Source organism: Janthinobacterium rivuli, from assembly GCF_009208735.1.
GTDB lineage: Bacteria > Pseudomonadota > Gammaproteobacteria > Burkholderiales > Burkholderiaceae_D > Janthinobacterium.
The window spans coordinates 115,344-173,014 of record NZ_WFLJ01000012.1 but is presented as its reverse complement, the minus strand read 5'-3'; the positions used below and the strand labels follow the sequence as shown (position 1 = coordinate 173,014).

At 61.7% G+C, this 57,671-nt stretch carries 48 protein-coding genes and 4 tRNA genes (2 of these 52 cut by a window edge); 26 read left to right on the top strand and 26 right to left on the bottom strand.

Annotated features, from left to right (window positions below; all coding sequences use genetic code 11):
• Window positions 1–2, top strand: a 2-nt sliver of a protein-coding gene (gene uraH, locus GCN78_RS17765) for a hydroxyisourate hydrolase (RefSeq protein ID WP_152252855.1). The gene continues 409 nt to the left of window position 1, outside the view; only 2 of the gene's 411 nt are visible here; its start codon lies off the left edge, out of view; only part of the stop codon is in view: it crosses the left edge, with 2 bases visible at window positions 1–2.
• 7 nt (window positions 3–9) lie between these two features.
• Here the strand turns inward: uraH and GCN78_RS17760 are convergent, their stop codons facing one another.
• Window positions 10–708: a glutathione binding-like protein gene (locus tag GCN78_RS17760; RefSeq protein WP_152252854.1), complete on the bottom strand. Its 699-nt coding sequence runs from the start codon at window positions 706–708 to the stop codon at window positions 10–12.
• 200 nt (window positions 709–908) lie between these two features.
• Here GCN78_RS17760 and GCN78_RS17755 point away from each other — a divergent pair, with 200 nt between their 5' ends.
• Window positions 909–1,334, top strand: coding sequence for a hypothetical protein (locus tag GCN78_RS17755; RefSeq protein WP_034781263.1), 426 nt, complete (start codon window positions 909–911; stop codon window positions 1,332–1,334).
• Window positions 1,335–1,350: 16 nt separating this feature from the next.
• Here GCN78_RS17755 and GCN78_RS17750 read toward each other — a convergent pair whose 3' ends face one another.
• Window positions 1,351–2,994, bottom strand: coding sequence for a methyl-accepting chemotaxis protein (locus GCN78_RS17750; RefSeq protein ID WP_152252853.1), 1,644 nt, complete (start codon window positions 2,992–2,994; stop codon window positions 1,351–1,353).
• A 283-nt stretch (window positions 2,995–3,277) separates the two neighbouring features.
• Here GCN78_RS17750 and GCN78_RS17745 point away from each other — a divergent pair, with 283 nt between their 5' ends.
• Window positions 3,278–3,706 carry an EamA family transporter gene (locus tag GCN78_RS17745; protein ID WP_152252852.1) on the top strand — a complete coding sequence of 143 codons (429 nt, stop codon included), beginning with the start codon at window positions 3,278–3,280 and terminating at the stop codon, window positions 3,704–3,706.
• 73 nt (window positions 3,707–3,779) lie between these two features.
• Window positions 3,780–4,145 carry a hypothetical protein gene (locus GCN78_RS17740; RefSeq protein ID WP_034781254.1) on the top strand — a complete coding sequence of 122 codons (366 nt, stop codon included), beginning with the start codon at window positions 3,780–3,782 and terminating at the stop codon, window positions 4,143–4,145.
• A gap of 101 nt (window positions 4,146–4,246) precedes the next feature.
• Here GCN78_RS17740 and GCN78_RS17735 read toward each other — a convergent pair whose 3' ends face one another.
• Entirely contained in the window at window positions 4,247–4,684 is a 438-nt protein-coding gene (locus GCN78_RS17735; protein WP_152252851.1) for a hypothetical protein, read from the bottom strand.
• A gap of 167 nt (window positions 4,685–4,851) precedes the next feature.
• On the opposite strand from GCN78_RS17735, the gene GCN78_RS17730 reads away from it, so the two are divergent.
• Window positions 4,852–5,694, top strand: a complete 843-nt coding sequence (locus tag GCN78_RS17730) for an AraC family transcriptional regulator (RefSeq protein ID WP_226939691.1) — start codon at window positions 4,852–4,854, stop codon at window positions 5,692–5,694.
• A gap of 56 nt (window positions 5,695–5,750) precedes the next feature.
• On the opposite strand, the gene folE is transcribed toward GCN78_RS17730, so the two are convergent.
• Together folE and nudC are read right to left on the bottom strand one after the other, a co-directional pair.
• Window positions 5,751–6,317 (bottom strand): GTP cyclohydrolase I FolE, encoded by a 567-nt coding sequence (gene folE, locus GCN78_RS17725; protein WP_034754386.1) that lies wholly within the window; start codon window positions 6,315–6,317, stop codon window positions 5,751–5,753.
• Window positions 6,318–6,394: 77 nt separating this feature from the next.
• Window positions 6,395–7,231, bottom strand: coding sequence for an NAD(+) diphosphatase (gene nudC / locus GCN78_RS17720; protein WP_152252909.1), 837 nt, complete (start codon window positions 7,229–7,231; stop codon window positions 6,395–6,397).
• Between the two features lie 295 nt (window positions 7,232–7,526).
• On the opposite strand from nudC, the gene GCN78_RS17715 reads away from it, so the two are divergent.
• From GCN78_RS17715 to GCN78_RS17695, 5 genes are all read left to right on the top strand, one after another.
• Complete coding sequence (locus GCN78_RS17715) at window positions 7,527–9,857, top strand: catecholate siderophore receptor Fiu (RefSeq protein ID WP_152252850.1); 2,331 nt, start codon at window positions 7,527–7,529, stop codon at window positions 9,855–9,857.
• Between the two features lie 385 nt (window positions 9,858–10,242).
• A complete protein-coding gene (locus tag GCN78_RS17710) occupies window positions 10,243–11,556 on the top strand; it encodes a dicarboxylate/amino acid:cation symporter (protein ID WP_152252849.1) in 1,314 nt (437 codons plus the stop codon).
• Between the two features lie 108 nt (window positions 11,557–11,664).
• Window positions 11,665–12,654: a porin gene (locus tag GCN78_RS17705; protein WP_152252848.1), complete on the top strand. Its 990-nt coding sequence runs from the start codon at window positions 11,665–11,667 to the stop codon at window positions 12,652–12,654.
• A 235-nt stretch (window positions 12,655–12,889) separates the two neighbouring features.
• Complete coding sequence (locus GCN78_RS17700; RefSeq protein WP_152252847.1) at window positions 12,890–14,800, top strand: sensor histidine kinase; 1,911 nt, start codon at window positions 12,890–12,892, stop codon at window positions 14,798–14,800.
• The gene (locus tag GCN78_RS17695) at window positions 14,793–16,136 is read left to right on the top strand and encodes a sigma-54-dependent transcriptional regulator (RefSeq protein ID WP_152252846.1); all 1,344 of its coding nucleotides are present in this window, start codon (window positions 14,793–14,795) and stop codon (window positions 16,134–16,136) included. The genes GCN78_RS17700 and GCN78_RS17695 overlap by 8 nt, the downstream gene beginning before the upstream one ends.
• On the opposite strand, the gene GCN78_RS17690 is transcribed toward GCN78_RS17695, so the two are convergent.
• Both GCN78_RS17690 and GCN78_RS17685 read right to left on the bottom strand, forming a co-directional pair.
• Window positions 16,129–16,875: a metallophosphoesterase family protein gene (locus tag GCN78_RS17690; RefSeq protein ID WP_152252845.1), complete on the bottom strand. Its 747-nt coding sequence runs from the start codon at window positions 16,873–16,875 to the stop codon at window positions 16,129–16,131. The two genes, GCN78_RS17695 and GCN78_RS17690, sit on opposite strands and share 8 nt — an antisense overlap.
• Window positions 16,872–17,444, bottom strand: a complete 573-nt coding sequence (locus GCN78_RS17685; protein ID WP_152252844.1) for a GNAT family N-acetyltransferase — start codon at window positions 17,442–17,444, stop codon at window positions 16,872–16,874. Before GCN78_RS17685 ends, GCN78_RS17690 begins: the two co-directional genes overlap by 4 nt.
• A 189-nt stretch (window positions 17,445–17,633) precedes the next feature.
• Here GCN78_RS17685 and GCN78_RS17680 point away from each other — a divergent pair, with 189 nt between their 5' ends.
• The gene (locus GCN78_RS17680) at window positions 17,634–18,482 is read left to right on the top strand and encodes a porin family protein (protein WP_152252843.1); all 849 of its coding nucleotides are present in this window, start codon (window positions 17,634–17,636) and stop codon (window positions 18,480–18,482) included.
• A 4-nt stretch (window positions 18,483–18,486) separates the two neighbouring features.
• Here GCN78_RS17680 and GCN78_RS17675 read toward each other — a convergent pair whose 3' ends face one another.
• On the bottom strand, window positions 18,487–18,996 hold the full coding sequence (locus tag GCN78_RS17675; protein ID WP_152252842.1) for a GNAT family N-acetyltransferase: 510 nt from the start codon (window positions 18,994–18,996) through the stop codon (window positions 18,487–18,489).
• A 259-nt stretch (window positions 18,997–19,255) separates the two neighbouring features.
• On the opposite strand from GCN78_RS17675, the gene GCN78_RS17670 reads away from it, so the two are divergent.
• Window positions 19,256–20,170, top strand: a complete 915-nt coding sequence (locus tag GCN78_RS17670) for an ABC transporter ATP-binding protein (protein ID WP_152252841.1) — start codon at window positions 19,256–19,258, stop codon at window positions 20,168–20,170.
• A gap of 9 nt (window positions 20,171–20,179) precedes the next feature.
• On the top strand, window positions 20,180–23,761 hold the full coding sequence (locus tag GCN78_RS17665) for an ABC transporter permease/M1 family aminopeptidase (protein ID WP_152252840.1): 3,582 nt from the start codon (window positions 20,180–20,182) through the stop codon (window positions 23,759–23,761).
• An 83-nt stretch (window positions 23,762–23,844) separates the two neighbouring features.
• Here GCN78_RS17665 and GCN78_RS17660 read toward each other — a convergent pair whose 3' ends face one another.
• Window positions 23,845–24,624, bottom strand: a complete 780-nt coding sequence (locus GCN78_RS17660; RefSeq protein WP_152252839.1) for an acetoin reductase — start codon at window positions 24,622–24,624, stop codon at window positions 23,845–23,847.
• Between the two features lie 272 nt (window positions 24,625–24,896).
• Between GCN78_RS17660 and GCN78_RS17655 the strand changes: the two genes are divergently transcribed.
• Window positions 24,897–25,313, top strand: a complete 417-nt coding sequence (locus GCN78_RS17655) for a DNA breaking-rejoining protein (protein ID WP_152252838.1) — start codon at window positions 24,897–24,899, stop codon at window positions 25,311–25,313.
• 56 nt (window positions 25,314–25,369) lie between these two features.
• On the opposite strand, the gene GCN78_RS17650 is transcribed toward GCN78_RS17655, so the two are convergent.
• The 4 genes from GCN78_RS17650 to ssb all read right to left on the bottom strand — a co-directional run bounded on the left by GCN78_RS17650 (window position 25,370) and on the right by ssb (window position 29,157).
• Window positions 25,370–26,605, bottom strand: a complete 1,236-nt coding sequence (locus GCN78_RS17650) for a glycosyltransferase family 39 protein (RefSeq protein ID WP_152252837.1) — start codon at window positions 26,603–26,605, stop codon at window positions 25,370–25,372.
• A complete protein-coding gene (locus GCN78_RS17645; RefSeq protein ID WP_152252836.1) occupies window positions 26,605–26,970 on the bottom strand; it encodes a hypothetical protein in 366 nt (121 codons plus the stop codon). Before GCN78_RS17645 ends, GCN78_RS17650 begins: the two co-directional genes overlap by 1 nt.
• Complete coding sequence (locus GCN78_RS17640; protein ID WP_152252835.1) at window positions 26,967–28,418, bottom strand: UbiA family prenyltransferase; 1,452 nt, start codon at window positions 28,416–28,418, stop codon at window positions 26,967–26,969. Before GCN78_RS17640 ends, GCN78_RS17645 begins: the two co-directional genes overlap by 4 nt.
• Window positions 28,419–28,647: 229 nt before the next feature.
• Window positions 28,648–29,157 (bottom strand): single-stranded DNA-binding protein, encoded by a 510-nt coding sequence (gene ssb / locus GCN78_RS17635; RefSeq protein WP_034781209.1) that lies wholly within the window; start codon window positions 29,155–29,157, stop codon window positions 28,648–28,650.
• 381 nt (window positions 29,158–29,538) lie between these two features.
• Between ssb and uvrA the strand changes: the two genes are divergently transcribed.
• Window positions 29,539–32,388 carry an excinuclease ABC subunit UvrA gene (gene uvrA / locus GCN78_RS17630; RefSeq protein ID WP_152252834.1) on the top strand — a complete coding sequence of 950 codons (2,850 nt, stop codon included), beginning with the start codon at window positions 29,539–29,541 and terminating at the stop codon, window positions 32,386–32,388.
• 69 nt (window positions 32,389–32,457) lie between these two features.
• Here the strand turns inward: uvrA and GCN78_RS17625 are convergent, their stop codons facing one another.
• Both GCN78_RS17625 and GCN78_RS17620 read right to left on the bottom strand, forming a co-directional pair.
• Entirely contained in the window at window positions 32,458–32,979 is a 522-nt protein-coding gene (locus GCN78_RS17625; protein ID WP_152252833.1) for a hypothetical protein, read from the bottom strand.
• Between the two features lie 185 nt (window positions 32,980–33,164).
• Complete coding sequence (locus GCN78_RS17620) at window positions 33,165–35,036, bottom strand: phosphoenolpyruvate carboxykinase (GTP) (protein WP_152252832.1); 1,872 nt, start codon at window positions 35,034–35,036, stop codon at window positions 33,165–33,167.
• A 328-nt stretch (window positions 35,037–35,364) separates the two neighbouring features.
• Between GCN78_RS17620 and GCN78_RS17615 the strand changes: the two genes are divergently transcribed.
• Window positions 35,365–36,378 carry a D-2-hydroxyacid dehydrogenase family protein gene (locus tag GCN78_RS17615; RefSeq protein WP_152252831.1) on the top strand — a complete coding sequence of 338 codons (1,014 nt, stop codon included), beginning with the start codon at window positions 35,365–35,367 and terminating at the stop codon, window positions 36,376–36,378.
• On the opposite strand, the gene GCN78_RS17610 is transcribed toward GCN78_RS17615, so the two are convergent.
• Window positions 36,366–37,139 (bottom strand): L-asparaginase, encoded by a 774-nt coding sequence (locus tag GCN78_RS17610; RefSeq protein ID WP_152252830.1) that lies wholly within the window; start codon window positions 37,137–37,139, stop codon window positions 36,366–36,368. The genes GCN78_RS17615 and GCN78_RS17610 overlap by 13 nt on opposite strands.
• Before the next feature lie 178 nt (window positions 37,140–37,317).
• On the opposite strand from GCN78_RS17610, the gene GCN78_RS17605 reads away from it, so the two are divergent.
• Both GCN78_RS17605 and GCN78_RS17600 read left to right on the top strand, forming a co-directional pair.
• Complete coding sequence (locus GCN78_RS17605; RefSeq protein ID WP_034781194.1) at window positions 37,318–37,803, top strand: asparaginase domain-containing protein; 486 nt, start codon at window positions 37,318–37,320, stop codon at window positions 37,801–37,803.
• 609 nt (window positions 37,804–38,412) lie between these two features.
• Entirely contained in the window at window positions 38,413–41,058 is a 2,646-nt protein-coding gene (locus tag GCN78_RS17600; protein ID WP_226939690.1) for a TonB-dependent receptor, read from the top strand.
• Between the two features lie 140 nt (window positions 41,059–41,198).
• Here the strand turns inward: GCN78_RS17600 and GCN78_RS17595 are convergent, their stop codons facing one another.
• Both GCN78_RS17595 and dinB read right to left on the bottom strand, forming a co-directional pair.
• Window positions 41,199–42,095: a recombination-associated protein RdgC gene (locus tag GCN78_RS17595; protein ID WP_034754435.1), complete on the bottom strand. Its 897-nt coding sequence runs from the start codon at window positions 42,093–42,095 to the stop codon at window positions 41,199–41,201.
• 118 nt (window positions 42,096–42,213) lie between these two features.
• Complete coding sequence (gene dinB, locus GCN78_RS17590) at window positions 42,214–43,398, bottom strand: DNA polymerase IV (protein ID WP_226939689.1); 1,185 nt, start codon at window positions 43,396–43,398, stop codon at window positions 42,214–42,216.
• A gap of 141 nt (window positions 43,399–43,539) precedes the next feature.
• Here dinB and GCN78_RS17585 point away from each other — a divergent pair, with 141 nt between their 5' ends.
• From GCN78_RS17585 to GCN78_RS17550, 8 genes are all read left to right on the top strand, one after another.
• The gene (locus GCN78_RS17585; protein WP_152252828.1) at window positions 43,540–45,711 is read left to right on the top strand and encodes a S9 family peptidase; all 2,172 of its coding nucleotides are present in this window, start codon (window positions 43,540–43,542) and stop codon (window positions 45,709–45,711) included.
• A 99-nt stretch (window positions 45,712–45,810) separates the two neighbouring features.
• Window positions 45,811–45,886, top strand: a tRNA-Val gene (locus GCN78_RS17580).
• 54 nt (window positions 45,887–45,940) lie between these two features.
• A tRNA-Asp gene (locus GCN78_RS17575) sits at window positions 45,941–46,017 on the top strand.
• A gap of 216 nt (window positions 46,018–46,233) precedes the next feature.
• Window positions 46,234–46,309 (top strand) — tRNA-Val (locus GCN78_RS17570).
• Between the two features lie 57 nt (window positions 46,310–46,366).
• Window positions 46,367–46,443 (top strand) — tRNA-Asp (locus GCN78_RS17565).
• A gap of 155 nt (window positions 46,444–46,598) precedes the next feature.
• A complete protein-coding gene (locus GCN78_RS17560) occupies window positions 46,599–47,702 on the top strand; it encodes a hypothetical protein (RefSeq protein WP_226939688.1) in 1,104 nt (367 codons plus the stop codon).
• Window positions 47,693–48,319: an ABC transporter ATP-binding protein gene (locus tag GCN78_RS17555; protein ID WP_152252827.1), complete on the top strand. Its 627-nt coding sequence runs from the start codon at window positions 47,693–47,695 to the stop codon at window positions 48,317–48,319. The genes GCN78_RS17560 and GCN78_RS17555 overlap by 10 nt, the downstream gene beginning before the upstream one ends.
• Before the next feature lie 135 nt (window positions 48,320–48,454).
• A complete protein-coding gene (locus tag GCN78_RS17550) occupies window positions 48,455–48,793 on the top strand; it encodes a CzcE family metal-binding protein (protein WP_152252826.1) in 339 nt (112 codons plus the stop codon).
• A 66-nt stretch (window positions 48,794–48,859) separates the two neighbouring features.
• Here GCN78_RS17550 and ahpF read toward each other — a convergent pair whose 3' ends face one another.
• The 8 genes from ahpF to GCN78_RS17510 form a co-directional block, all read right to left on the bottom strand.
• Complete coding sequence (ahpF, locus tag GCN78_RS17545; RefSeq protein ID WP_152252825.1) at window positions 48,860–50,455, bottom strand: alkyl hydroperoxide reductase subunit F; 1,596 nt, start codon at window positions 50,453–50,455, stop codon at window positions 48,860–48,862.
• A 106-nt stretch (window positions 50,456–50,561) separates the two neighbouring features.
• Window positions 50,562–51,125: an alkyl hydroperoxide reductase subunit C gene (ahpC, locus tag GCN78_RS17540; protein ID WP_077398190.1), complete on the bottom strand. Its 564-nt coding sequence runs from the start codon at window positions 51,123–51,125 to the stop codon at window positions 50,562–50,564.
• Window positions 51,126–51,320: 195 nt separating this feature from the next.
• Window positions 51,321–51,713, bottom strand: coding sequence for a DUF3597 domain-containing protein (locus GCN78_RS17535; protein ID WP_099666109.1), 393 nt, complete (start codon window positions 51,711–51,713; stop codon window positions 51,321–51,323).
• A gap of 169 nt (window positions 51,714–51,882) precedes the next feature.
• Window positions 51,883–54,726 carry an EAL domain-containing protein gene (locus GCN78_RS17530; RefSeq protein ID WP_226939687.1) on the bottom strand — a complete coding sequence of 948 codons (2,844 nt, stop codon included), beginning with the start codon at window positions 54,724–54,726 and terminating at the stop codon, window positions 51,883–51,885.
• Between the two features lie 134 nt (window positions 54,727–54,860).
• On the bottom strand, window positions 54,861–55,253 hold the full coding sequence (gene rbsD / locus GCN78_RS17525; protein ID WP_152252824.1) for a D-ribose pyranase: 393 nt from the start codon (window positions 55,251–55,253) through the stop codon (window positions 54,861–54,863).
• Between the two features lie 4 nt (window positions 55,254–55,257).
• Window positions 55,258–56,166, bottom strand: a complete 909-nt coding sequence (gene rbsK, locus GCN78_RS17520; protein ID WP_152252823.1) for a ribokinase — start codon at window positions 56,164–56,166, stop codon at window positions 55,258–55,260.
• A complete protein-coding gene (locus GCN78_RS17515) occupies window positions 56,163–57,221 on the bottom strand; it encodes a LacI family DNA-binding transcriptional regulator (RefSeq protein ID WP_152252822.1) in 1,059 nt (352 codons plus the stop codon). Before GCN78_RS17515 ends, rbsK begins: the two co-directional genes overlap by 4 nt.
• Before the next feature lie 14 nt (window positions 57,222–57,235).
• A protein-coding gene (locus GCN78_RS17510; RefSeq protein ID WP_152252821.1) for an ABC transporter permease crosses the window boundary here: on the bottom strand, window positions 57,236–57,671 show its final stretch. The gene runs 536 nt beyond the window's last position; 436 of the gene's 972 nt are visible here — the last part of the coding sequence; its start codon lies off the right edge, out of view — the gene reads right to left on this strand; the stop codon is at window positions 57,236–57,238.

Here is a 57,671-nt window from a genome sequence, read left to right as displayed (position 1 = left end):
GACCGCCGATCAGCCCAGCGTCTTCGCCGTCTGGCCGAACAGCACGCTTTTCGCGTCCTCGCTGACGGTGGGCTGCACGTTGATTTCGGCGGCGCGGGCATACGCGCGCACGGTGGCGGGACGGGCGGCGATGGCCGCGAACCAGCGCGCCAGGTGCGGGAAATCTTCCAGCTTCTGGCGCTGGCGCGCATGCGGCACGATCCACGGGTAGATGGCCATGTCGGCGATGGAATAGCTGTCGCCGGCAACAAACTCGCGGTCGGCCAGGCGCTTGTTCAGCACGCCGTATAGCCGATTCGTTTCATTGACGTAGCGCGTGATGGCGTACTCGATGGGTTCGGGCGCGTATTGCACGAAATGGTGGTTTTGCCCTGCCATGGGGCCCAGGCCGCCCATTTGCCAGAACAGCCATTGCATGACTTCGGCGCGTCCGCGCACATCCATCGGCAGGAATTGCCCGCTTTTCTCGGCCAGATATTGCAGAATCGCCCCCGACTCGAACAGGGACAGCGGTGCACCGCCATCGGCCGGCGCCTGGTCGACGATGGCGGGAATGCGATTGTTCGGCGCGATGGCGAGAAACTCGGGCTTGAACTGTTCCCCCTTGCCGATATGCACGGGAATGATGTTGTAGGGGATGCCCGCTTCTTCCAGGAACATCGTCACTTTGTGCCCGTTGGGCGTGGTCCAGTAATACAGGTCGATCATCGTGGTCTTTCCAGGTAGATAGGTGGGGCAAGCGGTGGGGCAAGCGGACTTGGCATCACTATTGTCGCGCCGCAACTGATATGCATGGATATAATGCCACGTAAGCGAAAAACAAGACGGCGCCCAGTCAGGGCAAGTGCCCACTAGCACCGTCAAGCAGGCATCCCGACATTCCCGAGCACAAACCAAGAAAGCCGACCATGCGCAAACTCCTGATCGTCACGCTGTCCGTCCTGCTGTCAGGCTGTGTCCAGGACTTCGCCATCTACATGTTCGATGGGCAAGACCATTCCCTGACCGTGCGCCGCCAGCAACGTTATTTTTGGCAAGATACCGTGGAAGTGCAGCTGATGGCGACCAATCTGCCGCAATGCCAGCGCCTGCATACCCTGTCGACGGATGCGCCGGCCGACATCACCGTCGAGCTGTTCGCGGCCGGCGATGGCATATGGAATATCCGCATGGGCAAGCAGCTGTGGCAGGCGGAAACGAATACCTGCAATGCGCTGACGGAAATGGAAAACGACCCGAAAGCCGACCTGGGCCAGCCGGTCGGGCAATTCGTGGTCGTCGATGACAAGCTGGAATTCGAACCGGCGCCGCAAGCGGCGGCGCCCGCCCAGTAAGTCCTTAACGAAACCCCTAGCGCGCCGCCAGGCTGCGCAGCGGTTTTTTCGCCACGGCGCGTGGCGCGCCAGCGGCCGCCAGGCGCGGCGCCGCCGCACCACCCTCATGCGCCGACAGTTTGAAGCGCGCCACCAGTTGCGCCAGCACGGCCGCCTGGTCCTGCATGCTCGACGCCGCCGCCGCCGCCTCTTCCACCAGCGCCGCATTTTGCTGCGTCACGCTATCCATCTCCGTGATCGCCTGGTTGACGTGGCCGATGCCCGTGCTTTGCTCGTGCGAAGCGGCCGTGATGTCGGCCATGATGTCGGTCACGCGCGAGACGGAAGCGACCACCTGATCCATGGTCGTGCCCGCCTGTGCGACGAGCGTGCTGCCGGCCGCGATGCTGTCGACGGAAGCGCCGATGAGTTCCTTGATTTCCTTCGCCGCGCCCGCCGAGCGCTGCGCCAGATTGCGCACTTCCGACGCCACCACGGCAAAGCCGCGTCCCTGCTCACCGGCACGCGCCGCCTCGACGGCCGCATTCAAGGCCAGGATATTCGTCTGGAAGGCGATGCCGTCGATGACGCCGATGATGTCGACGATCTTGCGCGACGAGGCGTTGATGGTGTCCATGGTGCCGATCACTTGCGCCACCACGGCGCCACCCTGGCGGGCCACGGCGGAAGCGGACTGCGCCAGTTCATTCGCCTGCACGGCATTGCCCGCGTTTTGTGTCACGGTCGAAGTCAATTCCTCCATCGACGCCGCCGTTTCTTCCAGCGAACTGGCTTGCATTTCCGTGCGCGCCGACAAGTCCATATTGCCGCTGGCAATCTCGCTCGATGCCGTGGCGATCGTCTCGGCGCTATGGCGGATTTCACTGATCGCATCGACCAGGTTGGCCTGCATGGTTTTCATCGCATACAGCACGCTGTGGCGGTCGTTGGCATGCGTGCGCACGGCACCGCTCAGATCGTTATTCGCGATCTGGGCAGCCACGTCGGCCGCATATTCGGGATCGCCGCCCAGCGCATGGCGCAGGCTGCGGTTGATGGCCACGACGACGGCGGCCAGCAGCGCGCACACGAGCAACAGCACGCCCAGCGAAGTCAGCAGCGACTGGCGGAAGGCCGCGTCGATATCGTCCATGTAGACGCCCACCACCAGGGTCCATGCCCACGGTTTATAGGCCACCACGCGGCTCATCTTCGGTTCCGGATTTTTCTGGCCGGGACGGGGGAAATAATAGTGGACGAAGCCCTTGCCCGCATCGCTCTTGCCGACGGCAACGATGTCGCGGTACAGATAGGTGCCGTTGGCATCTTTGAAATCGGCCATGTTCTTGCCATTCGTTTGCGGCGCGGCGGGATTCATCACGACGACGGCATCGAGGTTGATGATGGACAAATAACCGGTCTCGCCGAAACGCATGCTCTTGATGACGGCGGTGGCTTGCTTCTGCGCTTCTTCCTTCGTCAAGGCGCCGCTGGCGGCCAGGTCGCCGAACATCTTGACGGCGCCCAGGCCCAGGTCGGCGGCATTGCTCAGGTCGGCGCTGCGCTCTTCGATACGGATCTTGCGCACTTCCAGGGCGTTGTAGACAAAAATAACGGTGATGCACAACAGGCTGCAAATCAGGGGAATCCATAACTTCTGCTGGAACGTCAATTTCTTCATGCTGTGTCTCCAACTATCTATTTGCGGCGATGGGGCGTGACCCGCTTCCTGCTCGACAGGCCAGCAATGCGGCGGCGACGGTGCTCTGGCGGCACCGTTCAGACTGCTTCAGCATACGCTTGAACGACCGATATTTACAATGCCGATAAGCAATGTTTTTTGCCCGGTGTTGTTAATGCGTTGCGACAATTGATGAGAATTGATGCTGCACCGCAATAGGTTTTTTCCCGATCAGCGTGCTACGCTACAGTCGATCTGACGTCGCCACCGCGCAAGGAGCCCCATGTCGACCACTTTCACCTGGCAAGGCTTTGCCATCCTGTCGGCCGTGTTCGCGGCCCTGACGGCCATCCTGGGCAAGCTGGGCGTGGCCCACCTGAACAGCAATATGGCCACGTTGATACGCACGGGCGTGATCCTGCTGGTGACGGCAGCCATCATCTCGCTGCGCGCGGAATGGCAGCGCCCGTCCGGCGGCAATTGGGTGGGCTGGACTTGCCTGATCGCTTCGGGCGTGGCCACGGGGCTGTCGTGGCTCTGCTATTTCCGTGCGCTGCAGCTGGGTCCCGTCTCGCTGGTGGCGCCCGTCGACAAGCTCAGCGTGGCGCTGGTGATGCTGGCCGGCTGGCTCGTGCTGGGCGAACCGTTCACCGTGAAAGCGGCCATCGGCGGCGGCTTGATCGTGCTCGGCTCGCTGATTTTGCTGTTGTAATGCATTCCCCGGCACGCGGCGGCGCGCCTGTGTCAGAATGCACGCCGCATAGATCGAATCACGAAAGCACAGCATGACCAAGAATGAAGCCATGAAACGCATCAACGACCGCCTGGGCAAACCCACCCTGACGGACAAGAACACGCATTTTGCCAGCGTCGCCAGCTATGGCACGGACGAAGGCTGGTGGCTGAAGATCCCCTTCCTGACGTTCAAGCAGGAATTGCACTTCATCCTCAATAACGAGAAGACGAAAAGCTTCCAGCACCTGAAGATCGGCGCCAACCAGATCCTCAGCCCCGGCATGAAATTCCGCAGCACGGGCGGCGCGGCCGACGCCTTCATGTCGGCCTCGGCGCCGAAACGCCTGGTCGACCTGCTCGACGGCGGCAGCAAGTACAACTTTACAAAACACTTCGTCAACGATTATCGCTACTAAAACACCTGACCAAACCTACTGCGCGGCGCGCTTTGCGGCCTGCGATGCTCACCGTACTAGAAGTACGGTTGCGCTTCTTAGCCACAAATCACTGCCGCTCGCTACGGTTTTGTCAGGTGCTCTTGAGTTTGCCAGCCCTCCCTTGGCGGCAGCCAGGCCCTGATCAAATGCTGGGCAATGTCGAGCGCGTCGTCGCGGCTGGTGCCGAAATGCAGGGGGTAGCCCCAGAACTTGCCAAATAACACGGCAAAAGCCTTGCCGGCCAGTCGCTTGGCCGCGCTCGGTTCGATCAGCACCATGCCCTGGATGTACGCGCGGATGGCGGCCTTGTTCTGCTTCATCCACAGCGATGTGCGCTTGCGCTCCGCCTGCGGGTGTGCATGCCCGTCTTCATCAAAACCTTCCTCGCTGAGGATGACAAACGCTTGCCGGCGCGCCAGCAGGGCCTCGAACTGGGCGAACAGCACATCGGCCTGGGCGCCGGATGCGCCGTCGCGGCGCATCCAGACGAAGGGAAAAGTGGACAAATCGAGTTGCATGGGAGACTCCTTCAGGGGTTGCCGTTCTTCCTCACCTTCATCAGAACACTGGCGGCGGCAGTTGCCGTTGAAGCGGGGCTGCGGATGCCCATACGATACCGTTGGCGGTACTGCGCGTCATTGCATAAAATAGCCACGTTATTATTCAATCCAGCCAAAGTATTCCCATGCCCCATGCCCTCTTGCCCAACATGCTGATGGCCCACCTGGGCCTGGACGATGACGCCTCCATCCTCGATTTCGACGTCGATGGCGTGCTGCGGCCCTTGCTGGCCGTGGGCCTGGCCAGCGTGCGCGAGGACACGGAACAGGCGCCGCACCAGCACCGCAAGGGGCAGCTGCTGTACGCCACGCGTGGCGTGATTCATTGTGAAGTGGACAGCGGCGTGTGGATCGTGCCGCCCCAGTGCGCCGTGTGGATACCGGGCGGCCTGATGCACGCCGCACAGGGCGTGGGCGAGGCGCAATGCTATTGCCTGTTTGTCGAGCCGGCGATGGCGCCGGCCTTGCCCGCCGTCTGCTGCACCGTGGCCGTCTCGCCATTGCTGCGCGAACTGATCGCCAAGGCGGCCGGCTTTCCCACCCTGGCCGCGCTGCAGGGCGCGCAGGAGCGCCTGGTGCTCACGCTGCTCGACGAACTGGCGGCCGCGCCCGTGGAAGACTTGCATTTGCCGATGCCGCGCGATGCGCGCCTGCGCCGCCTGGCCGCCCTGCTGCTGGCGCAGCCGGCCGACAAAAGCACCCTGGCCGAATGGGCCAGCCGCATCGGCATGAGCGAGCGCAGCATGACCCGGCAGTCACTGGAGGAAATGGGCATGAGCGTGGGCCGCTGGCGCCGGCAATTGCACGTCATCCTTGCCTTGCAACGGCTGGCGCAAGGGCGCAGCGTGAAAGCCGTGGCGCTGGAACTCGGCTATGAAAACACCAGCGGCTTTGTCACCATGTTCCGCAAGGCCGTCGGCAAGCCACCGGCGCGCTACCTGGCGGAACGGGAATCCAAGAGAATATGAAAGCGCATGAAAAAAGGCGGCATATGCCGCCTTCGCCATGCATCGTCGCCGAAAAATCAGCTTTCGCGCGCCAGCGCCAGAAATTCCGTGCGCAGCGCCAGGTTCGGCTGCATCTCGCCCAGCATGGCCGAGGTGATGGTTTCTTCGCCCGGCGTGCGGATGCCGCGGCTTTCCATACACAGGTGACGGCAGCGTACGACCACGCCCACCGATTTCGGTTCCAGCACTTCCATCAACGCATTGGCGATCTGCATCGTCATGCGTTCCTGCACTTGCAGGCGCTTGGAGAAGCAATCGACGAGGCGCGTCAGCTTCGACAGGCCGACGATCTTGCCGTTGGGCACGTAGCCGATGGTGGCCTTGCCGAAAAATGGCGCCAGATGGTGTTCGCAATGGCTGTAGACGGGGATGCCGCGCACGACGATCAACTCGTTGTACTGTTCCGCGCCATCTTCAAAGGCTTTCAGCAAATCCACCGGATCCTGGCCATAGCCGGAGGTCCAATGTTTCCACGCCTTGGCCACGCGCGCCGGCGTTTCCAGCAAGCCAGGACGCTGCGGATCTTCGCCAAAGCTGCTGATCAGCCGGCGCCAGTCGTTTTCGGAGAATTCTTCTTGAGACATGCTAAACCACCCTAAAATTTTCAATTGCCGCCAGTATATAGAAAATGCGGCAAGCTGCCTGAGCAGCCACTGCTTTGCTACTGCGCCGGCGGACGGTGTGCCTGCACCAGCAGCGCCGAAATCGACACGCTGGAACTCGCTTCCGGCCACGCATCGCCGGGGCCGAACCAGCGCGCCTCGGCGATCTCGTTCTCGTCCAGGCGGATCTCGCCGTCGAGGTAATCGGCCGTAAACGCGATCATCAGCGAATGGGGAAACGGCCAGGATTGGCTCATGAAGTACTGCAAGTTATGCACGCGCAAGCCCACCTCTTCCATCACTTCACGGTGCACGGCTTCCTCGATCGATTCACCCGCTTCCAGGAAACCGGCAAGCGGACTGAAGCGCTGCGATGGCGAGTGCTTGTGCATGGCCAGCAACACCTGCTCACCCTTGCGGATGAGCACCATCATGGCGGGAGAAATGCGCGGGTACGCGAGCATGCCGCAGGCGGCGCATGTGAAGCAGCGTTCGCCGCGCGTGCGCTGCATGGGCGTGGCGCACACGCCGCAATGACGGTGCGTGCGCGCCCACTCGGCCAGTTGCACGGCGCGGCTGGCCAGCCCCAGGAAAGCGTCGTCGACGGCATTGAAAAGCGAGCGCATGCCGTGCCAGGTCAGGTTGCCGGCAGCGGGCAAGGCGTCGTCATCCGTCCAGACGGTCTGGCAATAGCGGCCCTGCCACAAGCCCACGGGCTGGGCGCGGCGCAAGTCGATATCGAGCGCGGCCGCCTCCGCCGCGGTGGGCAGGGACAGTTCCGGCGTACGCAACAGCAGGCGCCCGCGGTGGAAGACAAAAGTGAGCGTCTCGCTGGCGGCCGGGGCCGGTTCGGGCGCGTCGATCAGGGGGACGAAGGCATCGGGAGTCTGCAGCATGCTCGGAAGAAATTTGTAAAGGTTGCTCATCATACTCCCGCTGCCGGACGCTTGCGCGCATAGCAGCGCCCGGGCCGCAAAGCAAGCACTCATGGGCCAGGACCACGGTTTTTTTCGCGGCACCCCCCATCCGTTGCGCAAATGATACTGATAACGATTCTCATTTACGAAATAGCGCCCAGTTATTACAATACCGCCTATTCCGTCTCCATCGCCAGCCACTTGCCCGCGTGCCAACACACTGCGGTGCAGAGCCAGCCAGGAACCACTACCCTGACCTTATCGAGAGAGCAAGATGGCAATCAAGAGCCGCAAACACGCCCCAACCCGTTTCAACCAGCACATCGGCGCCGCCCTGGCCGTGATGCTGCTGCCCGTCGCCGCCCAGGCGGCCGACCCGGCCGGTCAAAGCGCGCCCGCATCGCAGCAAACCCTGAACGAAATCAAGGTCGTGGGTTCCAAGGAAAATGATTTCAAGGCCGAAAAAGCCTCGTCGCCGAAATACACGGAAGAGTTGGTCAACACGGCGCAAACCATCGTCGTGATCAAGAAGGAATTGATCGAACAGCAAGGCGCGCTGACCTTGACGGATGCGCTGCGCAATACGCCCGGCGTCGGTACCTTCTTCCTCGGCGAAAACGGCAACACGAACACGGGCGACGCCGTCTACATGCGCGGCTTCGATGCGTCGGGCAGCATCTATGTCGATGGCGTGCGCGACGTGGGCTCCATCTCGCGCGACGTCTTCAACATCGAACAGATCGACGTGCTGAAAGGCCCGGCGGGCACGGACAGCGGCCGCGGTTCGCCCACCGGTTCGATCAACCTGGTCAGCAAGACGGCCACCATGGAAAACAAGTTCAATGCGCTGCTGACGGCGGGCAGCGGCAAGCAGAAACGCGCCACGGCCGACTGGAACCGCGTCCTCGACAGCGACTCGGGCACGGCAATGCGCCTGAACCTGATGACGCAGGACAGCGGCAACCCGGCGCGCGACGAAGTCAAGAACAAGCGCTGGGCCTTCGCGCCCACCATCACCTTCGGCATCGGCAAGCCGACGCGCATCACGGCCAGCTACCTGCACGTGGATCAGAATAACGTGCCCGACGGCTTCGTGCCCACCATCGGCTTGCCCGGGTACAGCACGCCGGACAGTATCACGCCGACGAACAAGGTCATCCGCACCTTCCTGAATAGCGCCGCCAAGGTCGATCCGAAGAATTTCTACGGCTCCACCGCGGACCACGACAAGGTCAAGGCCGACATGGGCACCTTGCGCATCGATCATGATTTCTCGCCCAACGTGCAGATTCAGAACACCACGCGCTACGGCAAGACCAAGCAGGATTACCTGTTGACAGCCTTCATGGGCAGCACCGCCAACCTGAAGACGCCGGTGGCCACCGATCCGTCGACCTGGACCCTGGCGCGCTCGCTGCGCACCGTGAAGGATCAGGAAAACACGATCCTGACCAACCAGACCGTGGTCAGCGCGCAATTCGATACGGGCGTGCTCAAGCACTCCGTGGTGGCCGGCGCCGAATTCACCAGCGAAAAGCAGACCAACTACAGCTATGTGCCTGCCAGCCTGGGCACCATGCCGGACGCCAATCTGTACCATCCGAACCCGCGCGATCCCGTCACCGGCTACCAGCCCGTGCGCAGCGGCGCCTACAGCCAAGGCGAAGTCAACACGCAAAGCGCCTATGTCTTCGACACCGTCAAGTTCGGCGACAAATGGATCTTCAACGGCGGCGTGCGCTTCGACCATTTCAACACCAGCTATGACGCCGTCACCCTGCAAACGGCCGTCGCCGCAGGCCAGGTGCAAAAATTGCCGGTAGGCACCCCTATTCCTGTTCACATCACCCTGAACGACACCTTCGCCAACGGAAAGATCTCGGCCCTGTACAAGCCGACGCCGGACAGCAGCGTGTATGCGCTGTGGGCCACCTCGAAGGCGCCGCCGGGCACCAACTTCGCGCTGAGCACGGGTGCCAGCAGCGCGCAAAATCCGATCTATGATCCGCAGGAAACCACCACCAAGGAAATCGGCACCAAGTGGGATTTCCTGAAACAAAAACTGTCGCTGTCGGCCGCCGTCTACCAGACGGACGTGAAAAATGAAGTAGAGCAAGATCCCGTCGACCTGATCTACTATCAGAATGGCAAGAAACGCGTGCAGGGCGTCGAAATCGGCATGGTGGGCGAGATCATGCCGAACTGGCTAGTCAGCGCCGGCTACACGCGCATGAATACCAAGGTCGAGTCTGGCAAGGTCGTCACGGCCAGCGGCATCAATAACCTCAGCTACACGCCGAAACAGGCGTTCACCGGCTGGACTTCGTACACCCTGCCGTTTGGCCTGAAGATCGGCGGCGGCGCGCGTTACGTGGGTGAAATGCTGCGCGGCACCGATGGCGCCGTCGGCACGCCGGCCCGCGTGGATGCCTACTGGGTCTTCGACGCCATGGCAACCTACACCGTCAACAAAAACCTCGACTTGCAGTTGAACGCCTACAACCTGGCCGACAAGACCTACGTGGCGGCCATCAACAAGTCCGGCTTCCGCTACACCCCGGGCCAGCCACGTTCGTTCAGCCTGACGGCCAATATCAAGTTCTAACATCAAGAGAACACGCATTGCGTCACATCAAGCCCCTCTTCGGAGGGGCTTTTTTATTGTCCTGATAATCTTGTCTTTTTGGCGCACCGCCGCCCTGCCGCGACTAGCGTATGAAAAGTCATACAGCGATGTCCCGCCGCGTCCAATATTTCGCGCAAGCACGCCAAGTTGCGACATCTAAACAACAAAAAAAGCTTCCTTAAATCAACAACTTAAGAAGTTAGGTCCCAAATTTCCATTTCAGGCATATCCTTTGCTATGTACAGGTTTTGCTGCAAATAATCGCTGGCACGCAAGGGCTTGTTTTTGAGAAATATTGACTCCAAGCTTGAGTTGCTCGCTATCAATAATCCGCTCACAGCGGCGTTTCACCGGAGGAGTCAAAATGAAAAAGAAACGGCCATTAACCCTGTACATCCTGATTGCCATGATCCTCGGCATTGCCGTCGGTTATGGATGCAACACCGCCTTCCCTGATGCCAAGCTCAGCGCGCAAATCGCTGGCAATATTTCCATCGTCACCGACGTCTTCCTGCGCCTGATCAAGATGATCATTGCGCTGCTGGTGTTCTCCACCCTGACGGTCGGCATCGCCCACATGGGTGACGGCAAGACGGCAGGCCGTATCGGCCTGAAAGCCATGTGCTGGTTCGTCGTCGCCTCGTTGGTCTCTCTGGCGCTGGGCATGGTGCTGTCGAACCTGATGCAGCTGGGAACCAACCTCGGTTTGCCATTACCGGACATCCACGCCTCGACCAACCTGAAAACGGCCGCCTTCACCTTGAAAGACTTCTTCACGCACCTGGTGCCGAAGTCGCCGATCGAGGCCATGGCCAACAATGAAATCCTGCAAGTGCTGGTGTTCTCGATCTTCTTCGGCGGCGCACTGGCCGGCCTGGGCGAATCGGGCAAGACCCTGACGGCCGTCGTCGACCAGCTGGCGCAAGTCATGCTGCGCATCACCGGCACCATCATGAACCTGGCCCCACTGGCCGTGTTCGCCGCGATGGCCTCCGTCATCACCACCCACGGCCTGGGCGTGCTGGTCACGTTCGCCAAGTTCATGGGCGGCTTCTACGTTGGCCTGCTGTGCCTGTGGGCCCTGCTGATCGGCGCCGGCTTCGTCGTCATCGGCCCGCGCATCTTCAAACTGGTCGGCCTGATCCGCGAACCGTTCCTGCTGGCATTCTCGACGGCCAGCTCGGAAGCGGCCTATCCAAAGCTGCTGACGGCGCTCGACCAGTTCGGTGTGGACCGCAAGATTTCCAGTTTTGTGTTGCCAATGGGCTACTCCTTCAATCTCGACGGCTCGATGATGTACTGCACCTTTGCCGTGCTGTTCATCGCGCAAGCCTATGGTATCGACCTGTCGATCGGTACCCAGATCACCATGCTGCTGCTGCTGATGCTGACCTCGAAAGGCATGGCCGGCGTACCGCGCGCCTCGCTGGTGGTGATTGCCGCTACCCTGAACCAGTTCAATATTCCGGAAGCGGGCCTGCTGCTGCTGATGGGCGTCGACCAATTCCTCGACATGGGCCGTTCGGCCACCAACGCGGTCGGCAATGCCGTCGCCACGGCCGTCGTCGCCAAGTGGGAAGGTGGCCTGGCCACCGAGGAAGAGGCCGCCGCAGCCAACGCTGCCAACCTGAACACGGAAAGCCATTGGGGCGAAGCGGATCACGCTAGCAAAGCCTGATAGCGCCATGGCCCGCCACAAGCGGGCCATTTATTTGTTGTCGATGTTGAGTAACAAGCAGTCAGGTAGTGCGATCAGTAGTCATTCCAACTTATTAGAGAGATTTTCATGAAAAAAGTCCTGTTTACCCTGCTGGCCCTTGGCGCAGCTTCCGGCGGTGCATTGGCGCAATCGAGCGTGACCATGTATGGCGTGGCTGACGCCGGCCTGGTGTTCGACAAGGATGCGGCCGGCGACCGCCTGAACCGCGTCGCTTCCGGCATCGCCTCGGGCTCGCGCATTGGCTTCAAGGGCAAGGAAGACCTGGGCGGTGGCCTGGCCGCCACCTTCGTGCTGGAAAGCGGTTTCAATATCGACACCGGCACCTCGGGCCAGGGCGGCCGGCTGTTCGGCCGCCAGGCATATGTCGGCCTGACCGGCAACGCCGGCGCCGTCACGCTGGGCCGCCAATATACGCCGTACTACCTGGCCCTGCGCGACGTGGCCGATCCGTTTGTCATCGGCCTGGCCGGCACGGCGTCGAACATCATGGCGACGAATTACCGCATCGATAATATGGTGCAATACAGCACGCCGACCTGGAGCAAGCTGTCGGCCGACCTGGCGTATGGCTTTGGCGAAGTGGCCGGCGACAATGCGAAAAACCGCAGCATGGGCGGCGCCGTCCATTACATCGACGGCCCGCTGAACGTGACCCTGACGCACCACCGCCAGGAAAATTTGGTGGCGAAGCACACGCGCAACACCCTGCTGGCCACGCGCTACGACTTTGGCGTACTGCAAGGCAACTTCGGCTACGCCGACAACCGCGCCTTCGACGACAGCAAGAGCAATGACATTCTGGTCGGCTTCAGCGCACCGTTCGGCGCCACCAAGCTGGTCGCCTCGTACATCCGCCACAACGACAAGAGCAATGCCAACCGTGACGCCCAGCAGTGGGCCATCGGCGCCTTCTACGCCCTGTCCAAGCGCAGCGACCTGTACACAGGTTACGGTCACATCAGCAACAAGAACGGCGCTTCCTACAAGGTTGGCAATGCCACCGACGATGGCACCGGCAACAGCGGCTTTAACTTGGGCATGCGCCATACCTTCTAAGGACGTCGGCCAAAATCTACTGCGCGGCGCGCTTTGCGGCCGGCGATGCTCACCGTACTAAAGTACGGTTGCGCTTCTCAGCCACAAATCACTGCCGCTCGCTACGATTTCGTCGGACGTCGTGATGTCCGTCAAATAGAAGTGTGAGCCGCCGGATGTATATCCGGCGGCTTTTTTATTTCCGCGATTGCTTAAATGCGATACTGTGGGTTCTTGCAAGTTGGCAGCTGATTTTATGAATAGCAGTACTACGAAACCCTCCCTTTCCTGGCGCCAGCGCCTGGCGCAACGCTCGGGCCGCGAAACGCTGGCCTGGGGCGTGGTGCTGGCCGCCTGTCTGGCCACCGTCTGGCTCGTGTATTTCTGGACTGAACGCATCGCCATCGGCAAGCTGCAGGCCAGCGGTGCGCAGCGCCTCGAGGTGTATGTGAGCAGCCTGGAAAATGCGCTGGAAAAATACGACTTCCTGCCCAAGACGCTGGAGCTGAACCGCGACGTGATCCGCCTGCTGCAGCACCCGGAAGACCCGGTGCTGGTCGATACGGTCAACCATTACCTGGAGCAGATGAATGCCCAGGCGAAATCGTCGACCATTTTCATCAGCAACCTCGACGGCAACACGCGGGCCGCCAGCAACTGGCAGCAGCCCGACAGCTTTATTGGCGACAATATCTCGTTCCGCCCTTACGCCCAGGACGCGCTGCGCGGCACGCCGGGCCGCTTCTATGGCGTGGGCACGACGCGGCTGGAACCCGGTTACTTCTTTGCCCACGGCATCTACCAGAATGGCCACATGCTGGGCCTGGCAACGGTGAAGGTGAACCTGGAAAACCTGGAAAAACGCTGGGTGCAAGGCGCCGACAAGGTGATGCTTGCCGACGAGCACGGCGTGATCTTCCTCAGTTCCATGGCGGACTGGAAATACAAAACCCTGGCGCCGCTGTCGCCCGCCATCGTCGAGGAACTCAACCGCACGCGCCAGTATTACTCGAAGCAGCTGGCAGCCATTCCCTTCGTCTCGGACCGCCAGCTGGGCAATGGGGCGCGCGTGATCAGCGTGCGCGAGCAGGAACACGCCGACACGCCGCCGAAGATCAGCTCCAGCGTGATGACGCAGATCAAGCTCAAGTCGCCGCAAGGCTGGACTTTCATTTACCTGTCCGATCTGGCGCAGGCCAAGGCCAGCGCGCGCGCTGCGGCCGCCTTTTCCTGCGTGCTGCTGGGCTTTTTCATGCTGCTGTTCTTTTACCTGCGCCAGCGCCGCGCGGCCGTGGCGCAAAAATTGCGCGCCCGCGAAGACTTGCAGCATGCCTACGACAACCTGGAAGCCATGGTCGAGGAACGCACCTCGGAACTCAATGCCATGACGCAAAGCCTGAGCCAGGAAATCGAGGTGCGCAGCAAGGCCGAGCAAAAACTCCACATCACGCAAAACGAACTGTTCCAGGCCGGCAAGATGGCCGTGCTGGGGCAAATGTCGGCCAGCATCACGCATGAACTCAACCAGCCGCTGACGGCGCTGCGCACCATGTCCGACAACGCCGTCATCCTGCTCGAACGGGGCCGGCTCGACGACGCGCGGCGCAACCTGGCGAAGATCTCGCAAATTGCGGCCAGGATGGGAACCATTACGGGTCAATTGAAGATTTTTGCGCGCAAGTCGACCACCAGCCTGACCTCCGTCTCGATCCCCACGGCGATCAGCAACGCCCTGTTCCTGGTCGAACGCCGGCTGCAGGTGGAAAACGTGCGTTTCACCCTGCAACTGCCGCCGGAAGACATCTTCGCCATGTGCGAAAGCAACCGCCTGGAGCAAGTGCTGGTGAACCTGTACGCGAATGCGCTCGACGCCATGAATGGCAGCGACGTGCGCAGCCTGCGCGTGTCCGTCGAATCCACGCCCGAGCACGTGCTGATCCATGTGGCCGACACGGGGCCGGGCCTGTCGACGGAAGTGTGCGAACGCCTGTTCGAACCGTTCTTCACAACCAAGCCGCAAGGCCTGGGACTTGGATTGGGACTGGCCATTTCCGAACAGATCACGCGCCAGTTCGGCGGCGTGCTGCGCGCCGAAAACGCCCCCGGCGGCGGCGCCATCTTCACCATCGAACTACAGATTGCAACGCAGGAGGAAAAACATGTTTGACGGCTTGAAGGTCTTGCTGGTCGAGGACGACCCCACCGTACGCGAAGGCAGCGAGCAGGCACTGCAGCTGGCCGGCCTGGACGTGCTGGCCTTCCACTCGGCCGAGCTGGCCTATAAACTGCTGACGCCGGATTTTCCCGGCATCGTCGTGAGCGACGTGCGCCTGCCCGGCATGAGCGGCCTGGAATTGCTGCAGGCGGTCAAGACGCTCGATGGCAACCTGCCCGTGATCCTCGTCACGGGCCATGGCGACATCACCATGGCCGTGCACGCCATGCGCACGGGCGCCTACGATTTCATCGAAAAACCATACTCATCCGAGCAACTGGTCGACGTCATCCTGCGCGCGCTGGAAACGCGGCGGCTCACGCTGGAAGTGCACAGCCTGCGCCGCCAGCTCGAGGACGGCGGCGGCATCGAATCGCGCCTGCTGGGCAATTCCGTGGCGATGCGCGACATACGGCGTCTGATACTCGACGTTGCCGACGAACCGGCGGACGTGCTGATTTATGGCGACACGGGCACGGGCAAGGAAATGGTGGCCCGCTGCCTGCATGACTTCAGCCACCGCCGCAAGCACAACTTTGTCGCCGTCAACTGCGGCGCGATTCCCGAAAGCATATTTGAAAGCGAAGTCTTCGGCCACGAACCGGGCGCATTCACGGGCGCGGCCAAGCGGCAGGTGGGCAAGATCGAGCACGCGGATCAAGGCACGTTTTTCCTCGACGAAATCGAAAGCCTGCCCCTGTCCCTGCAAGTCAAATTGCTGCGCGTGCTGCAGGAACGCTATATCGAGCGCCTGGGCTCGAACGTGCCCACGCCCGTCGACGTGCGCGTCATCGCGGCGGCCAAGCTGGACCTGGAAGAGTTATCGCAGCAACAGAAATTCCGCAGCGACCTGTACTACCGTTTGAATTTGATCGTGCTGCATCTGCCGCCGCTGCGCGAACGGCGCGAGGACATTCCCATCCTGTTCGAACACTTCGTGCTGGCCGCCGCCGCCCGCTACAACCGCGCCGCGCCCGTGGTTTCCAGCGCGCAGATGCGCAACCTGATGGCCCACTCCTGGCCGGGCAACGTGCGCGAGCTGCGCAATATCGCCGACCGCTTCGTGCTGGGCATCGCCGGCGGCGCCTCGAGCCTGCTGGCGGGCGGCCAGGCCAGCCCGTTGTCGCTGGCGGAACAAGTCAACGGCTTCGAACGCGCGCTGATCGAACAGGAACTGCGCGCATATGCGGGCAACGTCAGCGAAGTGAGCGCCGTGCTTGGTTTGCCGAAACAGACCCTGTATCACAAGATGCAGAAGTACAATCTGGTGGCCGAAGAGTTCAGGTAAGCACGCCGACCCGGCCCGTGCGCAGCGGCACGACCCAGTCGGGCCGGCCGTTGGCCAGCGCCAGCCGGGCCGCCTTGTCCCAGTCATATTCCACGGCATGCAACTGCGCCGTCCAGGCGCCGTCCAGGCCCTGTTCGGCGATCGCATAGCGTGCATGCGGCATTCCGTTTTCCATCACGTGCGGATATCCGTGGTCGTCGTCGTAGGCTTGCAAGCCCACGCTGCCCGGATTGACGATCAGCCGCCCATCGGCCAGGCGCACCTGGCGCGGCATGTGCGTGTGGCCGCACAGGATCAAGGCCGCGTCGGCCTCGCCGGCCCGTTCGGCCACCTCCTGCGGCGTGGCGGCGCGGCTGCCTTGCGGCGTGACGCTGTCGAGAAAATATACGAGGTCACTTTGCGGCGTGCCATGCACGAGCAGCACGTCATGCCGCAGGCGCAAGGTGGCGGGCAGAGCCGCGATCCAGTCCAGTTGTTCCGGCAGCAGGTGCGCGCGCGCAAAAGCATCGGACACGCCCATGCGGACCGGGTCGCCGAACAGCTGGCGCTCATGGTTGCCGCGGATGGTGGGCAAGTCGAGCGCCATCAGGCGCGCCGCCGTGGCGCGCGGCTGCAGATGGCCCGAGACGATATCGCCCAGGTTGACGGTGACGTCGACGCCGCGCCGGGCGATGTCGGCCAGCACGGCCTCGAGCGCGTCCAGGTTGCCGTGGATATCGGAAATGGCGGCGATTCTCATGGTGTGATTCCCTCCCGTGCGCACCATTCTGCGCGCGTCAAGCGATACAGGCAATGCGTGCGCAAATGATGCCCCGGCGGCAGGGCCGGATGCTCGAACGTGGCTGGCTCGCGATGCATGCCCAGGCGCGCCATCAGGGTGCTCGAACGCAGGTTGGACAAGGCGGTGAACGCGACGATTTCCGGCAGCTGCACGCGCTCGTAACCTGCCTGCAGGGCGGCCTGCGCCGCTTCGTGCGCATAACCTTGTCCCCAGTAATCGAACGCCAGGCGCCAGCCGATTTCCACGCACGGCGAACATGGCAGTTCCACAGCGGGAATATGCAAGCCCGTCATGCCGATGCAGGCATCGTTTTCCCGCAAGGCTACGGCCCAAAAACCCCAGCCCCGCTCGGCGATCAGGCCGCTGCAACGCCGCGCCATGGCGTCGCTGGCGTCGCGCGCCAGGGGCGCCGGGAAACAGGCCATCACGCGGGGATCGGCATTCAAAGCCGCGAATGGCGCCAGGTCGCTGTCGCGCCATTGGCGCAGCACCAGTCGCGGCGTCACCAGTTCCATTATCTGCTGCATCGTTTACATCCCTTCATTACCATTCGTTACAGTTGGTTTACCGGCGGTAGGACAATTCCGACGGCCATTTGCGCCGTGCGGCTACGTAATCTAAATGTCACAGTTGCTACCATTTCCTCATTGCACTGTTGCCCGGCGTGGCCCCCCATGCGTCGCGACAGTTTTCACTTTATCTTGAGGAGTAGCCCCATGTCTGCCATGTCCGTGTCCACCCGCCTGTCCCCACCACGCCCGCACCACCTCGCCTTGCGCGGCGCCATGATGCTGGGCGTGCTGGGCATTGCCACGGCGGCCGCCACGGCGCGGGCCGAGCCATCGCCCACGCTGGACCGTGTCAGCATTTCTGTGGGCGCGTTTTCCGCCGACCCGCGCATCAATATCGGCGCCGATACCCAGTTTGGCCGCATCGACGCGCCCGAATCGAAGCCAAGCCACACGACCATCCCGCGCATCAAGGCGGACTTGCTGATCGGCGACCGCCATGGCCTGGCATTCGACTACTACCGCTACGACAAATCCTACACGCCAAGCTTGACGGGCGAGACCATCATCAATGGCCAGCCCGTCACCGGCACGGCCACGGCGAATGCCGATTTAAAACTGGACCTGGCCAAGCTGGCCTATAAATGGTGGCTGGGCAGCGGCAACGACACCTTCGGCATCGGCCTGGGCGCCGCCTACTACCACGCCGGCCTGAACGGCACGGCCACCGGCATCGTCAATGGCGAGACGGCCACGGCGCGCGATTCCATCGGCGAACACGCATTCGCACCGCTGCTGGAAGTGGGCTGGCGCCATGCCTTCACGCCCGACTTGCGCATGTATGCGGAAGCGTCGGGCATCAAGAAAAATGGCGGACGCATCAACGGCCACATCTACGGCGGCAATATCGGCGTGGAATGGTTTCCGTTCAAGAACATCGGCTTCGTGGCCGATTACGGCATCTCGAAAATCAAGCTGCACCGCGACAGCGAACGCGATGCCGACCTGAACATCCGCCTGACGGGGCCGTCGGCGTATGTGAAGGTGCGCTTCTAAACGCTCAGGCCGCCGGTTTCAGCAAGGTCAGTTGGAACTGCGGCAAGGCCGGATCGTCCCACGGCTCGACCCGGGCAAACGGCAGGCGCGCAAACGCCTGCCGCCAGAAGGCGCAGGCATGCGCATCGGCGCGAAACGTCGCCACCAGCCACGTCTGCGCACTGTCCAGCAGCACCCGGCGCACCACTTCCAGCGCCACGCCTCGGCGCCGGTATTTCTTCAGAATAAAAAAGTCGCTGAACTCCCGCACCGCCAGTTCCCCCGCCATGCCCGGCTCGGTGATATAAAAGCCCGCCAGGGCGCCGTCGACCTCGATCCAGTGCGCCGTGTGGCCCGGCGCATGCACATACTCGGCCAGCCCGGCATCGCACACGTCGTAGCGGCCGTCGGCCAGCACGTCTTCGCCGCTCCAGGCGGCATTGTCATAACAGTAGAGTTGAAACAGCCGCGCCAGCGCCCCCTCTTCGCCCGCGGCAATGGCGCGCAAAGTCATGTTTTCTGGCATTGCAGACATATCCTCACCTTTTCCGCACCGCAGCGTCATTGAAACCGGCGAGTGTAGCACCACGTCACTCATCCTTCCCTCCGGCATTTCATCCCGGCATTTCCACCCTTGGTCGCAAAAACATTAACTTTCTCCCAATTGGCTATATATTATTGTTTTTAAGTAACATCCGCCATCGCGGTTGATAAAAACAAGGGTGATCCCCTTCCACAGACCGGCAGACATGCATCTGCCGGCTTTCATACCCAAGCTCTGGAGAGTGCTGCACATGCTATCGATCAAACAGCTGAACAAAACGTATGCCAATGGCGTCAAGGCCATCAACCATGTCAGCCTGGACATTCCCAATGGAATGTTCGGCTTGCTGGGACCAAATGGCGCGGGCAAGTCCTCGCTGATGCGCACCATTGCCACCTTGCAAGATCCCGATAGCGGCAGCATCCATTTCGATGGCGTCGATGTCCTCAAGGACAAGGCCGGCCTGCGCCGCCAGCTCGGTTATCTGCCGCAGGATTTCGGCGTGTACCCGAAAGTGAGCGCGGAAACCCTGCTCAATCACTTTGCCGTGCTGAAAGGCTTGACGGAAAAGGGTCCGCGCAAGGAAGCCGTGGAAGCCTTGCTGCAGCAAACCAATCTGTGGGAAGCACGCAAGCGCAACCTGGGCACGTATTCGGGCGGCATGCGCCAGCGCTTCGGCATCGCCCAGGCCCTGCTGGGGGCGCCGCGTCTGGTGATCGTCGATGAACCGACGGCGGGCCTGGACCCGGACGAGCGCAACCGCTTCCTGAACCTGCTGGCCAAGATCGGCGAGCAGGTGGTGGTGATCCTGTCGACGCACATCGTCGACGACGTGACGGACCTGTGTCCGCGCATGGCCATGATCGTCAAGGGCCAGGTGCTGGTGCAGGGAGAGCCGCAGGCCGCCATCGACACCTTGCAGGGCAAGGTGTGGCGCCGCAGCGTCAGCATGGACGAGCTGGCGCAGTACCAGCAAACCTTGAACGTGCTGTCGACGCGCCTGGTGGGCGGCAAGCCGCAAATCAATGTGTTTGCCGACAGCCAGCCCGACAGCGGCTTCGTGCAGATCGCCCCGGACCTGGAAGACGTATACTTCTTGCATGTGCGCAACGCTGCCCGCGGCGGCATCGCCGCTTCCGCCGCGCCGGCCGCAGAAGCAGCGTAAGGGGCCGCCATGTGGAAGGAATTTTTCAAGTTTGATCTCGGCTATCAGCTGAAACAGCCGCTGCTGTGGGTATTTGCCGTCATCATGGCCCTGATGGCCTTTGGCGCCACCACCAGCGACTCCGTGCAGATCGGTGGCGCCATCGGCAACATCAACCGCAACGCGCCCACCGTGGTGGCGCAGATGCTGGGCATCTTCAGCCTGCTGGCGATGTTTCTCGTCACCGTCTTCATCGCCGGCGCCGTGCTGCGCGACAGCGAAGTGGGCATGGCCGACATGCTGTTCGCCACGCCCATGCGCAAGTGGGATTACCTGTTCGGGCGCTTCGCCGCCGGCTTTGTCGCCTGCCTGGTGATCTTTGTCGCCATCGGCCTGGCCACCATGCTCGGCCCCCTCATGCCCTGGGTCGACGCGCAGCGCGTGGGCCCGTTCTCGCTGCAGGCGTATGCGTGGAGCTTTGCCGTCATCGTCATCCCGAATTTGCTCTTCATCGGCGCCCTGCTGATGCTGCTGGCCGCCACCACGCGCTCGATGCTGCTCGTGTACGTTGGCGTGCTGGGCTTTTTCGTCCTGTGGGCCATGGCCGGAGTGTTTACGCGCGACATCAACAACGAATGGATCGCCGTCCTCCTCGACCCGTTCGGCGTGCGCGCTTTTGGCCGCATGACGCGCTACTTCACGGCCGCCGAATCGAATGCGGGCCTGCCGCCCCTGTCCGGCTTCCTGCTGGCCAACCGCCTGCTGTGGCTGGGCATCACGATCGTGCTGTTCGCCGCCACCGTGGTCCTGTTCAAGCCGCAGCGCACGGGCACGGGAAAACGCCTGTTCGGCAAGCACAAGGCCGAGGCCGCCGCGCCGGCCATGGCGGCACCACTGCACCTGCCGCGCAGGGTGCCCGCCTTTACGGCCGCGACAGCCTGGCGCCAGTGGTGGCACATCCTGCGCTTCGACGCCGCCGGGGTCTTCAAGAGCCTGCCCTTCCTCGTCATGCTGCTGTTCGGCATGATCAACCTGATCGCAGGCGCCAGTGTCGGCAAGAACATGTTTGGCACGGCCGTGTATCCGATGACGCATTTGATGCTGCAAACGATCAACAACAGCTTCAGCTTCCTCCTGATCATCATCGTTACCTTCTATGCGGGCGAACTGATCTTCAAGGAGCGGCAAGCGCGGATCGCCGACGTCGGCGACGCCATGCCCGTGCCCGATTGGGTGCCCCTGCTGGCCAAGTGCACGGCCCTGATCGGCGTCATCGCCGGCTACCTGCTGGCGGGCGTCCTCACGGCCATCGGCTTCCAGCTCGTCAAGGGTGGCGCGCCCGTGGAACTGGGGTTGTATCTGAAAGGCACCCTGCTGGGCGCCCTCTTCTTCGTGCTGATGGGCTTATGCGCGCTCACCTTGCAAGTGCTGTCGAATAACAAGTTCATCGGCTATCTGCTGGTGATCCTGCTGATGGTGGCGCAAGCCGTGCTGGGCATGTTGCACTTCGAACACAATCTGTACAACTTCGCCGCCACGCCAGCCATCAAGTATTCGGACATGAATGGCTATGGCCACTTCCTCACGGGCTGGTCCTGGTTTGCGCTGTACTGGAGCCTGTTCACAGTGGCGCTCGTCATGCTGGCGCGGGCATTCTGGGTGCGCGGCTTGTCGACCGGCTGGCGTGCGCGCGTGCGCCTGGCCCGCCAGCGCCTGCACGGCCGTGCCGGGGCCGCGCTGGCGGCGGCCCTGCTGTGCTGGGCGGGCACGGGCGGCTGGATCTTCTACAACACGAACGTGCTGAACAAATACGAGACAGCGAACGTCAGCATGGACAAGCAGGCGCGCTACGAAAAAATGTACAAGCAATACAAGGACTTGCCGCAGCCGAAGATCACGGACGTCCAGGCCGACGTGGATATCTATCCCGCGCAACGCAAGGTCTTGATCAAGGGCCACTATGTGCTGCGAAACAAGACGGCGCAGCCGCTCGACACCCTGCGCATCCAGCTCGATCCGGACCTCAAGACGACGTGGTTGAACTTGCCTGCGCACAAGGTCGAACTCGATGACAAGGAACTCGGCTTCAGCATCCTCAAGCTGGCCCAGCCCCTGGCGCCGGGCGCCATCCTGCCACTGGACTTCACGGTGGCCGTCACGCACCAGGGTTTCACCAACAGCGGCGCGCCGGACCAGGTCAACCTGAACGGCAGCTTCTTCAACAACCAGGCGTTTTTCCCGCACTTCGGCTATGCGAAGGAAATGGAGTTGACGGACCGCAATGAGCGCCGCAAGCGGGGCCTGGGCGAGCCGCAGCGCATGGCCAAGCGGGAAGACACGTCCGCGTATGGCAACACGGTGCTGGGCGGCGATGCCGACTGGATCCATTTCGACACGACGGTGTCCACCAGCGGCGAGCAGATCGCCCTGGCGCCCGGCTATCTGCAGGCAAGCTGGGAAAAGGATGGCCGCCGCTATTACCGCTACAAGATGGACCAGCCGATGCTGCCGTTCTTCGCCTACCTGTCGGCCCGCTGGGACGTCAACAAGGGCGACTGGCACGGCGTGCCGATCGAGATTTATTTCGACAAGAAACACGGCTACAACACGGATCGCATGATTACCTCCGTGCAAAAGTCGCTCGACTATTACAGCACCGCGTTCACGCCCTACCAGCACAAGCAGGTGCGTATTCTGGAGTTCCCCGGCTACCAGACCTTCGCGCAGTCATTTGCCAACACGATCCCGTATTCGGAAGGCATCGGCTTCATCGCCGATCTGCGCGACAAGGACGATATCGACTATGTGTTCTACGTCACGGCGCATGAAATGGCGCACCAGTGGTGGGGCCACCAGGTGATCGGGGCCAATGTCCAGGGCGCCAGCATGCTGATGGAATCGCTGGCGCAATACTCGGCCCTGATGGTGATGGAAAAGGAATACGGCCGCAACAAGATGCGCCGCTTCCTGCGCTATGAACTGGATCGCTACCTGAGCGGACGCGGCGGCGAAGCCATCGAGGAATTGCCGCTGGCGCGCGTGGAGGGACAGCAATACATCCACTACAACAAGGGCAGCCTGGTGTTCTACCGCCTGCGCGACGAGCTTGGCGAAGAGGCGCTGAACCGCGCCCTGAAACGCTATCTGCAGGACAAGGGCTACCAGCAGGCGCCGTTCACCACGGCATCGGAATTGCTGGCCTACATCCGCGCCGAGGCGCCGCAGGACAAGCAGGCGCTGATCACGGACCTGTTCGAGAAGATCGTGTTTTACGACAACCGCGTCACGCAAGCGACAGCCGTCAAGCGCCCGGATGGCCAGTGGGATGTCACCCTGCAGCTGCATCTGGCCAAGCTGGAATCCGACGGCAAGGGCAAGGAAAGCCCGCGCGCCTATGACGAACCGGTGGAAATCGCCATCTTCGCGCGCGCGCCTGGCGCCAAGGAAAAGGATGAAAAAGTCCTGTTCACGGACAAGCGCGTGGTGTCGGGTAGCGACCCGGTCATCACCATCACGGTGAAGGAAAAACCGTTCGAAGTGGGTGTTGATCCATACAACAAGATGATCGACCGCGTGCCGCGCGATAACCGCAAGGAAGTCACTTTCAATTAGGGCTAGCTTCAGGGCGCTTGATGCTACGCAAACAGGCCACGCCGTCACCGACAGCGTGGCCTGTTTTTTATGCCGTCAGCGTTTTAACGGTACACGAGCCCACCATCGATCAGCGGCGCCTGGCCCGTCATGTAGTCCGAGTCCGGCCCCGCCAGGAAGGAGACCAGCCCTGCCACGTCTTCCGGCGTCTCGGCACGTCCCAGCGCGATGCCGTCCACGTATTTCTTGTACGTCGCACCCAGTTCGGCGCCAGTCAGTTCGGCCATGCGCTTGTCGATCTCGACCCACATGTCGGTACCGACAACGCCGGGGCAATACGCGTTGACGGTGATGCCGTCGGCCGCCAGTTCCTTGGCCGCCGCCTGCGTCAGCGCGCGCACGGCAAACTTGGTGGCCGAGTACACGCCCAGCAAGGCGAAGCCGTCATGCCCGGCGATGGAACAGGCATTGATGATCTTGCCCTTCTGCTGGCGTTTCTTGAACGTCTTGGCGGCCGCCTGGATGCCCCACAGCGTCCCTTGCACATTGATGCGCATGATGCGGTCGACTTCTTCCGGCGTGACGTCGAGCAAGGGCTGAACTTGCGCGATGCCGGCATTGTTGACGATGATGTCGAAGCCGCCCAATTCTTGTTCGGCAAACGCCACGGCGGCGCTCACCTGATCGAGCTGCGACACGTCGGCAATGAAGGTGACGGCGCGGCGGCCCAGCGCGCGCACTTCGGCGGCCGCCGCGTCCAGCTTGTCCTGGTTCAAATCCACCAGCGCGATATCGGCGCCATCCTTGGCCAGGCGCAAGGCGATGGCCTTGCCGATACCTTGCGCGGCACCCGTGACCAGCGCGACTTTTCCGGAAATACCCATTTGCGTTCCTTTCAGTATAGGGAAAAAGAGCAGCAAAAAACCGGTCCGGCGCAGCAGCGCCCGCGGCCGGTTCCGCAGCGTAGAGACGCTTCAGCCTACCTGAAATCGAAATTTTTCCGCAGCTTGAAACGTGCGCAGCCAAAAAAAGTACCTGGATCAAGAAAGGGGGAAAAAACCATCCTCGAACTGGCCATGCGCGCGCTGCCGTACAGGCGCCTGGCAGCCGCTGGCGTAAGATGGGCGGCATTCATCCACGTTGAAAGGAGTGCCCTATGCTGCATCGTCCACTGCCCCTCCGCGCCAGCCTGCTGCTAGCGGCCCTGGTTTTCACCACGCCCGCCTGGAGCGCCGATCCGCTCCACAAGGAAACCGTCGAATTGACGGCAGGCAAGAGCGCGCACAGCGTGAAAGGCAAGATCAAGGGCTACGCCACGGCCGAATACACGCTGTCAGGCAAGGCGGGACAGACCCTCAGCGTCAAGCTGAAAACCAATCAGCCATCGAACTACTTCAACATCCGCCAGCCAGGCCAGGATGAAGCCCTGTTCATCGGCTCGACCAGCGGCAATACTTACCAGGCGAAACTGCCGGCCGATGGCGAGTACACGGTGCAGGTGTATTTGATGCGCAATGCGGCGCGCAGGAATGCGGTGGCCAGCTACAGCCTGGAGATGCGGCTGCGTCCTTGAGGCTCCGACAGCATGCCAGCACGGGGCGCAAAAGATGCGAGAGCGCTGCCCCCGTCTTATCTGGCCCGATTCGCTGCCTGCGGGCGGGCGGCCACGAGCGATTCCAGCACCAGGCCCGCCATCACGGCCAGGACCGGCATGATGGGTTCACGGTATCGGAAGATCACGTAGAACAGCATGTGAACGCCCGTGTAGCAAGCAAGCGCCAGCCAGAGCAGGGCGACCTGCCGATTTCTTAGCCTTGGCATCAGCAGCGTCCCAATCGCACCGGCAAGCAAGACCAGGAACTGTATCGCCCACAGGAGACGAACCAGCTTTTCCGCCGGCGACTGAGCTCCTTTGCCCTCATGCAAGGGGGGTGTCCAGAAGTAAGCCGCTTTCTTCACGGCCAACGTCAGGAACGCTGTTGGATGGGCCTTCACCCAGGAAATAGCTTCCTGCTTCAAGGTCTCGGAGGCCTGGACTTCTCCTGTTTTCCGCAGGGTATCCCAGGTGGGGCCGCGTGGTGTCGCCGAGATGGAAACAAACATGCCTGTCGCGGCCGGGTTGTTGCCCAAATAGAGATTGAAGCCGCCATTGGTGTTCAAGACAGGTGCGCCTATCACTTGCATGTTCCTGAGCAGCCATGGGCCAGACATCGCCAACGCCACTGACAGCGCAAGCATGGCCATGCTCACCCGCTGAGCCATCGATGCGGGAGACAGCAGCAACGCCCATGCGACGACCGCAAGCAATGACAAGGCAGCATTGCCAGTCAATGCCAACAGCCCCAAGAGTGCCCCGCACCCGATTGCCACGGTATTCGAGCGCTGGCGCGCCAATCTCAGTGCGCACCACATGACCCCCAGCATGAGGGGAATCATCAAATTTTCCTTGGCCAGATACATCCCATAGATGCCGTTCGGAAGGTACAGCGCCCAGGCAGCCGCGGCGATGAGACGCCCCAACCTGCCTGCGCCGGCTTCCTTGGCCACCAGATAGCACAGGATGATTGCCGCCCCTCCCAGACACATGTTCACCAGGCGCACCGCCAGGAGGTCGTCGCCAAAGAGAAAAAAGACAGGGGCGAGAATAAACAGAGGATAGCCCACGTTATACATCGCATGGTTGCCCATGCTGTCGACAATGCCGTTCCCGCCAAGCAAGTTGAGCGCCATGCTCCTGTAGGCAAGTTCATCGCCTTCCGGTACATGCTGGAAGCCGGCCATCGCCGCTGCCCTCAGGGCACAGCCGATGCCGGCGATGATCGCCAGCCACAGCCATTCTTGCCGTTGTTGCGCATTGTCATTCATCAGCTCCTCCCCACCAAAAACACCCCCGCGCAAATCAGCGCCACGCCAATCACGCGGGACATGCCGACCTGCTCGCCCAGCAGGTAAGCGATTGGCAGGGTGAGCACGAATCCCAGACCGACCAGGGGATAGGCCTTGCTCACCTCCCATTGCGACAACACGCCCAGCCAGGCAATCGCTCCCAAGCCATACAGGAGGAAGCCCCCCAGGACATACTTGTCCGTGAGGATATGGATGAGGGTCATGCAGGACTTGGGCTCTGCCATCATCGCCTTCACTCCGGCCCCGGACATGCCGGTCTTCAATGCGAACTGCGCCATGACGGATAGCGCGATGCTCAGGATGGCAATGCAGAACGTTGTCATGGATAGCTACCCAATACGAGAAAATGCGCCCCCAGCATGATGGCCACCATGGCGCAGACGGTCATGCGGCTACCGTGATCCTTGAGGGCGTAAATCACCGGGTCATCGTGCATTTCACCCCGTGAAGTTTTCACCCACAGGCGCGCCAGCCAGTAAATCAATCCCAGGGCAACCAGCCACAGCATCTGCGGGGTGCCATAGCGCCCCTGCGTTTCCGGCGCATTGATGAACAGCCCGAACACCACCACGGCAGAGAGGGCCGCCCCGCCCCCCAAAGGCCACAACACCGCCAGATCGGTCACCCGGTAATCGCGTCCACGCGTGGCGGCCTTGCCATTCTCTTCCAGGGTGACCAGCTCCGCACACCGCTTGACCAGGGCGAGGCTGAGGAACATGAAAACCGAGAAAGCCAGCAGCCAGGAACTGGTGGCGGCACCAATGGCAACCGAGCCTGCCAGAATGCGCAAGGTGTACAGCAGGGACAGCATCAGCACATCGATCAGCACGTATTCCTTGAGCACCCAGCTGTACGCGCTGGTCAGCACGAGGTAAAGCAGGAGCATCAGGAGGAAGGCATGGGATACGCAGAAGGCCAGAACGAGGGCCAGCACTAACGCCGCCGCCGCCACGACCAGGCCCTTCAGAATCGGCAGGCGGGCACTTGCAAAAGGGCGAAGCCGCTTGCGGGGGTGTGCCCTGTCGCTTTCCAGGTCCCACAAGTCGTTGACCATGTAGGTGGCGGAGGCGGCCAGCGAAAAAGCCAGGAAGGCCACGGCCATGGTGATCAGCTTGCCCAGGTCGAGGAAGGAGAATGCCGTCAACAGGGGGACGAACAGCAACAGATTCTTTAACCACTGGTGAACACGCAGCGCTTTCATCCACACGCCAGGCCCGCCGCGTTCGCCCGGAAACTCGCGTTCGATCGGGACATGCCGTCGGACGGTGCGGGCCGTACGCCAGGCAACATCCACCAGCACCGCCGCCTTGGCGGCTTGCCAGATGGGGACATCCGCCTTGCTGTCGCCAGCATAGACAAAGCATGGCCCCACCTGCTCCAGAATGGCTTGCAGCTTGGCCCTGCCCTTGAGATTGTGACCGGCTTGCGTCGCCAGCACCTTGTCGAACAGGTCCAGATGCCTGGCCACGCTGTGGGCAATCGAATGGTGGGCCGCCGTCGCCAGGACAATCATGCGGCCCTTCTGCTTTTCCTCGCGCAGGTAATCCAGCAGGGACGCGCGGTAAGGCAGGTGTGCGCCCGAGATGCTGGCATGCGCCGCAATGGCTTCCTTGAAGCCGGCCCGCCCTCGCATGAGCCAGAAAAGCATGCGGAGCAAATTGAGCGGGGATTGCTTCACCACCTTGACGACGGATTCAAGCAGGGTATCGGTTGGCGTCAGCGTGCCGTCAAGATCGACAACCAGGGGCGCTTTGGTCGAAATAACCACCATCGTCTCCCTATTCTGGTGTGGCATTGCGGATGGGGTGCTGAGAGTAGTGCTTAAATTATAGGGGGAGCCATGATGGCGATAACCAACATATATCAAGGAAGAGAGCGGTTATCCGCTTGAACTGAAGGCCCGTAACACCTTAAAGAGACCCGCACAACAAACAAAAAAAACGCCTCGCAAATCAATGATGTGCGAGGCGTTTTTTATTACAAATGAACCGTATTGCGTCTTAGAACGGAATATCGTCATCCATGTCCGAGAAGTTCGGGGCTGGCTTCGGTGCCGGGCGTGGCGCCGGTGCCGGGGCTGGACGCGGGGCTGGTGCCTGGCGTGGGGCCGGGGCTTCGTAGCCGCCGCCACCACCGTAGCTGTCATCGCCACCGCCGGCGTCGCCGCCCATGCCGGAACGGCCGCCCAGCATTTGCATCTGTTCCGCGATGATGTCGGTTGCGTACTTCTCGACGCCGTCCTTGTCCGTGTATTTACGGGTTTGCAGACGGCCTTCGACGTACACGGACGAACCTTTTTTCAGGTATTGGCCGACGATTTCCGCCAGGCGGCCGAAGAACGAGATACGGTGCCACTCTGTCAATTCTTTTTGTTCGCCCGTGTTGCGGTCCTTCGATTTGTACGAAGTGGCCACGGCGATGTTGGCGATCGCGTCGCCGCTAGGCATGTAGCGGATTTCCGGGTCACGGCCCAGATTGCCGACGATGATGACTTTGTTGACTGATGCCATGAATAACTCCTGATGAACTGCGGCGGGAGCCGGAACTCGCGCGCGTTAGATTTTTTGCTAAACGAGGATTATAAGCGACTAGTCCGCGCAAAGCACACGCTTTATGGGGTCCGCCATCTCCCGCGCGGCAGCCCGTTTTTTTCACGGCAGGGGAAAACAAGAAACTTGAATACTGGTATTATATACAGTGTTTAAACGTCTGCACGCATCTGTATCAATCTTTCCCGGGGCACGCCCGCGGGGCGGCGCAATCCGCCCGTGGCTGCCTCAGGCATGCAGAGCAAAACCCGGCTATAGTAACAGGTTGACCCGTTGTGGCTCTTCATCCGCACCCAGGCACAATGCGCCCGCCGCACCACTCACTGAAAGCAAGGCAATCACATGGAACAGATCCGCATTCGCGGCGCTCGCACGCATAACCTCAAGAATATCAATCTCGATTTGCCGCGCAATAAGCTGATCGTGATTACCGGCCTGTCCGGCTCCGGCAAGTCTTCGCTGGCCTTCGACACCCTGTACGCGGAAGGCCAGCGCCGCTATGTCGAGTCGCTGTCGGCCTATGCGCGCCAGTTCCTGCAACTGATGGAAAAGCCCGACGTCGACCTGATCGAAGGCCTATCGCCGGCCATCTCCATCGAACAGAAGGCAACGTCGCACAACCCGCGCTCTACCGTGGGAACCGTGACGGAAATCCACGATTATTTGCGCCTGCTGTACGCACGTGTCGGCACGCCCTACTGCCCCGATCATCCGGAAAACGCCCTGGCCGCCCAGTCCGTGTCGCAAATGGTCGACGCCGTGCTGGCCATGCCGGAAGACACCAAGCTGATGATACTCGCGCCCGTCGTCGCCAACCGCAAGGGCGAACACGTGGACCTGTTCGAGCAGATGCAGGCGCAGGGCTTCGTGCGTTTCCGCGTGCAGAGCGGCACGCATGCGGCCAAGATCTATGAAGTCGATGACCTCCCAAAATTAAAGAAAACGGAAAAACACACGATCGACGTCGTCATCGACCGCGTCAAGGTGAACCAGGAAATCAAGCAACGCCTGGCGGAAAGTTTCGAGACAGCCCTGCGCCTGGCCGACGGCCGCGCCATCGCCTACGAAATGGATACCGCCAAGGAACACGTGTACTCCAACAAGTTCGCCTGCAATGTGTGTGGCTATTCCCTGCAGGAACTGGAACCGCGTCTGTTCTCGTTCAACAACCCCATGGGCGCCTGCCCCGAATGCGACGGCCTGGGGCACATTGAATTCTTTGACCCGAAACGCATCGTCGCGTTCCCGAACCTGTCGCTCGCTTCGGGCGCCGTCAAGGGCTGGGACCGCCGCAACCAGTTTTATTTCCAGATGCTGTCGAACCTGGCCGCGTATTACGAGTTCGACCTGGACATGCCGTTCGAGCAGCTGGCACTGAATGCCCAGCAAGCCGTGCTGTACGGTTCCGGCAAGCAAGTGATTCCGTTTACCTATGTCAACGAGCGGGGCCGCACCGTCATCAAGGAACACACGTTCGAAGGCGTGGTCAACAATCTGCAGCGCCGCTACCGCGAGACGGACTCGATGGCCGTCAAGGAAGAATTGGCCAAGTTCATCAATGAAAAATGCTGTCCGTCATGCGATGGCGCGCGCCTGCGCGTGGAAGCGCGCTTCGTCAAGGTCGGCACGGGCAAGCAGCAGCGCGCCATCTATGAAGTGGCGGCAAAACCGCTGCGCGAGACGCTGGAATTCTTTGAAAAACTGAAACTGACGGGCGCCAAGAAAGAGATCGCCGACCGCGTGGTCAAGGAAATCATTTCGCGCCTGAAATTCCTCAACAACGTGGGCCTCGACTACCTGTCGCTGGACCGCAGCGCCGACACGCTGTCCGGCGGCGAAGCACAACGCATCCGCCTGGCATCGCAGATCGGCTCCGGTTTGACGGGCGTCATGTATGTGCTCGATGAACCGTCGATCGGCTTGCACCAGCGCGATAATGACCGCCTGATCGAAACGCTGAAACACTTGCGCGACATCGGCAACAGCGTGCTGGTGGTCGAGCACGATGAAGACGCCATCCGCACGGCCGACTACATCGTCGACATGGGCATCGGCGCGGGCGTGCACGGCGGCGAAATCATCGCCGAAGGCACCCTGCAAGATATTCTCAAGAACAAGAAATCGCTGACGGCGCAATACCTGAACGGCAAGCTGAAAATCGCCGTACCCGCCAAGCGCCATGCCAGCAACCCGGAAAAGCAGTTGGTGATTACTGGCGCGACGGGCAACAACCTGAAAAAAGTGTCGCTGAGCTTGCCGGTGGGCTTGATGACGTGCGTCACGGGCGTCTCCGGCTCGGGCAAATCGTCGCTGGTCAACGATACCTTGTATCCTGCCCTGTCGCGCCATTTGTATGGTTCGCAGACGGAACCGGCGCCGCACGAATCGATCAGCGGCCTGGAGCACTTCGACAAGGTCATCTCCGTCGACCAGGCGCCGATCGGCCGCACGCCGCGCTCGAACCCCGCCACCTACACGGGCTTGTTTACGCCGATCCGCGACTTGTTCTCCACCGTGCCGACGGCCAAGGAACGCGGCTACAGTGCGGGCCGCTTCTCGTTCAACGTCAAGGGCGGACGCTGCGAAGCGTGCCAGGGCGATGGCGTGATCAAGGTCGAGATGCACTTCCTGCCCGACGTCTACGTGCCCTGCGACGTCTGCCACGGCAAGCGCTACAACCGCGAAACGCTGGAAGTGCAATACAAGGGCAAGAACATCACGGAAGTGCTGGGCATGACGGTGGAAGAGGCGCATGCATTCTTCAAGCCCGTGCCACTGATCGCGCGCAAGCTGCAAACCCTGCTCGACGTGGGCCTCGGCTACATCAAGCTGGGGCAAAGCGCCACCACCCTGTCCGGCGGCGAGGCGCAGCGCGTGAAATTGTCGCTGGAACTGTCCAAGCGCGACACGGGCCGCACCCTGTACATCCTCGATGAACCGACGACGGGCTTGCACTTCCACGACATCGATTTGCTGTTAAAGGTCATCCACCGCCTGCGCGACCAAGGCAACACTTTGGTGATCATCGAGCACAACCTGGACGTCATCAAGACGGCCGACTGGATCGTCGACCTGGGTCCCGAAGGCGGCGCCGGCGGCGGCCAGATCATCGCCACGGGCACGCCGGAAGACGTGGCGCTGAACCCGGCCAGCGTGACGGGTAAGTACCTGGGGCCGCTGTTGAAGCAATAAGCTGCAGCACTTAAAAAATGGCGCGGATTGTCCAGACAATTCGCGCCATTTTTTCTTTCCGCGCAAACGTCAAAGTTTGCTCACCTTGCTGGCTTTGGCAGCGCGTTCCAGTTTCGCCTGCATATAGGCCCAGGAGCGCTCAAGCGCCTCATACAGCGCCGTACCGTCTTCCAGCAGGCGCGGCCCAAGCAGGCACATGCCCCGCAACATTTCCGGCGACTGGCCGCGTTGGCCATTCCAGGCTTGCGCCGCCATCGCCTGGACTTTGTAGCGTTCGCCAGCCTTCTGGCGCTGCGTGTCGACCGCCTTGCCCTCCTCATCCGTCCACACGGCCTGGAAGAAACGGCCGGCGTCTTCATCGGACCAGATACCGCCTTGCTTCATTTCTGCAAGCATGGCATCGAGTGTCTTGTGATAGCGCGCCTGCTGCTGGCGCATGCGCTCGACATTGCTCTTCAGCCCCGCTTCCAGCGGGACGCCATACTGCCGGGCATACTCGATGTTCTCGCAATCCTGGCGGTGCTCGGCATGGGCACTGCTGCCGAGCAGGCAAGCGGCCACCGTGCTGATGATGATGAGCGTTTTTTTCATTTTTTGAGCAGGCATGACGGCAAATAATTTCCACAAGACAATTATTATAGCTGCCATAAAAAACGGCGCGAATTGCTCATGCAATCCGCGCCGTTTCTCTCTTTGCTAGCACCCCAGTCATTGCCGGCGTGTCATTTATCGCACGCCAGTCTTTGCCGGCGTGTTTCTCCCCCCACTACTAAACTTTACGCACCCAGCCGCTTTTCCAGCGCCGCCTTGTGACCTGCCAATTCCTGCGGCAGATGATACGCGAGTTTTTCAAACAACTCCGTATGCAATTTCAATTCTTCCACCCACGCGGCCTTGTCGATCGAGGTGATGGTGTCGAACTGTTCTTGCGTGAATGGCAAGCCATCCCAGTTCAGGTCGCCATACTGCGGCGTCGTGCCAAACAGGTTTTCCACGCCGCCCGCCTTGCCTTCGATGCGGTCCAGCATCCATTTCAGCACGCGCATATTGTCGCCAAAGCCAGGCCAGACGAATTTGCCTGCATCGTCCGTACGGAACCAGTTGACGCAATAGATCTTCGGCAGGGCAGCTGGATTCACCTTGCCCACCTTGACGCCCATGTCCAGCCAGTGCTGGAAGTAATCGCTCATGTTATAGCCGATAAATGGCAACATGGCAAATGGATCACGACGCACGACGCCCATCTGGCCCACGGCCGCGGCCGTCGTTTCCGACCCCATGGTGGCGGCCATGTAGACGCCTTCGACCCAGTTGCGCGCTTCGGTGACCAGCGGCACGGTGGTCGAACGGCGGCCGCCGAAGATGAAGGCCGAGATCGGCACGCCGGCCGGATCGTCCCAGGCGGCGTCGATGACGGGGTTTTGCGTAGCAGCAACTGTGAAGCGCGCGTTCGGGTGCGCCGCCTTGGTGCCGGACGCGGGTGTCCAGTCCTTGCCTTGCCAGTCGATCAGGTGGCTAGGCGCCTCCTTGGTCAAGCCTTCCCACCACACGTCGCCGTCATCCGTCAGCGCCACGTTGGTGAAGATCGTGTTGTCGCGCATGGAGGCCATGCAGTTGTAATTGGTTTTTTCGTTGGTGCCCGGCGCCACGCCAAAATAGCCGGCTTCCGGGTTGATGGCGTACAGGCGGCCATCGGCACCGGGCTTGATCCAGGCGATATCGTCGCCGATGGTGGTCACTTTCCAGCCGTTAAAACTTGCCGGCGGGATCAGCATGGCGAAGTTGGTCTTGCCGCACGCCGACGGGAACGCTGCCGCCACGTAATGCTTCTTGCCTTCCGGCGATTCCACGCCGAGGATCAGCATGTGTTCGGCCAGCCAGCCCGGATTGTTGTCCGATGCTTGCGCTTCCTGGTAGCCCATGTTCGAGGCGATGCGCAGGGCGAAACATTTCTTGCCCAGCAAGGCGTTGCCGCCGTAACCCGAACCAAAGGACCAGATTTCGCGCGTTTCCGGGAAATGCACGATGTACTTGGTGCTGTTGCACGGCCATTTCACGTCGGCCTGGCCGGCTGCCAGCGGTGCGCCCACGCTGTGCACGCACGGCACGAACTCGCCATCGGTGCCCAGCACGTCATACACGGCACGGCCCATGCGGGTCATGATCTTCATGTTGACGGCGACGTACGGCGAATCGGACAGTTCCACGCCGATGTGCGCGATCGGCGAACCCAGCGGGCCCATCGAGAACGGCACGACGTACATGGTGCGGCCGCGCATGCAGCCGTCGAACAGGCCGTTCAAGGTGTGGCGCATTTCGCCAGGCTCGGTCCAGTTGTTCGTCGGGCCGGCCGCCTCTTTCGTTGCCGAGCAAATATACGTGCGGTCTTCGACGCGGGCCACGTCGCTCGGATCGGAGCAGGCCAGGTAGGAATTCGGGCGCTTTTCCGCATTCAGTTTTTTCATGGTGCCGCTGGCAACCATCTCGGCACACAGGCGCTCGTACTCTTCCTGCGAGCCATCGCACCAGTAGATGCGGTCCGGCTTGGTCAGCGCGGCAATGTCGGCCACCCAGTTGATCAGTTTCTGTTGTTTAATATAAGCTGGGACGTTGAGTGCGGCGACGCCACCCATGACGGGCTGATTCATATTACCTCCAATACCAATAAAAGAAATTCTGGTCGTTCTGGCAAGACAGGCAGCATCGTTGAGAGGTGGCTGCGGCTCACTGCGGGCGGGGTGCGCACGCGGGCAGGGCTCTGGTGTCGTTTACCTGGATCATGCACCCAGGCTGCAGGAACAGTTTGCGCTATAACTATAATCAGGAAGCTTCAAAAGTGCCGGCGATTGTACACCCGCGTAACGGCTATTCTCGCAAAAATGTAGGAGAATAGCTTGACTAATGTAGTAGGCTATTCAGCATTTCCCGTATCCTGTTATTTCCCTACCAAATCCTCACTAAAATCGGCCATCCACCATGAAAATTGCCATACTCGATGATTACCAGGATGCCGTGCGCGGCCTCGATTGTTTCCAATTGCTCGACGGCCACGAGGTCAAAGTGTTCAGCAATACGGCGCGGGGCCTGGGCCAGCTGGCGATCCGCCTGGCGCCGTTCGACGCGCTGGTGCTGATCCGCGAACGCAGCAGTTTCAACCGCGCCTTGCTGTCGAAACTGCCGAATCTGAAACTGCTTTCGCAAACAGGCAAGGTCAGCGGCCACATCGATGTGGCGGCCGCCACCGAGCTGGGCATCGCCATCGCGGAAGGCATCGGCTCGCCCACGGCGCCGGCCGAGCTGACGTGGGCGCTGATCATGGCGGCGCAGCGCAAGATCGTGCCGTACGCGCAACATTTACAGGAAGGGTTGTGGCAGACCTCGTCGCTGGAACCACAGCGCAATACGCTCGGCACGGTCTTGAAAGGGCGCACCCTGGCGATCTGGGGCTACGGCAAGATCGGTCAATTGATCGCCGGCTATGGCCGCGCCTTCGGCATGAGCATCCTCGTGTGGGGCAGCGAAGCGAGCCGCGCGGCGGCGGTGGCGGCCGGCGATACGGCGGCAGCGTCGCGCGAGGCCTTCTTTGAACAGGCCGACGTCCTGACCTTGCATCTGCGTCTGTCCGATGCGACGCGCGGGCTGGTGACAAACGAGGACCTGGCGCGCATGAAGCCGACGGCCCTGTTCGTCAACACCAGCCGCGCGGAACTGGTGATGGAGGGCGCGCTGGAAGCGGCGCTGCCGCAGGGGCGTCCGGGCGCCGCCGCGCTGGATGTGTTTACGGACGAGCCGCTGCCGCCAGGCTCGCCACTACTGCTGCTGCCGAACGTGCTGGCCACGCCCCACCTGGGCTACGTCGAGCGTGACAGCTATGAACTGTATTTCCGCTACGCCTTGCAAAACATCGTCGATTTTGCGCAGCATCAATGCAAGCGCCTGCTCAATCCCGAGGTGCTGGCGCATGCGCGGCAAGCGCCTCAGGAGCGCTGAAACCCCTTGATGAGGTCCGGCTCGCCCGTGATGCGGATGGCGGGCGCGGGCAGCACGTGCCGACCGCGCCACAAGCCGGCCCAGCCGGGCGGCCAGGCGATGTCCGGCCCGCCGTACGACGCCACGCCGGCGCGCACGGCGACCACCGGCACGGGCGGCATGTCTGGCAAGGGCTCGCCCGCGGTGCGCTGCATGTCCAGGCTGTACATATAGTCAGGCAACAAGGCGTCGCAGACGCGGCCAAACCAGTCGCTATGGTCGTCGTCGCGCCCCAGCGCCTGCGCCAGCCCCTGCGGGTCGAAACGGGCCAGGGCATCGATCAGCTCGCCCGTGGTGGCGCCCGGCGTATCGCCCCAGCCCATCACAGGATTGACGTTGTAATCGGCGCCCGAACCGTACCAGCCTTCGCGCCACGGCCGTTGCATCCAGTCGCGCGGTCCCGTAAACAAATGCCAGCGCCAGTGCAGGCCGGACGGCTTGGGCCAGGAATACAGATACAGTTTCTGATAGCCGGCCTGGTGCAGTTCGCGCACCATGGCCATCAGGCGCGCGTGCGGCATGCGGTCCGGTGGCGCGCGCCGAAACAGGATCGCTTCGCCATCGGCGAATTGCACGTCGTCGGTCGACAGGTTCAGGTCCAGAGTCCGCGCTTCGCTGCCGAAACGGGCGGCGATCCAGCCCGTCAGCAAATTGACGGACGTGATCACCCCGTAACCGCGGTGGCGGTGAAAAATGACGGTGCCGGGAGCGAGCGCTTTCATACGGAGTCGGGGTGGCAGGCAAACAAAGAAACCAGTGTACTCACAGATGGCCAAATTTTCCAGATGCGGCGCGGTAGCGGGGTGGCAGGCACGCTGCCCCATCTGCGGCGGCATTCACGCAACGCTGCCAATCCACGCTATCATGCGCGTCATTCTCCACTGACATCGTGACCACATCATGACTTTGCGCATACTCGCCACTGGCGGCACTTTCGACAAACACTACAACGAATTGAACGGTACCCTGGGCTTTTCCGACAGTCATTTGCCGGCAGCGATTGCCCGCGCGCGCATGACGGCGCCCGTGGCGCTGGAGCAATTGCCCCTGCTCGATTCGCTCGACATGCAGGATGCGGACCGCCAGCGCGTGCTGGCCTCGTGCCGCGCGGCACAGGAAAAAGCCATCGTCATCATCCACGGCACCGACACCATGCGCGAAACGGCGCAGGTGCTGGGCGCGGCGAACCTGCAGCAAACGGTCATTTTGACGGGCGCCATGATTCCCTACGAAATCGACAACTCCGATGCCCTGTTCAACCTGGGCTTTGCCTGCGGCGTGGCGCAAACCTTGCCAGCGGGCGTATATGTGGCCATGAATGGCCAGATCTTCGCCTGGGACAATGTGCAAAAGAACCGCGCCGCCGGCGTGTTCCAGCCCTTGTAAGCCTATGCCGGACAGGCCGCGTCAGGCAGACCGTCAAACGCTCCGCCTGACACGCTGTCACAATTCAAACAGCCCGTTTTCAACGGGCTTTTTTTACGTTTTTTCACTTTTCACAAATTCTGCAAAACCATAGCTTTCGTCGAATTATTGTAGGTAAAACATCAAATTGCCAATATAATAATTTTGTGTTGTAAAAAAACGCCATTGATCATTTTTAAAAACACTGATATTGTTAAATATAAAACTGTGATTTAACAATTAAGTTAAATATTCTTCTGTATCCATAATTTATTGCCAAATCCAACACGGTTGATATGCATTTTTCCTTGCTGAGACGACATAATGTTCGCCTCGACAAGTTATAAGTGCATTTATAACAATATTGCACCAAGTAGTCTTCCACCTCCCACCGACGTGGTTCCACCTACCGTACACGAGCACCGCAGGTCATCTATCCGATGGCCTAAACGGTGCTCGCGTGCCGCTTGTCGTTATTAAAACTACTACGGAGTAATTGTTACAATGGCATTAAAAGAAAAAATTGGCGTGCGCAGCGTACGCCTGGCCCTGACCGTTCTGGCAGGTAGCGTCTTGTTCTCTGGCCAATCCATGGCGGATGAAGCAATTCAAAAAGTTGAAATTACCGGTTCGAGTATCAAGCGTATCGCTGTCGAAGGCGCACTGCCAGTGCAGCGCCTGACGCAAGAAGCAATCGCCAAAACGGGCGCCACCACGGTCGCCGACCTGCTCCAGGCCCTGCCCGCCATGCAAGGCTTTACCGTCGGTGCCGCCGCAGCTGGCACCAATTCGGGCGGCCGCACCAGCGCGTCGATCCACGACATCGGCGAAGACTACACCCTGGTCCTGCTGAACGGCCGCCGCATCGCGCCACAAGGCTCGGGCACTTCCGTCAACCTGAACGCCATTCCTATGAGCGCCGTTGAACGCGTCGAAGTGCTGACCGACGGCGCTTCGGCCCTGTACGGCTCGGACGCCATCGCCGGCGTGATCAACTTCATTCTGAAGAAGAACCAGCAAGGCGGCTCCCTGGAAGCCACCTATGGCGGTCCGGAAGACAAGGGCGGCAACGCCTGGAACACCAGCGTGACCTATGGCGTCGGCGACATCGACGAAGACCGTTTCAACGTGCTGGTATCGTACCGCCATGACGAGCAATCGAACTTGCGCGCCACCGACCGCACGTTCGCCCGTTCGTCGCGTATTCCAGTGAGCCATAACGGCAAACAATATGTCTTCGACAAGACCGCCATAGGCACGGCACCGGCCAACGCCACCGTGTCCGTCAAAGGCAAGGACGATTACCTCTTCAATCCCTACCTGGCGAAGAATAATAATTGTGGCGCCGTGACCAATGCCCCACTGGCAGCCAATAAGCTGGCTTGCGGCTACGATGGCGGTTCGACGGTTGAAATCGTGCCTGAATCGAAGCGCGACAGCCTGTTTACCCGCGCCACCTACAAACTCAACGATTCGCTGAATGCGTTTGCCGAAGTCGCCTACTCGCGTTATGACCTGACCGCGCGCATCTCGGCCAATCCGGTGGCAATCCCGATTGCGCTTAACGGTGCGCAGTACAACAAGTATGTCCTGCCTTACCTGACACCAGAGCAGGTCAAGGACATCACCTCCGTGTCAGCCAACTATCGCATGAGCGACTGGGGTACCCGCGACTCCAACACCATCACCGAGACCAAGCACTTCGTCGTCGGCGTCGAAGGCGAAATTGGCGCGTGGAACATCGATGCGGGCCTGACCTGGTCGCAAAATTCCATCGATGAACGCTACATCGGTGGCTATGCGAAAACGGCCGATATGAAGGCCCTGCTGAAAAATCCGGCGTTCAACCCGTTCGTGCCCGCCGGCACGCCATCGCCGGAAATGCAAGCGCTGATCAACAATTCGCAATTCAACGGCTCGATCCGCACGGCATCGACCACCATGCGCGGTATCGATGCGCACGGTTCCCGTGAACTGTTCACCTTGCCAGGCGGCAAAGCCAACATCGGTATCGGCGCCGACTACCGCGAGTACAACTACGGCCAGACGCCAGACGCAGGTGCAAACACCAGCACCATCTACGGCTTCAACACCTCGCCACGCTATGACCTGAGCCGTTCAACCTACGGCGTCTTCGCCGAATTGCTGGCTCCGATCACCAAAACGGTAGAAGTGAGTCTGGCTGGCCGCTATGACTCCGTGTCGGCGATCGACAATGGCGTCATCAACAAGACCATCGGCAAGGATGCCAATGCCAATACCTACAAGGTCACGGCACGCTGGCAGCCGATACAGCAAGTACTGCTGCGCGGCTCCTACGGCACCGGCTTCAAGGCTCCGGACATGCTGAGCATTGGTCAGCCTCTGGTCAACAACGGCTTTACCGGTACTAACTGGAATTGCCCATTCCCAGGCGATGCGCTGTGCCGTGCGCCTAACACCCAGTACAATAAAATGTCTGGCGGTAACGAAAACCTGAAGCCGGAAAAATCGAAACAGTTCACCGTCGGTTTCCGTATCGAGCCTAGCTCGGCATTCTCGTTCGGCGCCGACCTGTGGGACGTGAAAATCACCGACGCGGTTTCGGCCGTGAGCGAAGCGCAAGCGTTCAACAACCCAGGCATGTACCGCGACCTGTTCGGCACCTATATCGAACCGACGACCGGCAAGTCGTACTTTGCGTTCAAGTCGCTGTCGATGAACATCGGCCAGACACACAACCGCGGTATCGACTGGGACATGACGGCACGCAAGAAGTTTGATATCGGTAACTTCACGGCTAACCTGAGCGGCACCCATATGCTCAAGGCCGACTACACCGTACCAGGCACCAAGGATCAGTGGACCAACAACATGAACTTCTACGGCATTTCCGATGCCGTGACGTTCCGTAACCTGATGAAGCTCAACATGAGCCTGGAATCGGGCAAGCTGACCAACACGGTCATCGTGAGCTACCGTAATGGCTATACCGACGCTTCGGCCGAAGTGGTCAACCTGGCCACCAGTACGAAGGAAAATATCCGTCTGCACGTGCCTTCGTACACGACGGTTGACTTCCAGGGCCGCTATGCGTACAGCAAAGCAGTGACCTTGCGCGCAGGTATCAAAAACCTGTTTGACCGCGAACCGCCGCTGTCGCTGCGCAGCTCGCGTGGTCACCAAGTTGGCTACGATCCACGCTACGCCGATCCAATGATGCGTTCGTTCTACTTCACGGCCCAGTACAAGTTCTAAGTTGACCTCGTCAACGTAGGCTGAGCCGCCCAAGGGCCTTGCAAACGCAAGGCCGTTTTTTTCGTCCAAGGCCCGTCATGCCAGGCGAGGGGCGAAAAAAAAGGAGCGTCAGCTCCTTTTTCGTACCGGCATGGCGGCTGTTATGCCGTCGCCTCGCCACCGAGGGCTTCGACCACGTCGGCCATCAACTTGCTCAGCTCGCCCGTCATCAGCATCACGTCGCCGTCGAAACGTTCTTCGTCGTTCTTCGTGCTCGATTCCGTTTCCTTGATCACGTCCAGCGGCTTGACGCTCTTGATGGCCAGCGATTCCGTCAACACGAACGAGATCTTGTCGTTCCACGTCATGGCCAGGCGCGTGCACTGCTTGCCGGCGGCGATATGGCGGCGCACGTCGTCCGCTTCCAGGGTATGGCGCACGTAGCGCACGGTGGCCTTGCTCTCGCCCGTGGCGCGCAATTCCGTATCCATGTCGACCGTGAAGCCGGCAGGCGCGTCGTCGGCTTGCAGCCATTCCGTCATCACCGCCACGGGCGAGCGCTGCACGCGCAGGCTTTCCAGCGGCAGCTTGTCCACGGCTTTCAACAGCAGCTTGATGACTTCATCGGCTTTCGCCGGGCTGGCGGCATCGACCACCAGCCAGCCATTGACGGGGTCGATCCACGTCCAGACGTTGCTGCGGATGCTGAAGGCGCGCGGCAGCAGCTCGTCGGCCACGCGTTCCTTCAATTCTTTCATGGCTTTCTTGCCGGGCGCGAAGCCTTGCGCTTCTTCCATCTCGGCGGCGCGGGCCTTGGCCACCTGGTTGATGACGGTCGCTGGCAACAGTTTCTTTTCCGTGCCCAGCAAGATCAGCATCTGTTTGTTGACCACGTGGACCAGGCCGCCGTTCGGGCGTGGCGTATCCCAGCCCTGGCGCATCAGATCCATGCTGGTCGCCGGCGTAAATTTGTTCGAGGACAAGGCCTCTTCCAGTTGTTCTGGCGTATAAGCCCACGGTGCGGGCAGGCGGTAAATCTGAAGATTCTTGAACCACATAGTTTTTGTCTTCCGTTTGTTTCAGTAGTGCCAGGGGAACGCCATTCTACACTTTCGACACGGGAATGCCGTCAAAAGCGCGGACTGGCGCGGTGTTGTTGATGCGTCGGGAATGCTGCTACAGGGCGGGAAACAGCTCCGCCTGGGCTGGCGCCTGCCGCGTCACGACGGCCGGATCGGACAAGGTCGAGATGCGCACGCCCAGCAGGCGGATTTTCTTTTCAAATGGCACGCGCCGCAAGCAATCGCGGCTGGCCCGCAGGATGGCGGCGGCGTCCGACGTGGCGCTGGGCAAGGTGATGTCGCGCGTGACGGTGCTGAAATCCTCGAAACGCAGCTTGATGCCCACCGTGCGCCCCGCCAGCGACTGTTTATCCAGGTCGCCCGCCACGCGCGTGCACAGGCTTTCCAGCTTTTCCGACAGGGTGGCGCGGTCGCGCACCACCTGCAAGTCGCGCTCGAACGTCGTTTCGCGGCTGACGGACTTGGTTTCCCGGCTCGTCTGCACGGGCCGCTCATCGATGCCCAGCGCCGCCTGGCGCAGCCAGCCCGTGTACAGGTCGCCAAACTGCGTGCGCAGCATGGCCATGTCGGCCCGCGCCAGCTCGCCGATGGTGACTATGCCCAGGCTTTCCAGCTTGGCCGTCGCCTTCGGGCCGATGCCGTTGATCTTTTTCGCCGGCAAGGGCCAGACCCTTGTTTCGATATCCTCGGGCGACAAGATGGTGAGTCCGTCGGGTTTTTCCAGGTCGGAACAGATTTTTGCCAGCAATTTGTTGGGCGCCAGGCCAATCGAGCACGACAGCCCCGTCGCCTCGAACACGGCCGCCTTCAGGCGCGCCGCCATGGCCGGCGCCTGCTCGCCGTATTCGGTGAGGTCGACATAGATTTCATCGATGCCCACGTTCTGGATGATCGGGCACAGCTGGGCCACGGCTTGCTTGAAGCGCGCCGAATACTCGCGGTAGGCCTCGAAGTCGGCTGGCAGCAGGATGCTGTCGGGCGCCAGTTTCGCCGCCTTCATGATGCCCATGGCGGAAAACACGCCAAACGCGCGCGCCGCATACGTCGACGTGGTGACGACGCCACGCCCCACGTAGTCGCGCATGCGCGCAAACTGCCGCGTGCCATCTTCCTGCAGCACGGGCTGCTGCAGGCGCCCGCCGCCGATGACGACGGCTTCGCCGCGCAATTCCGGATACTTCAACAGTTCCACGGAGGCAAAGAAGGCGTCCATGTCCAGGTGGGCTATCCAGCGGCGGGCCGCGGGCGGCTCGGGAAGGGGGGAGGCAGATGTGGTCAAGGACACCTCGCGGCGAGATACTGTAGTTATATACAGTATCGCTGGAAATGCCCGTGGATGCAAGTTGAAACGCAGGAGCCGGCGGTTGCTTTTCTCAATAGCAAGATTACAATCCTGACATAACTATTCAAAGGAGTCGCCTTGTCTATCGCTCATCACGCTGCGCGCCGCCGGTCCGTCTGGTCATCCATCTTGCCGGCCCTGCTGCTGTCCACCTTGGCGCCATCCGCGCTGGCCGCCGACGCCGCCGCCACCATCGCCACGGCCGCCGCGCCTGTCGCCGCCAAGACAGCCTGGCAGGAAACGCGCCACGGCACCATTGTCACGGACGATTACCGCTGGCTGCAAAAGAAAACCGATCCTGCCGTGATCGATTATCTGAATGCGGAAAACGCCTACACGGCCGCCGTCACGGCCCCGATCCAGCCGCTGGCCGACAAGCTGACTGCGGAGATCAAGGGCCGCATGCAGGAAGTGGACTTGTCCGTGCCTGCGCGCCAGGGCAATTTTTACTATTACACGCGCATGGAAGCGGGCAAGCAATACCCGATTCACTGCCGCCGCCCCGTCGGCGCGAACGGCGCCTACGATGCGCAGGCGGTCGAGGAAATCCTGCTGGACCAGAATCAATTGGCCGAAGGCCACAAATTTTTTGCCGTGCGCGCCTTTGCCGTCAGCCCGAATGAACAGTTGCTGGCCTACACCACCGACACGACGGGTTTCCGCCAGTACGAGCTGCATGTCAAGGATTTGAAGACGGGCAAGTTGCTGGGCGATACCATGCCGCGCGTGACTTCCCTGGCCTGGGCGGCGGACAACGCCACCCTGATGCTGACGCAGGAAGACGCCACCACCAAGCGCGCGGACCGCTTGTTCCGCCTGCCGCTGGGCGGCACCTTGCAACAGGTCTACCACGAGCCGGTGGAACAGTTCGCCATCGGCGTGAGCCGCACGCGCGATCATCGCTACTTTGTGCTCACCGCGCGCAGCACGGACACGAGCGAAGTGCTGCTGCTGCCGACGAGCCAGCCGCAAGGCAATTTCCAGAGCGTGCTGAAACGCGAAAAAGGCCATCGCTACGGCATCGAGCACCGCGACGGCCAGTTGTACATCCTGACCAACAAGGATGCGAAGAATTTCCGTGTCGTCAGCGCGCCGCTGTCCGCGCCACAGCCGAAACACTGGAAACCCGTCGTGCCACACAACAAGGATGCCGTGATCCAGTCCATCGACGTCTTCCAGGGCTATCTGGTGGTGATGGAAAAGGCGCGCGCCCTGAATCGCGCGCGCATCCTTGATTTCGCGCACAAGAACTGGAAGACGGTGCAGTTCGACGACCCCGTCTACCTGGCCACGTCGGCCGGCACGCCGGAATTTTCCGCCACGCAATTTCGCATGTCCTACCAGTCGCCCGTCACGCCGCCCACCGTCATCGACGTGGCCATGGCGGATGGCAAGCGCACGGTGCTGAAACAGCAGGAAATCGTCGGCGGCTTCGATGGCAGCCGCTACACGACGCAGCGATTGTGGGTGACGGCGCGCGATGGCGTGCAAGTGCCGCTGTGGATCGTCTACAAGAAGGGCGTCAAGCTCGACGGTTCCGCGCCGCTGCTGCTGTACTCGTACGGCTCGTATGGCATCTCGACGGAGGCGAACTTTGGCCTGGCCCGCATCAGCCTGCTGGAGCGGGGCGTCATCTATGCGCAGGCGCATATCCGCGGCGGCACCGACATGGGCGAAGCCTGGCATGAAGACGGCATGCTGATGAAGAAGAAAAACACCTTCAATGACTTCATCGACAGCGCCGACTACCTGGTGCGCGAAAAATGGACCAGCCCGAACCGCCTCATCATCCAGGGCGGCAGCGCGGGCGGCTTGCTGATGGGCGCCGTCGTCAACATGCGCCCCGACCTGTTCCACGCCGTGCACGCGGCCGTGCCGTTTGTCGACGTGATGAACACCATGATGGACGCCAGCCTGCCCCTGACGACGGGCGAGTACCTGGAATGGGGCGACCCGAACCAGAAAGCGCCCTACGACTACATGCTCAGCTACTCGCCCTACGACAACATTGCGCGCAAGAATTATCCGGCCATGCTGGTGACGACGGGCCTGAACGACAGCCAGGTCATGTACTGGGAACCGGCAAAATATGTGGCCAAGCTGCGCGCGTATAAAACGGACGGCAATCCGCTGCTGCTGAAAACGAATATGGGCGCCGGCCACGGCGGCGCATCGGGCCGCTACGACGCCATCGCCGAGAATGCGTTCAATATGGCGTGGATGCTGTCGCAGTGGGACATTACGGAGTAAAGTGAAAAAAGCGCTTGCAGAAGGATTTTGTCCGTCCTATAATAGCGCCTCTTCCAGACGTGGTGACAAACGTCGGGATAGTTTTCTGAGACAAGCAACGGGTGCTTAGCTCAGTTGGTAGAGCGGCGCCCTTACAAGGCGTAGGTCGGGAGTTCGAGCCTCTCAGCACCCACCAAATCAGAAAACTGTCCAGTGCTTCATGGATCAGCAATACAGATCATACGAGCTTGGAGTGGTAGTTCAGTTGGTTAGAATACCGGCCTGTCACGTCGGGGGTCGCGGGTTCGAGTCCCGTCCGCTCCGCCAATAAAAGAAAAGCCCTTTGGTTCTCTGAACCGAAGGGCTTTTCCCATTTCAGAAGCCAAAAACACGTCACGACGCCCTTCCAGGAATATTTTTGCGCTTTTCAGCAAAAAAATGCTTTTATCCCACAAGAATAGTTGCACAAGCGGGAAAGCGCCCCCTATAATAGTGCCTCTTCCAGACGTGGTGACAAACGTCGGGATAGTTTTCTGGGTATGCGGGTGCTTAGCTCAGTTGGTAGAGCGGCGCCCTTACAAGGCGTAGGTCGGGAGTTCGAGCCTCTCAGCACCCACCACCAATACAGAAAATTATCCAGTGCTTCATGGATCAGCAACACAGATCATACGAGCTTGGAGTGGTAGTTCAGTTGGTTAGAATACCGGCCTGTCACGTCGGGGGTCGCGGGTTCGAGTCCCGTCCGCTCCGCCAATAAAAGAAAAGCCCTTTGGTTCTCTGAACCGAAGGGCTTTTCCCATTCTGGGGTCAGACCCTCAACACCGCCAACGTCAAGCTCAACGCTAACTTATCCGGGGGTCTGACCCCGGCTGTTAGAATCAGCGCTACCCTGACTCCGCTCCTGCCTGATGCGCCTGCCCCGCAGTCTTTCCCCCTACCTCGCCCTGCGCTTGCGCCTGGCCCATCATGCGTTACTGCAATTTGCCGCCAGCCTGGCCAGCTCCATGGAAATCCTCGTATTCCTGGCCGGTCCCGTCCTGCTCGGATTGCTCAGCGTCATCGCCCTGCCTGGCTTTCTCGCCATGAGCCTGCCCTGGCCCGCCGCGCTGGGCCTCCTGGGCGGGCAAGCCTTGCTCAGCTGCCTGCCCGCCTGGCTGCTGCGCAAGCGCCTGTTGCCAGCCCCTGTCGCCGCCTGGCTGCGCCAGCTGCCCTTGCCGCCGCGCCTGCGCCGGCAAGCCGATGTCGCCGTGGCCGGCCTGCTGATGCTGCCGCTGGGCCTCGCCTATGCCGTCTCGGCCACTGTCTGGCTGCTGCAGTCGCCACCCTGGCTGCGCCCGATTGCCGCGCCCGGCATGGCCGCCACCCTCGCCGTCTGGCTGCTGGCCTGGCTGCTGACGACGCTGATCGTGGCGCAGCGGCTGCGCGCGCCGCGCCCCGCACAAGGAGCGCGCCTGCCCACGATGACGACATACGTGCCGCAACGGCCCCGCTGGACTACCCTGTTCCTGTGGCGCCAGCTGTTCTGGCTGCCGTTCTGGCGCAACGACAATGTGATCGGCCTGCAGCAAAGCGTGCTGCTGGCCACGGCTGGCGCCACCATGCTGGCCTGGCTGCTGCGCGCACCGCTCGTGCCCGCGCCGCTGCTCGGTTTACTGGCCAGCGCCAGCCTGGTCATTGTGACGGACCGGGGCGACAAGGCCGTGCGCGAGCAGCTCGGCTTGCTGCGCCCCGCATTGAACGCCTGGCCGCTGGCCGGCACGGCCCTGACGCGCCTGGCCTGCGCCGCCAGCCTGCTGCCCGCCTTTGCCGTGCTGCTGGGCGCCGGCGTCTTGCTGTACGCCATCGATCCCGCCGCCTTGCAGCAGCGCGTGACCAAGGTGTACGCCCTCACGGCCGGCGCGGCCCTGCTGGCCATCGTCGGCCTGCCCCGCCTGACGGCGCGCGGCCGCGTCGCCCTCGTCGTTTTCTCCATCCTTGCCTTGAGCGCCATCGGAAGCGAATTATGGAATTGAAGCTGCCTACTCCCGTGCTGCATATCGAGCACCTCGATTTTCACTTTGCCACGCACAGCGTCTTCCAGGGCTGCAATCTGCAATTCGGTCCCGGCATCACCTGGCTGCGCGGCGCGAACGGGGCCGGCAAGACGACGCTGCTGAAACTGGCGGGCGGCGCCCTGCTGCCGGCGCGCGGCGCCATCCGTCTCGATGACGTCGACAGCGGCGCCATGCCGCTGGCCTACCGCGCGCAAGCCTTCTATTGCGGCGGCGACGCTCCCGCCCTGCCCTGGCTGCAAGTGCACGAGTTTCTCGACCTGCACCTGGCCCTGTACCCGGGCAGCGACCAGTCCCTGCTGAATGACGAACTGGAAGCGTTTGCCATGACGTCGACCTTGCAGCAAAGCATCAACGCCCTGTCCCTGGGCCAGCATAAAAAACTGCAACTGGCGCTGGCCCTGGCCTTGCCCGTGCGCCTGTTGCTGATCGACGAGCCATTCAACGGCCTCGACGCATCCGCCATGGCGTACTTGCGCCAGCGTCTGGCCGAGCCGTCACGCCTGGCGCGCCAATGCATCGTACTCACCAGCCATCTGGCGCCGGACGTGCCGCTGGCGGCGACGGTAGAAATATAGACGGGAAATACAGCTTTGCAGATCGACCAAGGACAGCTTACGATGCCGTGTTGCAAAATCCGGCGATCCCGGTGCAGCCACTACCCATAACACGGCGCGCTTATTCACCGCGCCAGGCTTATTCTTGGAGAAATTATGTTGAACACCCACCGCAGCGCCCTGGCCATCCTGTGCGCCATCCTTGCCACCTCGGCCAGCGCCGCCGGCCCCACGGGCACGGCCGACGACTATGGCACGCCGGCGCACCACGGCGCCGCCCAGCGCAGCATCGAACTGCAGGCCGATACGCGCCACATCAACGTCACGCGCGGCGAAACCGTCACCATCGCGCGCGCCGGCCAGCGTTTTACGTGGCACGTGCAAACCTTCAACAACAAGACCGTCTTCGCCCTGGCCGACATCGCGCCAAAGGACATGCCCGTCGATGGCATTCAAGTGTATGTGGCCAGCAATCCCCTGTACGCGGGCAGCTGATTTGCTCCACGCATAAAAAAACCGGAACCACCTTGCGGCGTTCCGGTTTTTTTTCGGCGGGACAACTTACGCCGTCAGCGCTTCTTTCGCTGCCGCTTCATCGACCACTTCCTCGTCGTCCGAGCGGATCAGGTGGTCAAAGGCGGACAGGGCTGCCTTGGCGCCTTCGCCGGTGGCGATGATGATCTGCTTGTACGGCACCGTGGTGACGTCGCCGGCCGCGAACACGCCCGGGATCGAGGTCTGGCCGCGGGCGTCGACTTCGATTTCGCCGTGGCGCGACAAGGCGACCGTGCCTTTCAGCCACTCCGTATTCGGCACCAGGCCGATCTGCACGAAGACGCCTTCCAGCTCGACCTTCTTCGATTCGCCGCTGACCCGGTCCGTGTAGCTCAGGCCATTGACGATCTTGCCGTCGCCGTGAATCTCGGTGGTTTGCGCCGAGGTGATCACGGTCACGTTAGGCAGGCTGTGCAGCTTGCGCTGCAGCACCGCGTCGGCGCGCAATTCCGCGCCGAATTCGATCAGGGTCACGTGCTTCACCAGGCCGGCCAGGTCGATCGCCGCTTCCACGCCCGAGTTGCCGCCGCCGATCACGGCCACGCGCTTGCCCTTGAACAGCGGGCCATCGCAGTGCGGGCAGTAGGCGACACCGTGGTTGCGGTATTCCTTCTCGCCCGGCACGTTGATTTCGCGCCAGCGGGCGCCGGTGGCCAGGATGACGGTCTTGGCTTTCAGGATCGCGCCATTCGCCGTTTCGATCTGCACCAATTTACCCGGCGTCAATTTCGCGGCGCGCTGGGTGTTCATGATGTCGACGTCGTATTCCTTGACGTGCTGCTCCAGCGCCACGGCGAACTTCGGACCATCCGTTTCCTTGACCGAGATAAAGTTTTCAATCGCCAGGGTATCGAGCACCTGGCCGCCAAAACGCTCGGCCAGCACGCCCGTCTTGATGCCTTTGCGGGCCGCGTAGATGGCCGCTGCCGCGCCGGCAGGGCCGCCGCCGACGATCAGCACGTCGAACACGTCTTTCTTGTTCAGCGCCTCGGCCTGGCGGGCGCCGGCGTTGGTGTCGAGCTTGGCGAGGATTTCCTCGACATTCGTGCGGCCCTGGCCAAAGTGTTCACCGTTCAGGAACATCATCGGCACGGCCATGATCTGGCGCGCTTCCACTTCTTGCGGGAACACGCCGCCATCGATGGTGGTGACCTTGATGCGCGGGTTGATCACCGCCATCGCATTCAAGGCCTGCACCACTTCCGGGCAGTTATGGCAGGAGAGCGAAATAAACGTTTCAAACTCGTAATCGCCGTCGAGGTTGCGGATCTGCTCGATCACGGCATCGTCGAACTTGATGGTGTGGCCGCCTACTTGCAGCAGCGCCAGTACCAGCGACGTGAATTCATGGCCCAGCGGCACACCGGCGAAACGCACGCCGATATCGGTGCCTGGGCGGTTGATGCTGAACGACGGGGTCCGTACGCCAGCGTCCATGCGCTCGACCAGCGTGATCTTGTCGCTCAACAGGACTATCTCCTGGAGCAATTCTTTCATCTCGCGGGCTTTTGCGCTGTCATCGAGAGAAGCGACCAACTCAAGCGGATACACCACTTTTTCCAAGTAGGATTTCAGTTGGGTTTTGAGGGTGGCGTCTAACATGATTTTTTCCTTTTCTACAAATATTTAGGCGAATGCCGGGCCGGACACCCGGTCCGGCATCGCGGTAACTACTTGTTTGCTGCTAGATGTTGCAAGGCTTCAAGACTTAGATCTTGCCAACCAGGTCCAGCGATGGGGTCAGGGTTGCTGCGCCTTCCGTCCATTTGGCTGGGCATACTTCGCCTGGGTGGTTCGCCACGTACTGGGCGGCTTTGACTTTGCGCAACAGTTCCGCTGCGTCACGGCCGATGCCGTTGTCATGCACTTCCAGCACTTTGATGAAGCCGTCAGGATTGATGACGAAGGTACCGCGCAGTGCCAGCCCTTCTTCTTCGATCATGACTTCGAAGTTGCGCGACAGGGCGCCGGTTGGGTCGCCGATCAGTGCGTATTGCACTTTCTTGATCGCGTCCGAGGTGTCGTGCCACGCTTTGTGCGCGAAGTGGGTATCGGTCGAGATACCGTAGACATCGACGCCCAGTTTCTGGAATTCAGCGTGGTGATCGGCCAGATCTTCCAGTTCGGTTGGGCAAACGAAGGTGAAGTCGGCTGGGTAGAAGACGAATACCGACCACTTGCCTTTCAGCGACGCTTCCGTCAGGTCGACGAATTTGCCATTGTGGTAAGCGGTTGCCTTGAATGGTTTAACTTGGGTATTGATCAGCGACATAGTCATTTCCTCTCGTGTGGTGAATCAGTAAGACTCTAGTGTAAGGGGTTTTAACCCATAAGCAAAATTGATTGTCACAATAGTTTCAATTGGTTTTAGCTATCATGACGCCATGGGAACTCCATGATAGGCAGTTCCCACAGGATTGGATAGCGGTGACAGTGGATACCCCTGCCGCCGCCAGGTGTTCAGTTCTTAGTTTTTCAGCTCTTCCGGCACCTTGCCGCCGTTTTCCGCCAGCTTGATCATCACCTGGCGATGCAGCCAGATATTCATGCTGGCCGAATCATTGGTGTCGCCCGTGAAATGCAGCTCCTGCGCCAGTTCCTTGCGCGAAGCCAGGCTGCTGTCGAGTTGAAGCAGTTTCATCAGGTCGACGATGGATGTGCGCCAATTGAGTTTTTCCGCGTTCTTGCTGGCCAGGTCGACCAGCACCACTTCCACGTCCACGACGGGCACGGCAGCCGCTGGTGCAGCGGCCGGTGCGGCCGCCGCCGGCGCGTCGGTAGCGGCAGCGGGCGTGGCAGCCGGTGCGGCGTCGGACGAATGGTGGAAGATCTTGTTGTAGATATTGCTGAAAATGCCCATGAGGTCACCTCGAGTTGAGTGAATGGAAGAAGGTATGCCTGCGCTCCAGGTCCAGGACCCGTGACAGCAATGCCGGGCGCAGGCGCCAGCCCGTCGAGTATAAGCCCGTTCAGTCCGGGAGCCCTGTCCCGCAGGGCCAGTGGAAATCTGGTGGCAGGGCACGCCTGTTTCAAGGGTGCAAGGGCCGCCGGGCGTGCAGCAGCGCATCGAACGCTTCGCTGGTCAGCGGCGGCGCAAACAGCTCGCCTTGCGCGAAATCACAGCCTATGCCCAGCAGCAAACCGTGCTGCGCTGCGGTCTCCACCCCTTCGGCGATGACCTGCAAGCCCAGCTTGTGGGCCATGGTGACGATGGCTTCGCACAGCACCAGTTCGCTGGCGCCGGGCGCCAGCTTGCGCACCAGCACGCCGTCGAGCTTCAGGTAATCGATGCCGCATTGCTGCAATTGCGTCAGCGAGGCATGGCCGCTGCCGAAGTCGTCCAGGGCGATCTGCAGGCCCGCTTCGCGCAAGTGCTGCAAGCGGGGCGCCATGCTGGTGCCGGCAGGCAAAAGTACATCTTCACGCATGTCGAGCACGATGGCCGAGGCCGGCACACCGAGCGCCGCCAGCTGGCGCAACCAGGTACCGGGCGCCTCCACTTCGCGCTGCAATTCCAGCGGCGACTGATTCAGGCACAGCTGCAGTCCCGGCAAGCCGATGGCATGGCCGTGCGCGCGCCAGTGCAGCAGTTGCGCGGCCGCCGTGCGCAGCGCCCAGTCGCCGATCTCCACGATCAGGCCGCTGCTTTCGGCCAGCGCCAGAAAATCCGGCGGGCATACCAGACCCCGCTGCGGATGGTGCCAGCGCAGCAAGGCTTCCGCCTTGACAAGCTTGCCGCTGTCCAGCTCGACGATGGGCTGGTAATGCAGCTGCATCTGCTGTTCGCGCAGGGCCGTGCGCAAGTCCGCCCCCATGCGCATGCGGTTGACGGCCGCCACCTGCATGGCCGGCGTAAAGTAGCTATAGCGGTTGCGTCCCGCCCCTTTCGAGACATACATGGCCTGGTCCGCATGCTTGAGCAATTCCTCGATCGTGCCCGCATCATCGGGATACAGGGTGATGCCGATCGAGGCCGAGACGAAGGCCTGCTCTTGTCCCAGCTGGAACGGCGCCAGCAAGCCGTCGAGTATCTGCCGCGCGATGCGGTCGACTTGCTGCAGATCGTCGAGGTCGGACAGGATCACCGTGAATTCATCGCCGCCCAGGCGCGCCACCGTGTCCGTCTCGCGCACGCCCACGCGGATGCGCCGCGCCGCCTCGATCAGCAGAATATCACCCTGGTGATGCCCCAGCGTGTCGTTGACTTCCTTGAAATGGTCGAGGTCGATGAACAGGATGGCCACGCGGCTGCTGTCGCGCCGGCCCTGGGCCAGCGCCAGGCGCAAACGCTCGTGGAACATGCGCCGGTTCGGCAATTGCGTAAGGGTATCGAAATTGGCTTGCTGCCAGATCAGCGCTTCCGTTTGCCGCTTGTCCGTCACGTCTTCCAGCATGCACAGGTGGTGCGGCCCGCCATGGCGCGCCGTGGCGATGGCCGTCACGGAAGCGTCAACCCACACCACGCCGCCATCGGGCCGCACGATGCGCTTGGTGTGGCGAAAACCCTGCATGCGCCGCGCCAGCAGCTGCGCTACCTGTTCCTGCTCGCCGGCCACGTCGTCGGGATGGCTGATCTCCATCCAGCTCGAGCGCTTCATGTGTTCCAGGCTGCGCCCGCTGATGGCCAGGTAGCGTGGATTGATGTCGAGAAACTGTCCGCTCAGGGTATCGATCAGGGCGATGCCCATGGGCGCTTCCTCGAACATGGTGCGAAAGCGCAATTCCCCTTGACGGATGGTTTCCTCGGTGCGGCGGCGCTCGCGCGCCAGGTTGTTGAAGTGAAAGGCGGCCGACACGGCCAGCAGGCTGCCCGCCACGCCCAGCGACAGGTACAGCCAGCCCAGGTCGGCGCCCGGCACGGGGCGATACAGGAAACCCTGGTAGGTGCGGCTGTCCGTGGCATTGCGCGGCAGCACGCCCATGGCCGCATACGTGTGGGCGATGTGCTGCCAGCGCTGGGGATTCATGTAGCCGAGCTCCACCAGCACGGGCTGCAGCAGCAATTCCATCTGCTGCGCCTCGTACAGCAGATGCGCGTGGTCATGGCGCTGGCTGTATTTGGCATGGATCACGCGCGCCATTTCCTCGCGGTGCGCCATCGCGTATTGCCAGCCGCGCAGGCTGGCCGCGCGGAACGCCTTCACGCGCTCGGGATGGCGGCGCAGCTCGTGCTCGCTGGTAAACAGGTTGTCGCCGTAGAAATCGATACCGGCCGTGCGCGGCGTAAACTGGTAGTAGGAAAAGCCGGCCCGGTCCAGGTAGTCCGGCTCGTTGGTGGAATACGCGGCAATCGCGTCGACCTTGCCATCGATCAAATCCTCGACCCGGTAGCTGGGCGGCAAGTGGCGCATCTGCTGCGGCGCGACGCCCATTTTCGCCAGGAACAGCGACACTTCATCGGCGGCAAGGGCCGCATCGCCGGGCGCGCCTATCATCACGGGCGCCCCCACCAGCTTGCGCACGTCGGGCGCGCCGCCCTGCTGGCGCATCAGCAGCACGCTGGGCGAATGCTGGAACACGACGGCCAGCACCACCAGCGGCTTGCCCGCCATCCGGCTGAGCAACAAGGTGCTGTTGCCCACGCCATACTCGGCCTGGCCCGCCAGCACGGCCGCCTCGGCAAACGGCGCGCCGCCGCCTTCGACCAGCCTGACTTCCAGCCCCGCTTCGCGGTAATAGCCCTGCTCGATGGCCGCGTAATAGCCGGCAAACTGGAACTGGTGCGTGAAATTGAGTTGCAGGGTAACGGGTTCCAGCGCCCGGGCTGGTGTGGCTAGGCACAGCAGCAGGAAGAAAATGCCGCGCCAGGCGCGCGCCAGCCTGCCGGCGGGCGGCAAGACAAGGCGGAAAGCGTCGGGGGCTTTCATCGGCATGGCGGAACACCACAGGAAGCTGCCGAGCTGGCAGGGGTAAGGCTATTGTAGCCGCCCCTTTTGCCGATGGATAATTATTTCAGTGAGGACAAGTGCGTTGATGTTTTTGGCAAACTATTTCGCGTTTATTTGCGCTAGAACACGACGCCGGCCACCAAAATGATGTTGGCGTACGGACTGCACTCGCCCGTGCGCACGATGGCGCGCGCGCCCTTGCTCAATTGCTTGAACTCGTCGTGCGTCACCTGGCGCGCATCGGGCACGGCCAGGGCCGCCACCTGCGCCGCCATGGCCGGATTATGCTGCGGCAACTCGCTGGCGAGCAGATGGTATTCCACCTGCATTTCAGTCAATACCGTGTTGACGGTGTCGATGAAGCCGGGGATGCCGCGCGTCAGGGCCAGGTCGATCAGGGGCACGCCCGGCTGCGACGGCAAGCCCGCGTCGCCGATGACGAGCATGTCGCCATGGCCGAGCGAAGCGATCATTTGCGACAGCGCAATATTAAGCAGCGGTGATTTTTTCATGATCTTAGAACAGCTCGTGCAAGTGGGGGATCGAGGTTTGCGCGCCAGGCTTGGTGACGCTCCAGGCGGCCGCGCGCTGGCCTTGCTGGATCGCTTCGGCCTCGTCCATGCCGGACGCCAGGCCAGCGACAAAACCGCCGATGAAGGTGTCGCCGGCCGCCGTCGTGTCGACGGCTTGCACCGCTTCGGCCGGGAAGGTGAAGTCGCCGCCATACAGGGCCGCGTGCACGCCCTTGGCACCCAAGGTGATGATGACGTTGTCGCTGCCCAGCTTTTGCAGCGCGGCCGCCAGCGCCTTGGCATCCGCCCCCTCCGGGCCGACGCCGGCCAGCATGGCCGCTTCGATTTCATTCGGAATCAGGTAGTCGACCAGTTCCAGCAAGCCGTCCGGCAGGCTGGCCGCCGGGGCCGGGTTCAGCACCACGGTCTTGCCCAGCGAGCGGGCCAATTTGATGGCGTGCACGACGGTGGCCATCGGCGTTTCCAGCTGCAGCACGACGATATCGGCCTGTTCAATCAAACCTTGCGCCGCGTCGATGTGCGCGGGGCTCAACAAGTCGTTGGCGCCGCCGGCGATGACGATGCTGTTCTGGCCATTGTCGTCCACGAGGATCGAGGCGATGCCGGACGCCACGCCCGGCAAGGTCGTGATGTGGCTGTCGATGATACCGTCGCCGACGAGCGCCGCGCGCAAGGTCGCGCCGAACGCGTCGTCGCCCACGCAGCCGACCATGGCCACTTGCTGGGCGCCCGCCACCTTGCCGCTCAGGCGCGCGCAGGCCACGGCCTGGTTGGCGCCCTTGCCGCCAGGAATCGTGCGGAACGCGCCGCCCGTCAGGGTTTCGCCGGGGAGGGGCATGCGCGGCACGCGCAAGACCAGGTCCATATTGATGCTGCCGATAACCACGATCATGATGTCATTCCCATCAGTTCAGTTGCAGGTGAAGAAGTAGGTGCGGAAAAAGGCACGGTGGCGGCCACGCTGGAGCCGCGCACGTGCAGTGCGGGGGCGATGCTGCGCTGCTGGCGCGGCAAGGCGGGGTCGGCGATGCGCGCCAGCAGGCAGGCGGCCGTGATGTGGCCCAGCTCGCGCGTATTTTGCGCCACGCTGGTCAAGGCCGGGTGCACGAAGCTGGCCAGGTCGATATCGTCGAAACCGACGACGGCCAGCTCGCCCGGCACGGCGATGCCGCGCTCGGCGGCGGCGCGCAAGGCGCCAAAGGCCATCAAGTCATTGCAGCAGAACAAGGCGTCCGGACGCTGATCTTGCGGCAGCGCCAGCAAGTCCAGCGCGGCCCCATAGCCGCCCGCGCTGGTAAAGTCCGCATGGCGGCACAGGGCGTCGGCCAGGACCACGCCCGCGTCCGCCATGGCGCCTCGCACGCCGTCGATGCGGTCGTTGGAAATGCTCACTTCGCGGGGACCGGCGATGCAGGCGAGGCGCCGTCGTCCGAGACCCAGCAGGTGATGCGCGGCCAGGGCGCCGCCGGCGCGGTTGTCGACGGCCACGGCATCGATGGACAGGTCGCTGGGCGCGCGGTCGAGCAGCACGGCCGGCACCTTCATCTTGCGCAGCAATTCGCCGTCGCTGTCGGCCAGCGCGGACAAAATCAGGCCATCGCAGCGCTTGGTCAGCAGCACGTTCAGGTAGTCGCGCTGCTTGACGGGGTCGTCATCGGAATTGCACAAGATCACGCTGTAGCCGGCCGCGTAGCAGCTGTCCTCGATGCCGCGCGCCACTTCCGAGAAATACGGGTTCGTATTGTTCGGAATGATCAGGCCGATGGTGCCCGTGCTGCGGCTGCGCAGGGAACGCGCCAGCGCGCTGGGCACGTAATGCAGTGCCTCCGCCGCCGCCAGCACGGCGCGACGCGCCTCGTCGCTGACGGGGCGGGTATTGTTGAGGACGTGCGACACGGTGGTAAACGATACCCCCGCCGCCTGCGCCACTTGCTTGATGGTTGCCATGGGCGCTGCGTCGCTTAGGCGCGTTCGCCGCGGCGGCGGTAGGTGTCGAGCACCACGGCGGCGACGATCACCAGGCCCGTGACGATGCGTTTCACGGGTTCCGACACGCCCACTTGGGCCAGGCCCGCTTCCAGCACGGAAATGATCAATACGCCGATGAAGGTGCTGATGACGGAGCCGCGCCCGCCCATCAGGCTCGTGCCGCCGATCACGACGGCGGCAATCACTTGCAATTCCATGCCCACGCCGCCGTTCGGGTCGGCCGCTTCCAGGCGCGACACCTGGAACAGCGCGCCCACGCCGGCAAGAAAGCCCATCAAGGCAAACACCAGCACTTTCGACGGCTTCGTATTGATGCCGGACAGCCGCACGGCTTCTTCATTCGTGCCGATGCCGATCCAGTGGCGTCCCAGCACCGTGCGCGTGAGCACCAGGTGGCCGATGACGACG

Coding starts and splice junctions, on each gene's coding strand:
- GCN78_RS17760 (WP_152252854.1), bottom strand. CDS start 708: ATGATCGACCTGTATTACTGGACCACGCCCAACGGGCACAAAGTGACG.
- GCN78_RS17755 (WP_034781263.1), top strand. CDS start 909: ATGCGCAAACTCCTGATCGTCACGCTGTCCGTCCTGCTGTCAGGCTGT.
- GCN78_RS17750 (WP_152252853.1), bottom strand. CDS start 2,994: ATGAAGAAATTGACGTTCCAGCAGAAGTTATGGATTCCCCTGATTTGC.
- GCN78_RS17745 (WP_152252852.1), top strand. CDS start 3,278: ATGTCGACCACTTTCACCTGGCAAGGCTTTGCCATCCTGTCGGCCGTG.
- GCN78_RS17740 (WP_034781254.1), top strand. CDS start 3,780: ATGACCAAGAATGAAGCCATGAAACGCATCAACGACCGCCTGGGCAAA.
- GCN78_RS17735 (WP_152252851.1), bottom strand. CDS start 4,684: ATGCAACTCGATTTGTCCACTTTTCCCTTCGTCTGGATGCGCCGCGAC.
- GCN78_RS17730 (WP_226939691.1), top strand. CDS start 4,852: ATGCCCCATGCCCTCTTGCCCAACATGCTGATGGCCCACCTGGGCCTG.
- folE (WP_034754386.1), bottom strand. CDS start 6,317: ATGTCTCAAGAAGAATTCTCCGAAAACGACTGGCGCCGGCTGATCAGC.
- nudC (WP_152252909.1), bottom strand. CDS start 7,231: ATGCTGCAGACTCCCGATGCCTTCGTCCCCCTGATCGACGCGCCCGAA.
- GCN78_RS17715 (WP_152252850.1), top strand. CDS start 7,527: ATGGCAATCAAGAGCCGCAAACACGCCCCAACCCGTTTCAACCAGCAC.
- GCN78_RS17710 (WP_152252849.1), top strand. CDS start 10,243: ATGAAAAAGAAACGGCCATTAACCCTGTACATCCTGATTGCCATGATC.
- GCN78_RS17705 (WP_152252848.1), top strand. CDS start 11,665: ATGAAAAAAGTCCTGTTTACCCTGCTGGCCCTTGGCGCAGCTTCCGGC.
- GCN78_RS17700 (WP_152252847.1), top strand. CDS start 12,890: ATGAATAGCAGTACTACGAAACCCTCCCTTTCCTGGCGCCAGCGCCTG.
- GCN78_RS17695 (WP_152252846.1), top strand. CDS start 14,793: ATGTTTGACGGCTTGAAGGTCTTGCTGGTCGAGGACGACCCCACCGTA.
- GCN78_RS17690 (WP_152252845.1), bottom strand. CDS start 16,875: ATGAGAATCGCCGCCATTTCCGATATCCACGGCAACCTGGACGCGCTC.
- GCN78_RS17685 (WP_152252844.1), bottom strand. CDS start 17,444: ATGCAGCAGATAATGGAACTGGTGACGCCGCGACTGGTGCTGCGCCAA.
- GCN78_RS17680 (WP_152252843.1), top strand. CDS start 17,634: ATGTCTGCCATGTCCGTGTCCACCCGCCTGTCCCCACCACGCCCGCAC.
- GCN78_RS17675 (WP_152252842.1), bottom strand. CDS start 18,996: ATGTCTGCAATGCCAGAAAACATGACTTTGCGCGCCATTGCCGCGGGC.
- GCN78_RS17670 (WP_152252841.1), top strand. CDS start 19,256: ATGCTATCGATCAAACAGCTGAACAAAACGTATGCCAATGGCGTCAAG.
- GCN78_RS17665 (WP_152252840.1), top strand. CDS start 20,180: ATGTGGAAGGAATTTTTCAAGTTTGATCTCGGCTATCAGCTGAAACAG.
- GCN78_RS17660 (WP_152252839.1), bottom strand. CDS start 24,624: ATGGGTATTTCCGGAAAAGTCGCGCTGGTCACGGGTGCCGCGCAAGGT.
- GCN78_RS17655 (WP_152252838.1), top strand. CDS start 24,897: ATGCTGCATCGTCCACTGCCCCTCCGCGCCAGCCTGCTGCTAGCGGCC.
- GCN78_RS17650 (WP_152252837.1), bottom strand. CDS start 26,605: ATGAATGACAATGCGCAACAACGGCAAGAATGGCTGTGGCTGGCGATC.
- GCN78_RS17645 (WP_152252836.1), bottom strand. CDS start 26,970: ATGACAACGTTCTGCATTGCCATCCTGAGCATCGCGCTATCCGTCATG.
- GCN78_RS17640 (WP_152252835.1), bottom strand. CDS start 28,418: ATGGTGGTTATTTCGACCAAAGCGCCCCTGGTTGTCGATCTTGACGGC.
- ssb (WP_034781209.1), bottom strand. CDS start 29,157: ATGGCATCAGTCAACAAAGTCATCATCGTCGGCAATCTGGGCCGTGAC.
- uvrA (WP_152252834.1), top strand. CDS start 29,539: ATGGAACAGATCCGCATTCGCGGCGCTCGCACGCATAACCTCAAGAAT.
- GCN78_RS17625 (WP_152252833.1), bottom strand. CDS start 32,979: ATGAAAAAAACGCTCATCATCATCAGCACGGTGGCCGCTTGCCTGCTC.
- GCN78_RS17620 (WP_152252832.1), bottom strand. CDS start 35,036: ATGAATCAGCCCGTCATGGGTGGCGTCGCCGCACTCAACGTCCCAGCT.
- GCN78_RS17615 (WP_152252831.1), top strand. CDS start 35,365: ATGAAAATTGCCATACTCGATGATTACCAGGATGCCGTGCGCGGCCTC.
- GCN78_RS17610 (WP_152252830.1), bottom strand. CDS start 37,139: ATGAAAGCGCTCGCTCCCGGCACCGTCATTTTTCACCGCCACCGCGGT.
- GCN78_RS17605 (WP_034781194.1), top strand. CDS start 37,318: ATGACTTTGCGCATACTCGCCACTGGCGGCACTTTCGACAAACACTAC.
- GCN78_RS17600 (WP_226939690.1), top strand. CDS start 38,413: ATGGCGGATGAAGCAATTCAAAAAGTTGAAATTACCGGTTCGAGTATC.
- GCN78_RS17595 (WP_034754435.1), bottom strand. CDS start 42,095: ATGTGGTTCAAGAATCTTCAGATTTACCGCCTGCCCGCACCGTGGGCT.
- GCN78_RS17560 (WP_226939688.1), top strand. CDS start 46,599: ATGCGCCTGCCCCGCAGTCTTTCCCCCTACCTCGCCCTGCGCTTGCGC.
- GCN78_RS17555 (WP_152252827.1), top strand. CDS start 47,693: ATGGAATTGAAGCTGCCTACTCCCGTGCTGCATATCGAGCACCTCGAT.
- GCN78_RS17550 (WP_152252826.1), top strand. CDS start 48,455: ATGTTGAACACCCACCGCAGCGCCCTGGCCATCCTGTGCGCCATCCTT.
- ahpF (WP_152252825.1), bottom strand. CDS start 50,455: ATGTTAGACGCCACCCTCAAAACCCAACTGAAATCCTACTTGGAAAAA.
- ahpC (WP_077398190.1), bottom strand. CDS start 51,125: ATGTCGCTGATCAATACCCAAGTTAAACCATTCAAGGCAACCGCTTAC.
- GCN78_RS17535 (WP_099666109.1), bottom strand. CDS start 51,713: ATGGGCATTTTCAGCAATATCTACAACAAGATCTTCCACCATTCGTCC.
- GCN78_RS17530 (WP_226939687.1), bottom strand. CDS start 54,726: ATGCCGATGAAAGCCCCCGACGCTTTCCGCCTTGTCTTGCCGCCCGCC.
- rbsD (WP_152252824.1), bottom strand. CDS start 55,253: ATGAAAAAATCACCGCTGCTTAATATTGCGCTGTCGCAAATGATCGCT.
- rbsK (WP_152252823.1), bottom strand. CDS start 56,166: ATGATCGTGGTTATCGGCAGCATCAATATGGACCTGGTCTTGCGCGTG.
- GCN78_RS17515 (WP_152252822.1), bottom strand. CDS start 57,221: ATGGCAACCATCAAGCAAGTGGCGCAGGCGGCGGGGGTATCGTTTACC.